This window comes from Amycolatopsis sp. lyj-346, assembly GCF_046548975.1.
Taxonomy (GTDB): Bacteria; Actinomycetota; Actinomycetes; order Mycobacteriales; family Pseudonocardiaceae; genus Amycolatopsis.
Genome location: NZ_JAJPWT010000004.1, coordinates 168,687 through 226,357, shown reverse-complemented (window position 1 = coordinate 226,357; position 57,671 = coordinate 168,687). Strand labels below are relative to the sequence as shown.

Here is a 57,671-nt window from a genome sequence, read left to right as displayed (position 1 = left end):
CGTCCAGCCGGCGATGAGGTCCTTGGTCTCGGCGAACGAGCCGTCGGTGACCGGCGGCCGGCCCTCGCCGCCGTAGCGGACGAACGTCCCCTCCGGAGCGAGCCCCTGGTGTTCGACGAACTCGCCGGTGCTCTCGAGCTTCGCGCCGAAGTCCTCCATGTACTTCACGTGCGCCGTGATCTCCTCCGGCGTCCACTGGTCGATGGGCGTGTCGCAGTTCGCCGGGGCCGGCGCGCCGCGGTAGTGCTTGAGCAGCAGGTACTTGGCCATGGTGGTGCTCCCTCGGGGGTCCGGCGGCCCGTTCTGGCCGCTTTCACCCCGGGGACGGAGCCGGTTCCGGGTTCTCGACATCGCCGCCGGAACCGGCCTGGTTCACTGGCGGTAGGACTCCACCTCGGACACCGGGCGGGCTGCGGCGTCGTCCGGGTTCTCGTGGAACTCCGCCTTCGCGCGCCGCTGGCGCAGCAGGTCCCAGCACTGGTCGAGCTGCTGCTCGACCGCGGTGAGCCGGTCGCGGTCGCCGCCGCTGAGGCCCACGCCGACCGAACGGGACCGGAGCTCGTGCTCCTCCGCGATCAGCTCGTCGATCCGGCCCAGGATCTCGCCGTCGGCCATCTGTTCCTCCTCTTCACGGGTACTCGCCACGACGCTACCCCGGGCCCGGGAATTCCCGCCGGGTTCGTGTCGTTGACCAGGGCATGAGCACCGTTGAGCTGACTGCCGAGAACTTCGACCAGACGGTCGCCGACAACGAGTTCGTCCTGATCGACTTCTGGGCGAGCTGGTGCGGACCGTGCCGTCAGTTCGCACCGGTCTACGAGAAGGCCTCCGAAAAGCACGACGACATCGTCTTCGCGAGCGTCGACACCGAAGCGCAGCAGCAGCTCGCCGCCGCCTTCGACGTCCGCTCGATCCCGACGCTGGCCATCATCCGGGACAAGACGCTGATCTACGCCCAGCCCGGCGCGCTCCCCGAGCCCGCCCTCGAAGAGCTCATCAAGCAGGCTCGCGAGGTCGACATGGCCGAGGTCAAGCGCAAGGCCGCCGAAGCCGAGGCCGAACAGGCCTGACCACCACCACACGGCGAAGGCCGCCCCCGGCAACCCGGGAGCGGCCTTCGCCGTGGTTCAGGAACGTTCAGGACCGCGTCGCGAGCCCGCGCAGGAAGAACGCCAGGTTCGCCGGACGCTCCGCCAGCCGCCGCATGAAGTAGCCGTACCACTCGTCGCCGTAGGGCACGTAGACACGCATGCGCGCGCCCGACGCCGCGATCCGCCGCTGCTCCTCCGGCCGGATGCCGTAGAGCATCTGGAACTCGTGGTCGTCGTCCGTGCGGCCGTTCTCCTCGGCCAGCGCGGCGGCGATTTCGATCATCCGCGGGTCGTGCGACGCCACCATCGGGTAACCCCGGCCTGCCATCAGGACGCGCAGGCAGCGGACGTAGGACTTGTCCACTTCGGACTTCTCCGGGAACGCCACGGACTCCGGCTCGGCGTACGCGCCCTTGCACAGCCGCACCCGCGAACCGGGCCCGGACAGCTCCCGGCAGTCCTGCTCGGTGCGCCGCAGGTAGGCCTGCAGCACCGCGCCCACCCACGGGTACTCGCCGCGCAGCTCGCGCAGGATGCCGAGCGTCGAGTCCGTGGTGGTGTGGTCCTCCATGTCGAGCGTCACGGTGGCGCCGACCGCCTCGGCCGCCGCGCAGATCTTCCGCGCGTTCTCCAGGGCGACGTCTTCGCCGTCCGAGGGCAGGAACTGCCCGACCGCCGACAGCTTCACCGAGACGTCGGCCCCGGCCGCCAGGCCTTCCGCGGCCAGCGCGGAAAGCACCTCTTCGTAGGCCCGGACGGTCGCCGCCGCCTGCGCGGCGTCGGTGGTGTCCTCGCCCAGGTGGTCGAGGGTGATCCGCCGGCCGTCCGCGGCCAGTTCCCCGGCCACGCGGACGGCGTCGGCGGCCTCGGACCCGGCCACGAACCGGCGCACCACGGACCGCGTGGCGGGCACGGCTTCGACGAGCGCCCGGATCTTCCGTGACCGGGCGGCGGCGAGCAACGGGGTACGCAGCATGACGGAACCCTTCTCAGCCCTGGTGCGGATAGCGGACGCTGGTCGGCGGCACGAAGGTCTCCTTGACCGAGCGGGGGCTCGTCCAGCGGAGCAGGTTGAAGATCGAGCCCGCCTTGTCGTTGGTGCCCGAGGCCCGCGCCCCGCCGAACGGCTGCTGGCCGACGACGGCGCCGGTCGGCTTGTCGTTGACGTAGAAGTTGCCCGCGGAGAACTTCAGCGCCTGGGACGCCTTCGCGACGGCGGTGCGGTCGTTGGCGATCACCGCGCCGGTCAGCGCGTAGGCGGCGGAGGAGTCGATCAGCTTCAGGACGTCGTCGAAGCCGCCGTCCTCGTAGACGTGGATCGACAGGATCGGGCCGAAGTACTCGGTCGAGAAGATCTCGTGCTTCGGGTTGTCCGAGACCAGGATCGTCGGCTGCACGAAGTACCCGACGCTGTCGTCGGCCGTGCCGCCGGCGAGGATCTCCACCGAGGCGTCGCCGCGCACGCGGTCGAACAGGTCGGTGTGCTTGGTGAACGCACGCCGGTCGATGACCGCGCCGCCGAAGTGCGACAGGTCGGTGACGTCGCCGTAGGACAGCGCCTCGGTTTCGGCGACCAGGCCGTCCTTCAGCTCGTTCCAGACGCTGCGCGGGATGTACGCGCGCGATGCGGCGGAGCACTTCTGGCCCTGGTACTCGAAGGCGCCGCGGACCAGCGCGGTGCGCAGGACGTCGACGTCGGCGGAGGCGTGCGCGAGCACGAAGTCCTTGCCGCCGGTCTCGCCGACCAGCCGCGGGTAGCCGCGGTAGCCCGCGATGTTCGCGCCGACCGTGCCCCACAGGTGCTGGAAGGTCGCGGTCGAGCCGGTGAAGTGGATGCCGGCCAGGTCGCGGTGGGTCAGGGCGACCTCGGAGACGGCCTTGCCGTCGCCCGGCAGCAGGTTGATCACGCCCGGCGGCAGCCCGGCCTCTTCGAGCAGCCGCATGGTCAGGTGCGCGGCGAACGACTGCGTCGGCGACGGCTTCCACAGCACCGTGTTGCCCATCAGCGCGGGCGCGGTGGGCAGGTTGCCGGCGATCGCGGTGAAGTTGAACGGCGTGATCGCGTAGACGAAGCCTTCGAGGGGCCGGTGCTCCATCCGGTTCCACACGCCCGGCGAGCTGATCGGCTGCTCGGCCAGGATCCGGCGGCCGAACTCGACGTTGAAGCGCCAGAAGTCGGCGAGCTCGCAGGCGGCGTCGATCTCGGCCTGGGTCGCGGTCTTGGACTGGCCGAGCATGGTGGCCGCGTTCAGCGTGGCGCGCCACTTGCCGGTGAGCAGGTCGGCGGCGCGCAGCAGGATCGCGGCGCGGTCGTCGTAGGACAGCGCGCGCCACTCCGGCGCGGCCTTCGCGGCGGCCGCGATGGCGTCGGTCGTGTCCTGCTGCGTGGCGCTGTGGATGGTGCCGAGGACGTGCGCGTGGTGGTGCGGCTGGACGACGTCGATCTTCTCGCCGCCGCCGGGGCGCTGCTCGCCGCCGATGGTCACGGTCAGGTCGACCGGTTCCGCCTGGCCCAGCCGCTTGAGCGCACCCTCGAGTTCCGCGCGCTCGGCGCTGCCCGGCGCATACGTGAGAACCGGCTCGTTCGTCGGGGCGGGGGTCTGGGTCACGGCGTCCACGGCGGCTCCTCTGCAGCGCTGTACGTCTCTGATGCCCCGAACGGTAACTCCGGACACGTTCCGGCGGCTTGTCCGATCGGCTAAAATCGAGCCCGTGATCTTGGTCGATCGGATAACGAGGCCGTGACGTCACTGCGCCACGTCCTGGCGACCTTGGGCGAGCCGCTCGTCGAGGTCGTCGTGGCGCCGCACGGCCTCGGCGTCGACGTCACGGACGTCGTGATCCTCGACCCCGAAGACCCCCTGGAAGCGTCCCCCGGCGACCTGGTGCTGGTGATCGGCGCGCGCGGCCGGGCCGCGGCCCCGGCGATCCGCGCGGCCGGGCGCGGTGGCGCGGCCGCGGTGGCGGTCAAGGGCGCGACGGGCGCCGACGTCGCCGCCGACGCGGGCGTCGCCCTGCTCACGGTCGGCGCGGAGGCACGCTGGGAACAGGTCGAATCACTGGCCCGCGGGGTCGTCGAGGCCGCCCGCGCGGGCGGTGAGGCGGCCAGCGGCGAGGTGCTCGGCGACCTGTTCGCCCTGGCCCAGACCATCGCGACGCTCACCGGCGGCCTGGTCAGCATCGAGGACACGGCCAACCGGGTGCTCGCCTATTCGCGCGCCGGGGACGAGGTCGACGAGCTGCGCCGGCTGTCGATCCTCGGCCGCGAGGGGCCGGAGCGCTACCTCGCGATGCTGCGCGAATGGGGCGTCTACCAGCGGCTGCGTGCCGGGGAAGGGATCGTCCGGATCGACGAGCGGCCCGAGCTGGGCATCCGCCGGCGCATCGCGGCGGGCATCCACGCCGGCAAGCAGCCGCTCGGCACGATCTGGGTCCAGGAAGGGGCCCAGCCACTCACCGAACGGGCCGAGACGGCACTGCTCGGGGCGAGCCGCACGCTGGCGCCGCAGCTCATCCGGGCGCGCACGCTGCCGAGCCCGGAACTGCGGCTGCGCGAAGACCTCCTGGCCAGCCTGCTGGAGGGCCGGCTCGACGCCGAGTCCGTGGCGGACGACATCGGCGCGGATCCGTCGCGGCCGGCGCAGGTGCTGGCGTTTTCGCTGAGTCATCCGGGACCGAGCCCCGGACCCCAGCCGGGGGGCAAGCCTCCCTGGACCCCCCAAAAGCCGGTGGTGCGCTCGGACAACCGGCAGCTGCGGCGCGCCGAGCTCGTCCACCTGATCGCCGTCCACACGGCGGCCTACCGGCGCAGCGCGCTGGTGAGCGTGATCGGCGGCCGGGTTTACGCGCTGCTGCCGGACCTGCCCGAGCACTCCGACGCGGCGGTGCTGGCGCTGGCCCGCGAGATCACCGCGACGGCCCGCCGTCACCTGGACGTCCCGGTCCGCGCGGCCCTCGGCGGGGTCGTGCCCCGGCTCTCGGAAGCGGCGGCGTCCCGCGGCGACGCCGACCGCGTCCTGGCGGCGATGACGCGCGGCCACTGGGCGGCCGACGTCGCCTCCCTGGCCGACGTCCGGGCCGAGGTGCTGCTCTCGGAAGTGCTGGCCCACCTGGCTTCGCAGCCGCGGATCCGCGACCCGAGGCTGACCGCGCTGGCGGCGCACGACGCCGACCACGGCGGCATCCTGGTCCCGGCGGTCCTGGCGTGGCTCAACGCGTTCGGCGACGTCCGCGCGGCGGCGCGGGTGCTGAACATCCACCCGAACACGGTCCGCTACCGCGTCCGCCGCGCGGCCGAGGTGTCCGGAGTGGACTTCGACGACCCGGCTCAGCGCCTGTTGACTGAGCTGCAGCTGCGGCTGTGATCCTGCTAGCTTCGCGCCCGTGGATCTCTTTTCACGCTCGTGGGCGGCGTTGCTCGCCGCGGTCGCCGCGCTGCCCGGCGCGGAGTTCGGAAAGCCGTCCGGCTGCCGGGGCTGGCTGGTCCGGGACCTGGTCTGCCACCTGGTGATCGACGCGCAGGACGTGCTGATCACGCTGGCCACCCCGGCTTCCTCGGCTCCGACGCACAACGCGGTGACGTACTGGGCGGTGTCGGACACGCTCCCGTCGGGTGAGGACCCCTTGTCGGCCCTGATCGTCCGCTTGGCGGCGGCGTACGAAGACCCGGCGCTGCTGAAGTTCCACCTGGACGACGTGGGGTCGGCCGCGGGCCGCGCGGCCGACCTGGCGGACCCGGGGATGCGGGTGTCGACCCAGGACATGGTCCTCACCGCGGGCGACTACCTGTCGGCGTACGTCCTGGAGTGGACGGTGCACCACCTGGACCTGGTGGCCCACGTGCCCTCGGCGGCCGGCCCGCCGGCCGAAGGCCTGGCGCGGACGCGGCAGATGCTGGAGCAGATCGCGGGCGCGGCGTTCCCGGCGTCGTTCTCGGACGAGGACGTCCTGCTGGTGGCGACCGGACGGCGCCCGCCGACCGAGGCGGAGACGGCAGCGCTGGGCACACTGGCCGCGCGGCTGCCGCTGGTCCTCGGATGACGTCGGCCGCGGAAACCCGAACCGCGGAAATGCGCTTCCGGTCATTTCCGACTCGATGTCCGGCTACGGGGAAATCGGCTCACACAAGTGCGGTCAGCTCCGCCAAGCGGGCTAACGCCGCGAAAGATTCGAACCGCGCCGATTGATCGTAAGCGGCGGTCGTGGCGAGGATTTCGTCCGCGCCGGTGACCGCGGCCAACCGCCCCAGCCGGTCTTCCACTTCAGCAGGCGTGCCCGAGATCTGACCGTCCAAAGTCTCCTCGAGCCGGGCGCGCTCGCGGTCGGTCATCGGCGCCGCGAGGATCTCGCCGGGCGGGTCCAGGGGCGGGAAAACGCCGTGGGAGCGCGAGTACACCGTCGCCCAGGCCTCCGAGACGAGCAGGCGCCGCGCGTCCGCCGCCGAGTCCGCCACCGCGATCGCCGTCGACACCACCACGTACGGCTCGCGCGCCCACTCGGACGGCCGGAACCCGTTCCGGTAGCGCGTCACCGCTTCGGCCAAGGCACGCTCACCACGCACCGGGGCGATCACCAGCGGCAGCCCCAGCTCCGCGGCGAGGTCCGCGCCGGACCCGGTGGCCAGCAGGAACGGCGGCACGCGCAACCCCTCGGCGGGGTAGGCGTGCACGCCGGGATAAGCGTGTTCCCCGGTGAAGAACCCGAGCAGTTCGCGGACCTGCGCACCGAAGTCCTCGGCGGCCTCTTTGCCGTGCCCCAGCGCCGATCGGACGCCGCCGGTGAAGCCGACGGACCGGCCGAGGCCCATGTCGATCCGGCCCGGGTGAAGGGCTTCCAGGACACCGAACTGCTCCGCCACGACCAGCGGCCGGTGGTTCGGCAGCATCACACCCCCGGTGCCGACGCGGATGCGCGTGGTCGCCCCGGCGACGGCGGCGGCCAGCACGGTCGGCGCGGACCCGGCAACACCCGGCACGCCGTGGTGCTCGGACACCCAGAACCGGTGGTAGCCCAGCCGTTCGAGGCCGGCGGCGAAGGCGACGGTGTCCCGCAGCGCCTGCGCGGGCCCGCGGTCCCGCCGCACGGGCGAGCGGTCGAGGACGGAGAACAGCGTCACCCCCGGTGCAACGCCGGGCGGGCGACGGGATTCCCGTCAGGGCCGCCAGCGCTCGCTGTACTCCGGGTGGTCGGCGTAGGGCAGGGCCAGCAGGCGCAGCGTGAGGCACCAGTTGGCACCGGCCTCGTCGGCGGGCACGTGGCAGGTCTCACACCAGTATTCGCTGCCGTAGAGCGGAAAGCCGGGCACCTTCTCCGACACCGTGGTGCGGTGGGCGAGCAGGATCCGCCGCGTCGCCTCGATCTCGTTGATCATCTGGTTGACCACGTCGAGCTCGAGATCGGTGAGCCCCCGGATCTTCTGCTCCACGGCAACCTTCGTCTCGCCGCGGTTCATCACGTCGCCGGCCTTCGCCTTGTTGACGGCCTGCATGATCAACGCCTGCCGCGCGCCCACCCGCGCCGCGAGGAAAGCGATCAGGTCGTCCACGAACGGCCTCCTTCCTCGAACCCGCTCCCCGATGGCCCCGGGGAGTCGTCGATCCGGGACCGCACGTTACGCCGTCGAAGACCAAGATCGTGACATCGAGATCGGCCGTGCAACATTTGTGACCCGAAAGGCGACAGCGGGCGCTTACGTGATCACTCCCCGTTCTCCGGACGTGCTTTGCTCGGCTGGACCCGCTTCGGTTCCCCCGGCATTTTCGGGTAATCCGGCGGGTAAGGCAGATCACCGAGACCGTGGTCACGCGCGTCCCGCTCGTACCACTCCAGCGCCGTCTCGAGGCCGAACGGCGAGGCGTCCATCGGCTCGTGCAGGTCGCCGTGCTTCTCCAGGAACGCCGGGATCGTCAGCACGTCGAAGTCGTCCGCGTCCACCTCGCCCAGGAGGTCCCACGTCAACGGCGTCGACACCGTTGCGCGGGGGGTGCCGCGGACCGACCAGGTCGAAGCCACCGTGCGGTCGCGGGCCGCCTGGTTGTAGTCCAGGAACACGCGGCCGCCGCGCTCCTCCTTCCACCAGGAGATCGTCGCCTTCTCCGGGATCCGGCGGGTGACCTCGCGGCCCAGCGCGATCACCGCGTGCCGGACCTGGACGAAGTCCCACTCCGGCCGGATGCGGACCAGCACGTGCACGCCGCGGCCGCCGGAGGTCTTCGGCCAGCCCGTCAGGCCCGCGTCGGCCAGGACCTCGCGGACCACCACGGCCACTTCGACCGCGTCCGCGAAGCCCGCCCGGTCCGGCGGGTCGACGTCGATCCGGAGCTCGTCCGGGTGGTCGACGTCCGGGCGGCGGACCGGCCACGGGTGGAAGTCGAACGTGCCCAGGTTGGCCGCCCACGCGAACACCGCCGGCTCGGTCGGGCACACCTCGGCGGCCTTGCGGCCCGAGGGGAACGTGATTTCGGCGGTCGAAACCCACGGCGGCGCCCCCTTGGGCAACCGCTTGGCGTAGAACCAGTCGCCCTCGACGCCGTCGACGTAGCGCTTCAGGGTCGTCGGGCGCTCCCCGATCGCGCGCAGCAGCGGCCCGCCGACCGTGATGTAGTGCTCCACGACCTGCCGCTTTGTGATGCCGCGCGCGGGGAAGTACACCTTGTCCGGGCTGGTGACGCGGACCGTGCGCCCGCCCACCTCGTACTCGACCGGGTCACCGTTCTTGGGCATGAAGCCAAACTAACGCTGATCGCGCCGCACGGCCCCCGCGAACGTGCCCCGAGCTTTCACGTGAAAGCTCGGGCCCCCGGTGGGCACTTTCACGTGAAAGTGCCCTCTGTAGGCTCGAGCGGGTGTCCGGCCGCACCAAGCTGATCGTCGCGTTCGCCGTGCTCGCCGCCTTCGCGGCGGCCGCGGTGCTGCTGCCGATCCCCGGTCCGGCCGAACTGCGGGCCTGGGCCGGCACCACCGGCCCCGCCACCCCGCTCGTGCTGCTCGTCGCGTACTCGCTGCTCACCGTGGCGCCCATCCCGCGGACGGTGTTCAACCTCGCCGCCGGCCTGCTCGTCGGCACCGCGGCCGGGATCGCGATCGGCCTGGTCGCCACCACCATCGCGGCCGGCCTCTCCTTCGGGCTGGCCCGACTGCTCGGCCGCGACCTGGTCACCCGGCACCTGCACCGCTCGGCCGTGAAAACGGTCAACGACCGGCTCTCCGGCGGCGGCGTCCTCGCCATCACGTCGCTGCGGCTGATCCCGGTCGTGCCGTTCGCGCCGTTCAGCTACCTCTGCGGGGTGTCCTCGGTGCGGCTCGCCCCGTACCTGGCCGGTACGCTGCTCGGGAGCGTGCCCGGCACGGTCGCCGTGGTCGTCCTCGGCGACGCCCTGACCGGCGACACGCCGCCCGCGCTGCTCGCCTGTTACGGCGTGTTCGCGCTGGCCGGGGCGATCGGCCTGGTCAAGGTGTTCAAGAAGCGGGCACCGGCCGAACCGCAGCCCGCCGGACCGGCTGGCTGACGCGAACTCCCGCGCGGCCGACCGCTACACTCGATCGGGTGCGCGAAGCGGTAACGCGCTGAGCAGGGCCACCACCACCGGGAATTTCGTCAGGAGCAGTCGCCATCGACACCGGTCAGCTGATCGCGGGGCACTACCGCCTCGTCGAGCACATTGGTAGCGGTGCCATGGGTGTCGTGTGGCGCGCGACCGACGTGCGCCTCGAACGCACCGTCGCGATCAAGCAGATCCTCCCGCAGCCGGGTGTCTCCGAGACCGAACGCGACAACATGCGCCAGCGCGCCATGCGCGAGGCGAAGAACGCGGCCCGCTTCCAGCACCCGAACGCCATCGTGGTGTTCGACATCGCCGAGCACAACGGCGACCCGTGCCTGGTGATGGAGTACCTGAACGGGCCCAGCCTCTCCACGATCCTCGCCGAGGAGGGCACCCTGCCGCTCGGCCGGGTCGCCCGGATCGGCGAGCAGGTCGCGTCCGCGCTGGTGGCCGCCCACCGCGCCGGGATCGTGCACCGTGACGTCAAGCCGGGCAACATCCTCATCGACGAGACCGGCACCGCGAAGATCACCGACTTCGGCATCTCCCGCGCGGCCGGCGACATGACGCTGACGGCGACCGGCCTGATCGGCGGCACGCCCGCGTACCTGGCACCCGAGCTGGCCCGCGGCGCCGACCCGGTGCCCAGCTCCGACGTCTTCGCCCTCGGCGCGACCCTCTACCAGGCGATCGAGGGCACCACGCCGTACGGCAACACGACCAACCAGCTCGCGCTGCTCTACGCGGCGGCGAACGGCCAGATCAACCCGCCGGTGCAGGCGGGCGGGGCCACCGCGCTGCTGATGAGCCTGCTGCGCAGCGAGCCGGGCGAGCGGCCGAGCATGGCCGAGGCCCGCGAGCGGCTGGCCGCGCTGGCCCGGACCGAGCCGGGTGGCATGACGGCGTCACCACCGCTGCTCTCCGGCGGCGCGGGCCGCAAGCCCGCCGCACCCGCGTCCGCGGACGACGGCGAGCGGCCACCGTGGCAGCGCACCGCCGGCGCGGCGCCGGCGTCACCACCGGCCGGCACGCCCGCGCCCGCGAACAAGGCCACGAACAAGGCGCCGTCGAACCCGCCGCGCCCGACCGCGGCGTTCATGCCGATGCGGTCCCCGGCCGCCCCGCCGAACACGCCGCCCAGACCGATGCCCGCGGCCACGCCGTCGGCCAGGGCTCCCCAGTACTCGTCGGGCACGACCAAGCCGGACAACAAGCGCAAGTACGCGATCTTCGCCGGCGCCGGCGCGGCGGTCGTCGTGGTCGCGGTGATCGTGTTCCTGGTGCTGAACTCGGGCAACGGTGGTTCCGGCGGCAACCAGACGGCCCAGTCGCCGGGCAAGCAGCCCACCTCGGGCCAGAGCACCTCCAAGCCCGCCAGCCCGAGCAACTCGAACGCGCCCGCGAGCCTCGGCCGGACGCCGACCGAAACACCGGTCACCAACTTCAGCACCGCCGGTCAGCTGGTCATCAACTACTTCAGCGACCCGGCGGCCCACTGGGACCTGCTCACCCCGGCCGCCCAGCAGGTGTACGGCAGCCAGGGCGAATACCAGGAGTACTGGGCCGAAAACAAGAAGAACATCAATGGGCCGACCGTTGCGCGCGCCGACTCGGGTGGCAACGAGGCCGACGGCTCGCTCGTCATGAACGTCAACGTCGGTGGTGCTCGGCCCGGGTTCCGGCTGGTCAACGTCGGAGGCCGGACCCTGATCGACGCCGACACGAGGCTCGGCGGCTCGAACTCGAGCAACTGAGACGTAACGCGCGTCCGGTGGGCTCAGCGGCGCCGATGGCCTACCGTGGAGCCATGGCCGACGACGGAGCTTCGCTGCCGGGCCAGAATCCTCGCTTCCACGAGGACCTGGTCGGCCTGGACCCGTACGACCCGGAGGCGCGCGCGTTCGCCGAGCACCTCGATCGCATCGAGCGGTGCGGCCCCAACTTCACCATCGAGGCCGCTCTCGACGGCGTGGCCGACTTCGCCGACTCCAGCAACCGGCTCGGCGGGCTGCGCTACTGGGTGGCCGCGCTGATCGTGGTCCTCATCGTGCTCGGCGTGATCGTGGCCGCATGGGACATCGTGGTGCACGCCCTCGCCTGGCTCGCGGCGTAACGTGGATCGGGTGAAAGGTATGAAACCCGTTGTCGGCGCGACCCCGCGCGTCGTGAAGTCCGAGCAGGAATGGCGGGAGCAGCTCAGCCCCGACGAGTTCGCCGTGCTCCGCCAGGCGGGGACCGAACGGCCGTTCACCGGTGAGTACACCGACACCAAGACCACCGGCGTCTACGCGTGCCGCGCCTGCGGTGCCGAGCTGTTCCGCAGCGACACGAAGTTCGAGAGCCACTGCGGCTGGCCGTCGTTCTACGACCCGGCCGATTCCGACGCGGTGCTGCTGCGCGAGGATCGGGCCATGGGCATGAAGCGGATCGAGGTGCTCTGCGGCTCCTGCCACAGCCACCTCGGGCACGTCTTCGAGGGCGAGGGCTACCCGACCCCGACCGACCAGCGCTACTGCATCAACTCGATCTCGCTGAAGCTGGTACCCGAGTCGTAAACCGCCCAGCTTAAATCCTCCTCAAGGGAGCAACCCGCCGCCCTTCCTCGAACGTGGTCACCGCACACGGACGAGGGAGGGCGGACTCATGACCGACACCTGGGGCATTCCCGGACCGGTGTTCGCGGGGCTCTACCTGGGGTTGCTGCTCCTGCCGGCGCTGGTCGGCGCGCTCCGGCTCGGCGCCCTGCGGCGCGGCCGGAGCGGTGGCGCGCCCGCGCGGGCCGAAGAACTCGCGCTGCTCACCGGCGGCCGCGGGCGGGCCGTCGAATTCGTCGTCGCCCGGCTGCTGGAGCGCCAGATCATCCGGATGGACGGCACCGGCCGCGTGCACCGCGTCCGCGGGAGCGCGCCGGACGACCTGGGCCGCGCCGCGCTCGTCCGGATCGGCAAGACCGGCACCACCGTCGGCTCGGTGCGCCGCGAGGTGTGGCACCACCCCGCGCTGGTCGCCGTGGAGAACGGGCTGATCGCGCGAGGCCTGCTCGTCGACGCCCGGAAGGTCCGCTCGATCCGGGTGGGCACCGCCTTCGCGTACTGGGCGCTGGTCGTGCTCGGCGTGGTCCGGTTGATCGAGGGCAGCTCCACCGGGCACCCCGTCGGCTTCCTGCTGGGCCTGCTGGTGCTGGGCACCGCCGCGGCCGTCTTCGTGACGACCCGCGCCGTGAAGACCCCGGAAGTCAAGGCCACTGCCGCCGGCCGGGCCGCGGCCGAGGCGGCCGAGCGCGCCGGTGTGCTGGCGGCCGGCCCGGCGGGCGAGGTCGCGGCCGGCGGCTTCGGCCGCCACCCCGACAAGGACGTCCGGCTGGCCGTCAGCCGCTCCACCGCGGCCCCGGCCACCCGCGGCCACTCCCGCCGCGGCCGGTCGACGGCCGCGGCCGGCGGCGGCTTCGTCGGCTACTACGGCGGCAGCTCTTCCAGCGGCGGCGGGGGCGGCAGCTCGTGTGGTGGTGGGGGCGGCAGCTCATGCGGTGGCGGCGGTGGGGGTGGCGGCGGCGGGGGCTGCGGCGGTTGAAACGCCGACGCGAACGCAGGCGTCTCACAGCTACGGTGACCGCGACACACTGAGGGGAGACGGGCGATGAGCGACCCGTGGGGCATCTCCGGACCGGATTTCGTGGTCCTCTACATCGCATTGCTCGGCGCGGTCCTGCTGATCAGGGTCGTCGTGTCCGGGATCGTGAACAGCCGGGCGAGGCGGGCGGGCGCCGTCCTGCCCGGGCCGCCGCCGACCGTCTACCAGCTCGCCTTCCTCGCCGGTGGCCCCGCCCGGGCCGCCGACGCGGCGATCGCGGCCCTGGTCGAGCGCGGGCAGCTGCGCGTCAACAGCTACCAGCAGATCAGCCAGGCCGGGAAGCGGCCGGCCGAGCCGTTGGAACGGGCCGTCTTCGACGTGGCCCGGCTGAAGACGACCGCGACGATCCGGGCGTACGTCCGCGGCTCCGCGGCGATGCGAGCCCTGGAGGCGGACCTCGACCGGCGTGGCCTGCTGGCGTCGGCGGCCGCCAAGCGGCGGGCGCGGACGTTCGGGCTGCTCCTGCAGCTGGCCGTGCTGGCGCTCGGCGTGGTGCGGCTGGCCAACGGCATCGCCCTCGACCGCCCGGTCGGGATCCTGGTGCTCCTGGTCCTGGTCGCGGTGGTGCTGGTGGTCGTGGCGGCGGTCCGCCGGTCGAAGACGGGCCCCCGCAAGCCGACCGCCGCGGGGCACCGCGTGCTCGGCCAGGCCCGGGCCGCGGCGAGCGGGCCGGTGCCGGCCGGGATGCTCGCCGGTGGCGTGCTGCTCGGCGGGGCGGCGGCCGCGGTCGCGCTGGGCGGCTGGGCGATGTACCCGGACGAGGAGCTGAGCGCGGCGCTGACACCGACGGCGTCCGGCGGCGGCGGCTCGTCCGGGTCTTCCTGCAGCAGCTCGTCGTGCTCGAGCCCGGGCAGCAGCGGGTCTTCGTGTGGTGGTGGTTCGTCGTGCGGTGGCGGAGGGGGTTGCGGTGGGTGAGCTGGGCATCGGGATCGGCTGGCGGCACGAGCTCGACCTGTCCATCGCGCGGCTGCCGGGCGTGGACTGGGTCGAGGTCGTCGCGGAGAACCTGCACGCCGACCACCTGCCGGACACGCTCGTGGCGTTGCGCGAGCGCGGCCTGCCGGTGCTGCCGCACGCGGTCTCGCTGTCCCTCGGCGGGGCCGAGCCGCTGGACACCGGCCGCGTCCAGCACCTCGCGGAGATCGCGCGGGCCCTGGACGCGCCGCTGGTCAGCGACCACGTGTGCTTCGTGCGCGCGGGCGGGCTCGACTCGGGGCACCTGATGCCGCTCCCCCGCACGCGCGAGGCACTGGACGTGCTGGTGGCGAACGTCCGGCTCGCCCAGTCCATCGTGGACGTGCCGCTGGCGCTGGAGAACATCGCCGCGGTGCTCGACTGGCCCGGCGCCGAGCTGACCGAGGAGCAGTTCCTCACCGAGCTGACCGACCGCACCGGCTGCCGGCTGATCATCGACGTGGCGAACCTGTACGCCAACGCTCGCAACATCGGCACCGACCCGGTCGCGTTCCTGGACGGCATCCCGTGGGAGCGCCTGGCGTACGTCCACATGGCGGGCGGCATCGAGCGCGACGGCGTCTACCACGACACGCACGCGCACCCGGTGCTGCCGGAGGTGCTGGCGTTGCTGACGGAGCTGCGCCGCCGCACGGACCCGCCGGGCGTGCTGCTGGAACGCGACGACGACTACCCGACCGACGACGAGCTGGCGGCGGAACTGGCGGCCCTGCGCACGGCGGTGACGGGGTGAGCCGCTCCGAACTGGCCCGGCGCCAGGCCGAGCTGCTGCACGCCCTGCTGGCCGACGGCCCGCCACCGCCGGGTTTCGACCCGGCCCGGCTGCGGGTGGAGGCCCGGCTGCTGCGCCGCAAGCACGGGCGGGTGCTGGCTCATCAGCGGCCGGAGCTGGTGGAGGCGCTCGGTGAGCGCTACGGGCCGCTGTTCGCGGAGTTCAACGCGGGCCGCCCGAAGAAGGCGGCCGAGCGATCGGGGGCGTACGCGGACGAGTTCGTGACCTGGCTGATCGACGGCGGCCACCTGCCGAAGCCGAAGCGGAGGCTGGTCGACCGCCTCCGGCGCTGCTGATCCACAACTCGGCCTGCCTGTGGACAACCAGGCTCTGACCAGGCTTTTCGTCGGTCGCCGCCGGTAGACTGGAACCGGGGGGCGCCCCCGGCGGGCGGCGGGGTTCCGGCAAAGTTGCCCATCTGCGTTTCGCGCCGTCCGTCGCGGGCCGGGCCGGGCCGGGCCGGGCCGGTGGGGTAGGCGGCCGCTGCAGTGTCGTTGGTGGCGGTTCGGCGGAGTCGGAGCCCTCGCCGCCGCCCCGACGCCCCACCGACCAGACTCGTGGCCGGGACGGCCGGACTCGTGGCCGGGACGGCCGGACTCGTGGCCGGGACGGCCGGACTCGTGGCCGGGACGGCCGGACCAGGACTTCGCCGGGCCCCTGGCCCCCGGGGGATCTGCTTCAGGGGGTCCAGGTCGGTTTGTCGACTCCCGGTTCGCGGGTCCCGAACTCCCAGTACGGCTCCGCCCCCGGCAAGCCACCCGCCATCCGGACCCGGGTCAGCCGGCCATAACCGCTGTCCGCTTCCTCCAGCAGGTCGCCGAAGTCCACGTCCGCGGCCGCCGGGTCCTTGCGCCCCAGCGAATCCAGCCAGTGGCCCGTTCCCGCCAGGGACAGCCGGGCCCGCCAGGTGCCGCCGTCCTCGACCTGCCTGCCCAGCGCCGTCATCACCGCCGCCGCCGTGAGCCAGCCCGTTGCGTGGTCCAGCGCCTGGACCGGCAGCGGGGACGGCGGGTCACCCCAAGCCAGGCCGCTCGACATCTGGACCAGGCTGTCGAACCCGCGCCGCCGGGCCCACGGGCCTTCCCAGCCGTACGCGCTCAGGTCGGCGATCACCAGGCCCGGCCGCAGCGAAGCGAGCTCCGACGGCCCGAAGCCGATGCGCTCCAGTGCGCCCGGCCGGAACGACTGGACCAGCACGTCGGCCCGGCTGATCAGCTTCTTCAGCCGAGCGCGGCCGCCCTCGGTGTCCAGTGCGACGAACGCCGAGCGCTTGCCCTGGCCCGTATCGCGCACCAATGGCTCGATGCGCGGCAGGTGCGCGGCCCCGACGTGCAGGACGTCGGCGCCGTGCGCCGCCAGGACCCGGCCGGCCACCGGCCCGGCGAGCACGTGCGTCAGCTCCAGGACCCGGATGCCGCCCAGCGGCCGGTCCGAGTAGAACAACGTCCGCTTGGGCGCCGGGGCCAGCGGAGCCAGGTCCACCAGCGGCAGCGAAGCCACCGCCACCCCCTGGGGGTGCGCGGCCCAGTCCGACGGCGAACGCAGCTCGGCGGCCGCTCCCCCGGCCGACACGACGGCGTGCTCGACCTCCCGCGCGCTCCGCCCGGCAACCGCCTTCTCGACCGCGGCCCGGGTCCCGGGCACGCCCAGGCCCCAGCACACCGCCGATTCGTGCCGCGGGTGGTTGCCGTGCAGGCGCACCCAGCCGTCGGCCGTGCGGTAGTCGCCCGAGAGCGGCGCCCAGACCGGCTCGGCGGCGACGCCCTCCACCTGCAGCAGCTGCTCGCTCCGGAACGCCGCCGCCGCGTGCCGGGTGTCCGCGGTGACCACGCCGGGCTCGATGTCGCGCACCTTGAGCATTTCCGCGGCCGCCAGGGTCGCCGCGGCCACCGAAGCCGTGGCGGCCGCCGCCACCCGGTACGGGCCGGGCAGCGCGTCTTCGGTGCCGGTCAGCTCGAACGGCCCCGGCCGAGATTCCGCGAGGGCGTCCCAGACGCCCTCCACAATTTCGCGCACTACGGAAGTGCCGCGACGAGCTCGGCGGGCGGCACGCGGGTGCCGGTGTAGAACGGGATCTCCTCGCGCACGTGCAGCCGCGCCTCGGTGCCGCGCAGGTGCCGCATGAGGTCGACGATCCGGTGCAGCTCGTCGGCCTCGAAGGCGAGGATCCACTCGTAGTCGCCCAGTGCGAACGACGCGACGGTGTTCGCGCGCACGTCCGGGTAGTCGCGGGCTTCCTTGCCGTGGTCGGCGAGCATCTTGCGGCGGTCGGCGTCCGGCAGCAGGTACCACTCGTAGGACCGCACGAACGGGTACACGCAGATGTACTTGCGGGCCTCTTCGCCGGCCAGGAAGGCCGGGATGTGGCTCTTGTTGAACTCGGCGGGCCGGTGCAGCGCGGTCTGGCTCCAGACCGGCGTCGACGCGCGGCCGAGCGGCGTCCGGCGGAACCCGGCGTAGGCGGCCTGGACCTGCTCGATCTCCTCGGCGTGCCACCAGATCATGTAGTCGGCGTCGGCGCGCAGCGCGGCCAGGTCGTAGACACCCCGCACGGTGACGCCCTTGGCCTCCAGGCCGTCGAGGTACTCGGCCGTCTCCCGGCCGGCGGTCCCGCGGTCTTCGCCCAGCCTGCCCGGTTCGATCCGGAAGACCGACCAGGTGGTGTAGCGGATGGTGTCGTTGAGCTCGTTGTAGTTGACCCGCGCCATGGGTCCATCCTGTCACCGCGGCGGCAGCATCGCCGCCACGGGTCGGGTGAGCGCGGTGAGGCTTGTTCTGCCGTCGCCCGGCGCAAGGTGGCTGTTCTCCGGCAACCTGCGGATTCGTAGCGCCGAGCTAACCAGAACAAGCCTCACTCACGCCGTCAAGTGGGCCGCGATCCGCTGGGCGGCCGCCTCCGCCGTCGCGACACAGGCCGGCAGCCCGACGCCGTGCAGGGTCGCCCCGGCGATGGCCAGGCCCGGCACTTCGGCGACGGCCTTTTCGATCCGCTCGACGCGTTCGAGGTGCCCGGTGCCGTACTGCGGCAGCCCGCCGCCCCAGCGCATCACCAGGGTCTCGACCGGTGCCGCCGTCACGCCCGTCAGCCGGGCGAGGTCGTCGCGGACCAAGCGGACCAGCTCGATGTCGTCGGCCCGCAACGCGCCCGGCTCGCCGAACCGGCCGACCGAGCCGCGGACCAGCACTGGACCGGTGCCGTAGTGGGCCCACTTCCGCGACGAGAACGTGAACGCCTTCGACGCGTACGGCACGCCCGAAGCGTCCTGCTCGCCCTGGCCGATCAGGATCCCCGACGCCGCGGGCAGCACGGTGCCGGGTGGCAGCGCCAGCGCGACCACGGCCATCGACGCCAGTTCGACCTCGCCGAAGGCCGCCGAAGCCGCCGGGACGACGTCGGCGAGCAGGCGGCGGGCCGAGGGCGCGGGCACCGCCAGCACCACCGCGTCGGCTTCGGCGTTGTTGCCCGCCGGCGCGTGCGCGGTCGGCGCCGCGCCGATGCGCAGCCGCCAGCCGGCGCCGTGCCGCTCGATCTCGCACACGGGCAGGCCGGTCCGCAGCTCGGCGCCGGCCGCCGCGGTGAGCCGGTCGATGACCGTGCCGAGGCCGCCCGGGACGGTGCCGAACACCGGCGCCGTCGACGGGTTCGACGGCAGCTGGGCGGCGGCCGCCGCGGTCAGCGAACCGGCGCCCGCCGCCAGCGCGGAAGCCAGGCCGGGCATGGTCGCGCGCAGGCCGAGGCCGTCGGCGCCACCCGCGTAGACGCCGCCGAGCAGCGGGTCGACCAGCCGGTCCACCAGTTCGTCGCCGAAGCGGTCGCGCAGCAGCGATCCCAGCGGCACGTCCCCGCCGGGCAGCCGCAGCTCGGGCAGCGACGGCTCGGCCTCGACGGCCCGCCGCCCCGCGTCCGACAGCACCCCGGCCACCGATTCGGCCGACGCCGGCACCCCCATGACCGTGCCGGGCGGCAGGCCGGTGACGACGCCGCCCGCGTGGATCTTCGCGCGGGCGTTCGTCGGGTGGACGACGTCGAGGCCGAGCTCGCGGACCAGCGCGAGCATTTCGGGACGGCGGACGAGGAAGGCCTCGGCGCCCACGTCGTAGGGCACCCCGGCGAGCTCGGCCGTGCGCAGCTTCCCGCCCGGCGCCGTCGTCTTTTCGAAGACCGTGATCTCGGCTTCGGGGCCGAGCAGCCGCCGCAGCCGGTACGCCGCGGTCAGCCCGGAAATGCCGCCCCCGACGACCGCGACGCGCTTCACAGCTCGTGCACCAGCCCGACCACGCGGGTCAGCACGTCGGGATCGACCCCGGGCAGCACGCCGTGGCCGAGGTTGAAGACGTGGCCGTCGGCCGCCTTGCCCTCTTCGGCGATGCGCCGGACCTCGGCCTCGAGCACCGGCCAGGAGGCGTGCAGCAGCGCCGGGTCGAGGTTGCCCTGGACGACGATTTTTTCCGGCGCGCGCCCGTTGAGGCCGAGGCGCCGCACGGCTTCGTCGAGCGGGATCCGCCAGTCCACGCCGACGACGTCGGCGCCCGCGTCGCGCATCGCGACCAGGAGCTCGCCGGTGCCGACGCCGAAGTGGATCCGCGGGACGCTGTACTCCGCGACGCCCGCAAGGAGCTTCGCCGAGTGCGGCAGGACGAACTCGCGGTAGTCCCGCTCGGACAGCGCCCCGGCCCAGGAGTCGAACAGCTGGATCGCGTCGACGCCGGCGTCGAGCTGCGCGCGCAGGAACGTCAAGGCGATGTCGGCGAGCCGCCCGGCCAGCTCGTGCCACACCTCGGGCGAGGTGTGCATCAGGGCCTTGGTGTGCTCGTGGTTGCGGCTCGGGCCGCCCTCGATGAGGTAGCTGGCCAGCGTGAACGGCGCACCGGCGAAGCCGATCAGCGGCGTCTCGCCGAGCCGCTCGACCAGCAGCCGGACGCCGTCGGCGACCTTCGAGACCTGGTCGGGCTCGAGCTCCGGCAGTGCTTTCACGGCGGCGAGGTCGCGCACCGGCGTCGCGACCACCGGGCCGGTCCCGGGCACGATGTCGATGTCGACCCCGGCGGCCTTGAGCGGCACCACGATGTCGCTGTACAGGATGGCCGCGTCGACGCCGTGGCGGCGGACCGGCTGCAGGGTGATCTCGGCGAGCATCTCGGGATCGAAACAGGAGTCGAGCATCGGCACGCCTTCGCGCAGCGCGCGGTACTCGGGCAGCGAGCGGCCGGCCTGGCGCATGAACCAGACGGGCGTGCGGGCCGGGCGTTCGCCGCGCGCGGCAGCCAGGAACGGGGCTTCGGGCAGCTCGCGGCGGGCGGCCGGAGCGGCCGGGCGCGGCAGGGGCGTGGTCTGAGACATCGCCGTCAATCGTGCCACGAGCCCGGGCGGGCCGTCCTCTCGGCGCGCCTGCCCCCGCAACAGGGCGTGCCCGCCCTAAAGTCGGTGCGTGACCGCGATGACGCCAGTGCCCGAGCTCTTCCGCGAAGCAGTCGCGGCGCTGCAGTCCGTCCGGCCCCGTCCGGAGGTGCTGCTGGAGCCGATGCGCCCCCCGCAGCGGCTCGCGCCGTGGTCGTACGCGGTCAGCTGCGAAGTGTCCGGGCCCGCCGACGTGCTGGCTTCGGGGCGGCTGGTCCTGCTGCACGACCCGGACGGCCAGGACGGCTGGGACGGCGTGCTGCGCCTCGTCATGTACGTGCGCGCGGAGCTGGACCGCGAACTGGCGACCGACCCGTTCCTGCCGGCGGTCGGCTGGTCGTGGCTGACCGACGCCCTGGAGGTGTCCGGGGCGAGCTGGACGGCCCTCGGCGGCACGGTGACCGAGACGTCGTCGGCCCGCTTCGGCGACATCTCCGGGCCCGCCCGCACCGACGACCTGGAACTGCGGGCGTCGTGGACGCCGTCGGACGCCGGGCTGCTGCCCCACGGGCAGGCCTTCTGCCAGGTGATGGCGAGCGTCGTGGGCCTGCCGCCGGTCGGGGTGACCCTCTTCGGGCAGCGCCAGGGCTCCTGACCCACCCCGCCCGCAACCCCGAGCGGCTGTCCGGGCGATCTTCGGCAACGAATCGGCAACGGCGGGTCGTCGCGAGCCGTACCGGGACCGCGCCTTGTACGGATGTGAGCAAAATTCACGTCTGCTGAACAGCGTTCACCTCGCCTGTGCACCCCTGAGAGCCCCCCAGGCGCCGGAAACGGCCCGGATGACCATCCGGCACCCTGCGCCGCCTCCCGGATCTCCGAGGCCGTTTCACGTCTCCTCGTTCGTGACTCCTCGCGGTCACGCACCGCAACAAGATCAATTCCCGGGCCGGGCGCCTGTAGTTACCCGCAACGGACACGGACAGTCACCGTCGCCGACCTCGGCAGGCGCCCGCGAAGCCGTGCGGGCGAGTTGATCACGCCCCGGCCGGGGCCACTTTCCGAGGGTTGGGGGAGCCCATCCGGACCCCCGCTACTAGGCGCACCGGCAGCTGCACGGCTCATCTGCACGGCCATTTGGACGCCGGTAACTCCTTTGCATCGTGTTCACTGGGCTATCCGTTAGCAACCGGCCGTGTACTAGCCCGATCGTGTTACTACGAACCCACTGCGTGACTGTTCGTTTGAGATAGATACCCATTCGATCCCCCCGCAACGGCCTCAGGACGGCTACAGTGCCTTCGACGACACCACTTTCGGTCTAAAGCTGGCGCGGCTGAACGGCCGAAGGTCCCGGTGCCGGTCGGGGGGCACGACCGACTCCAGGGAGGTAGTGACGTGGCTACCGTCGGCTTATCTCAGGCCGTCCGATCCACGCCAGCCGGTGCATTGCCGGCGAGCATGGTTCCGCACCCGCGGGAAGAGCTTTTTTCCGTGTTGGTGGTCGATGACCACCCGCTGTTGAGGGAGGCAATCGCAGCAAGACTCGCACAAATGGGTGCGGGTACCGTCCACGAAGCCGCCACGGTGGCCGAGGCGAGGGCGCGAGCACAGGCCACTGGGCCATGTGACCTGGCGATCCTCGATCTCGGACTGCCGGACGGCAGCGGCATCGAGCTGGTTACGGAACTCCGTAGCCACGGCTGGCCGCGCGTGGTGGTCCTCGCATCCTCGGACGACCCGTACGCGGTCCGCTCGGCCTTCCAGGCCGGGGCCCAGGCGTACCTGCTGAAGTCCGCGTCGCCGGTCGTGGTGACCGACGGCGTGCGGCGCGTGCTCGAGGGCGGCGTCTACGCCGACCCGAGCGTGGCTCCGGTGCTGGCCACCGGAACCCGCGTCGCGGGCACCGACAACACCCCGCGCGAGCTGTCCGCTCGTGAGGTGGAGGTGCTCCAGCTGGTCGCCGACGGACAGTCCAACAAGGAGATCGGCGAGGAGCTTTCGCTCTCCGCCCTCACCGTCAAGTCCCACCTGTCCCGGATCGGGCGCAAGCTCGGCACGGGCGACCGGGCGCAGATGGTGGCACTGGCCATGCGAGCCGGCGTCATCCGCTGACGAAAGCACACCTCCCTGCGGGGCGGGCGGACCAGGCGCGGTACGCCCGTCCCGTAGGGTCGTCAACCATGGGAAGCACTGAGGCCGAGGACACCGGGATGGAGATCGAGTCCACGGGCGGCCCTGTGCTGCTACGCGAACCCGCCGAGGGCACACCCCCGGTGATCACCGAACCTTCCGCGCTGGCCGAGGCCTGCGCGAAGCTCGCCGCGGGCAGCGGCGCGGTGGCCGTCGACACCGAACGCGCGTCCGGCTACCGGTACTGGCCCAAGGCCTACCTCGTGCAGCTGCGCCGCGAGGGTGCCGGCACGGTGCTGATCGATCCGATCGAGCTGGCCGACGACCTCCAGCCGCTGCGCGACGTCCTGAACAACCTGGAATGGGTGCTGCACGCCGCTTCCCAGGACCTCCCCTGCCTCGCCGAGCTGGGCCTGCACCCGGCGGCGCTGTTCGACACGGAGCTGGCCGGACGGCTGGCGGGCTACGAACGCGTCGCGCTGGGCACGCTCGTCGAGCTGTTGCTGGGGTACACCCTCGAAAAGGGCCACAGCGCGGCCGACTGGTCGAAGCGGCCGTTGCCGGTCGACTGGCTGAACTACGCCGCCCTCGACGTCGAGCTGCTCGTCCAGCTGCGCGAAAAGCTGGAAGCGGAGCTGGGCGCCCAGGGCAAGCTGGAGTGGGCGCGGCAGGAGTTCGAATTCGTGCGGACGGCCCCGCCGCCGCCCCCGCGGGCCGAGCCGTGGCGCCGGACGTCCGGCGTGCACAAGATCCGCAGCCCGCGCGGCCTCGCGGCGGTCCGCGAGCTGTGGCAGGCGCGCGACGAGCTGGCCCGCAAGCGCGACCGGGCCCCGAGCCGCATCCTGCCGGACAGCGCGATCGTCAACGCCGTCACGGCCGATCCGAAGACGGTCGAGGAACTGCAGGCGCTGCCGGTGTTCAGCGGCCGCGTCCAGCGCAAGTACACGGCGAGCTGGCTGCGCCACCTGCAAGCGGCCCGGGCGCTCCCGGCCTCGGAGCTGCCCTCGCCCGCCCAGCCGACGGACGGCCCGCCCCCGGTGAACCGCTGGGCGGACAAGGACCCGGACGCGGCCGCCCGCTTGTCGGCGGCCCGCGCGGCCTTGGCGGCGATCGCCGAGGACCGACGGCTGCCGGTGGAGAACCTGCTGCTGCCGGACCTGGTCCGCCGCACGTGCTGGCGCCCGCCGGCCGAAACGGACGAGGACACGGTCGCCGACGTCCTGCGCGCGGGTGGCGCCCGGCCGTGGCAGGTCGAGCTGACGGTGGCCGCGCTGAGCAAGGCTTTGCAGACCACGGCTTCCTGACAGATCCACGACAGTTCCCGGCCAGTGTCGCGCGGGAACCGGGGATCGCTCGCTCGTCGATCTACCTTCGCCGGAATCCAGATCTCCGGCGAAGGTGCTCTGCGCACGGACGTAAAATCGAGGTCTTCGTGGACCGATGGGCCGTGCCGCCGACACCATCAAGCCGCTGTCGGTAAACATTCAGCGGTCAGAACCCGCCCACTGGAAAGCCACTTCGCGTCGGGGCTCAGTCGATCCAGCTGGGCATCCGGACCCTTCGAGATCTCCAGGACCTGCTCCCCGGCTCCCGCTAGTCCGCGAGGGCCGCCAGCAGCGTGTGTGCCTCCGCCCGCAGGTCACCCGACGGCTCACCCAAGCCCACCAGCCGGACCACGCCGTCGGCGCCCTCGCGCACGTGGGCTTCGACGTCCAGCGCCGGGTCGTCGCGGCGGATCACGGCGATGCTCTCCACCAGCCCAAACACCAGGTCCGTCCGGATCCCGACGGCCGCAGGTGCCACGCCTGCCGCCGCCACCAGCCGTCCGTACGCCGCTTTCAGTTCGGCTCGCTCGGTGCGGAACCGGGCCAGGTTGGGCGAACCGACCTCCGGGAGCAGGTACAACGCGCCCAGGTTGTGCCGGGCGCCGCCCAGCAGGCCGATGTCCGCGTACGCCAGCGCCCACAACCGGACCGCCGCCGGGGCCGCTCCGGCCACCAGGCGAGCCGCCAGTGCCAGTGACGGGCGGACCGTCTCGGCCAGCAGTGCCGCGAGGATGTCTTCCTTCGCCGGGAAGTGGTAGTAGAGCGACGCCTGGCGCAGTCCCGCGCGTTCGGCGATCGCTCTGGTCGTCGTGGCCGCATACCCGGCTCCGGTGAACAGCTCCCCCGCCGCGTCGAGCACCGCCTGGCGCGCGTCCGGGCGGCTCGCCGCCGCCCCGCTCGCCCTCGGCCTGCCGACTCCCGCCCCTTTGACCACGGGCGTGATCTTGCCAGGTCCGCGGCCGCGACACGCGCACGGAGGCGCGGTTACGCCCGGATGTCGTCATTGACGTCGCGTCGATCCCGGCGTTAACGGATCCCTAACCCCGCGGAGATGATCGCGTCGCGGCGGCGACCTAATTTCTGTCAAGCGATCGAAACTAGGCCAGGAGCGCGCATGACCCCACCCGACGAACTCGCCGCCTTCGGCTACCGCCAGGAACTCCGCCGGTCGCTGGGCGGGTTTTCCGCCTTCGCCGCCGGTTTCTCCTTCGTCTCCATCCTCACCACCGTCTTCCAGCTCTTCGGGTTCGGCTACACCTTCGGCGGCCCGCTCTTCTTCTGGACCTGGCCGGTCGTCCTGGGCGGCCAGGTGCTCGTCGCGCTGGTCTTCGCCGAGCTCGCCGCGCGCTACCCGCTGGCCGGCTCGGTGTACCAATGGGCGAAACAGCTGACCCGAGGCTTCCTCGGCTGGCTCGCGGGCTGGATGATGCTGCTCGGCTGCGTCGTCGCCCTCGCCGCGGCCGCGATCGCGCTGCAGGTCGTGCTGCCCTCGGTGTGGGACGGCTTCCAGGTCGTCGGTGGCGATCCGTCGGTGACCTCGCCCTCCGGCGCGGCCAACGCCGTGCTGCTCGGCACCCTGCTGCTGGTCTTCACCACCGCGGTCAACGCCGCCGGGGTCCGGCTGATGGCGCGGATCAACGACGTCGGCGTCGCGGCCGAACTGCTCGGGGTCGTCGTCCTCATCGCCGGGCTGGCCCTGTTCGCCGTCCGCGGTCCGCAGGTCGTGCTGCACGACGCGCCCGGCACCGGCGCCGGGATCGGCGGCGTGCTCGCTTCGGCGCTCATGGCGGCGTACGTCCTCTACGGCTTCGACACCGCCGCGTCGGTCGCGGAGGAGACGAAGGACGCGCGCAAGGCAGCGCCCCGCGCGGTGCTGCGCGCCGTGCTCGTGTCCGGGATCGGCGGCCTCGCGGTGGTCGTCACCGCGCTGATGGCCGCGCCGAGCCTCACCGACGGGCAGCTCGCCGGCCACGGCCTGCCGTACGTCATCACCGCCGTCTTCGGCGACACCCTCGGCCGGGTCTTCCTCGCCGACGTCGCGATCGCCGTCGTCGTCTGCACCCTGACCATCCAGACCGGCACGGTCCGGCTGATCTACGCGATGGCCCGCGACGGCGCACTGCCCGCGTCCGCCCGCCTCGCCGGGGTCAGCCCGCGCACCGGGACGCCGGTCGCGCCCGCACTGCTGTCCGGCGCGCTGGCCATCGGGCTGCTGCTGCTCAACGTCGGCAACCCGACGCTGTTCAGCACGATCACCGGGACGTCGGTGGTGGTCGTCTACCTGGCGTACCTGCTGGTCACCGGCCCGCTGCTGGGGAAACGGCTGCGCGGGGAGTTCCCGGCCGAACCGGGCCGGTTCTCCCTCGGTCGCTGGGGCGTTCCGCTGAACGGCGCAGCCGTGCTCTACGGCATCGCCATGATCGTGAACATCGGCTGGCCCCGCGCGGAGATCTACGATCTCGCCGGTTCGGGCTCCCCCTGGATGCTCTTGTTCCCGATAGAGTTCGTCGGCGGCGCGCTGGTGATCGGCTGGCTCTGCTGGCTGCGGCTGCGCCCCGCTCCCGCCCTCGAACCCGCGACCTGAGAGAGGACGACCATGAGCACCACCGCGACGACCTACGGAGCGCGCGACCACGCCCGCGCCCAGGCCGGCACCGTGGTCGACACGATGCCGTCGATCCCGGCGAGCACCTGGCCCACCCCGCCGGCCGACGTCGCCCCCCAGGCGCTGACCTGGGCCGAGACCGTCGCCGGCGGCGGGTACACGCACAAGGTGCTGGCCCGGGGAACGCGGTTGCGGCTGACCGACGTCGAGGGCGACGCCTGCGCGCACCTGCTGCTGTTCAACGCCGCGGGGCCGTGGGAGCGGCTGAACGTCGCCGACACGGTCAAGGTGCAGTGGAACGCCTACCTCGGCGGATCGGTGGCGCTGCTGTCGGACCAGGCGCGGGTGCTGGCCACCATCGTCGCGGACACGGGCGGGCGGCACGACGCCCTCTGCGGGACGTCCACTGTGGACGGCAACACCGCCCGCTACGGCGACGGCGCCCCGGAGGGACCTTCCCCCGCCGGCCTGCCGCTGTTCACCTTGGCCGCGGCCAAGAACGGCCTGGAACCGCGCGACCTGCCGCCGAGCCTGTCGTTCTTCCAGGGCGTGCGGGTCCAGCCGGAAGGCGGGCTGGAGTTCACCGGCTCCGCGGGGCCGGGCGCCCACGTCGACCTGCGGATCGAAATCCCGTCGATCGTCCTGCTCGCCAACGTCGCGCACCCGGTCGACCCGCGCCCGGACTACACGGTGACCAAGCTGGAGGTCCTCGCCTGGCGCGACCGGCCGACCACCCCGGACAGTCCGGAGTGGACACACACGCCGGAAGCGCAGCGCGCCTTCGAGAACACCGCCGACTACCTGACCGCACGGGGGATCGCATGAGCACGGCCTACGAATCCCAGCTGGAAGTCAGCGTCGACGTTCCCGCGCGGGCGCCGTATTCGACGGTGCTGCAGCAGGGCCAGGAGCTGGCGATCATCGACCTCGGCGGCAACCAGGCCGTCGACTTCCTCTGCTACGACGCCAACGACACGTCGAAGCGCTACAGCGCGGCCGCGACGATCGCCGCGCAGGGCAACATCTTCCTCACCACCGGCAGTGTCCTGCGCACCCAGGAGGGCGCGCCGCTGCTGACCGTCGTCGCCGACACCTGCGGGCGCCACGACACGCTCGGCGGCGCGTGCAGCAAGGAGTCCAACAGCCTCCGCTACGGCCAGCACACCCGCCACCAGCACGCCTGCGTCGAGAACTTCCTCATCGAGGGCGCCAAGTGGGGCCTGGGGAAGCGCGATCTGGTCAGCAACGTCAACTGGTACATGAACGTGCCGGTCGAAGAAGACGGCACCCTCGGCATCGTCGACGGCATCTCCGCGCCGGGACTGGAAGTCCGGCTGCGCGCGGAGACCGACGTGCTGGTGCTCGTGTCGAACTGCCCGCAGATCAACAACCCCTGCAACGGGTTCGACCCGACGCCGGTGCGGATGGTCGTCATCTCCCCGGGAGTCGGCGCGTGAGGCTGCTCGTCGCCAACCGCGGCGAGATCGCGGTCCGGATCCTGCGCAGCGCGAAGGAACTGGGTCTCGAGACCGTCGCGGTGTACTCCGACGCCGACCGCCTCGCCCCGCACGTGCGGCTCGCCGACCGGGCCGTCCGGCTCGGCCCGGCGCCCGCGGCGGAAAGCTACCTGCGGGCCGGCGCGCTCATCCAGGCCGCGCTCGACACCAGCTGCGACGCGATCCACCCCGGCTACGGCTTCCTGTCGGAGGACGCGGCGTTCGCGCGGGCCTGCGAAGACGCCAAGATCGCCTTCGCCGGGCCGTCCCCGGAGCACCTGGAAGTGTTCGGCAGCAAGCACACCGCGCGCGAGGCGGCGATCGCGGCGGGCGTGCCGCTGCTGGCCGGCACCGGCCTGCTGTCCGAGGTGGACGAAGCGCTTGCGCATGCGGCGGAAATCGGTTACCCGGTGATGCTCAAGGCGACCGGCGGCGGGGGCGGGATCGGGATGCGCGCCTGCGCGTCGCCGGACGAGCTGCGTGCCGCCTGGGACACCGTGCGCAGCGTCGCGGCCAAGAGCTTCACCAGCGCCGGGGTCTTCCTCGAACGCCTGGTGACCCGCGCGCGCCACGTCGAGGTCCAGGTGTTCGGCGACGGCTTCGGCGAGGTCATGACCCTGGGCACGCGCGACTGCTCGCTGCAGCGGCGCAACCAGAAGGTCGTCGAGGAGTGCCCGGCACCGGACCTGCCCGGCGCGGTCCGGAAGCACCTGGTGGAGTCCGCCGTCGCGCTGTGCTCGTCGGTGCGGTACCGCTCCGCGGGCACGGTCGAATACGTCTACGACCCCGAACGCGGCGAAGCGGCGTTCCTCGAGGTCAACACCCGGCTGCAGGTCGAACACCCGGTCACCGAGGCGGTCTACGGCGTCGACCTGGTCGCCTGGATGCTGCGGCTCGCCCAGGGCGACCGCGGGATGTTCCGCGCGGTCCCGGTCGCGCGCGGGCACGCCGTCGAAGCGCGCGTGTACGCCGAGGACCCGAGCGCCGGGCACCGGCCGAGCGCGGGCCTCGTCACGCGGGTCACGCTGCCCGCGGGCTCGCGCGTCGACACGTGGGTCGAGCCGGGCACCACCGTCACCACCCACTACGACCCGTTGCTGGCCAAGGTGATCTGCACCGGCACCGACCGCACCGACGCACTGGCGAACCTGCGGGAAGCGCTCGCCGCGACCCGGTTCGACGGCGTGCAGACCAACCTGGGACAGCTGCGGGCGGCGGCCGCCGACGCGGCCTTCGGCGCCGCGGCCCACGACACGTCCACTTTGGACGAGGTCGCGGACGAGGAGCCGCGGATCGACGTCCTGCGCGGCGGGACGATGACGACCGTGCAGGACTGGCCGGGCCGCACCGGGTTCTGGGCCGTCGGGGTCCCGCCGAGCGGGCCGATGGACGACCGTTCGCTGCGGCTGGGCAACCTCGCGCTCGGCAACCCGGAAGGCGCACCCGGCCTGGAGTGCACCGTGGACGGCGTCGCCCTGCGGTTCTCGCACGCCACCGAGGTGTGCGTCACCGGCGCGCCCACCACGGTCCTCGTCGACGGCACCGAGGTTCCGCTGTGGACACCCGTCGGAGTCCCCGCGGGCGCCACCCTGGACGTCCGGGCGTGCACGGCCGGGCTGCGCAGCTACGTCCTGGTGCGCGGCGGCGTCGACGTGCCGGAGTTCCTCGGCAGCGCGGCGACGTTCACGCTGGGCAAGTTCGGCGGGCACGGCGGCCGCGCGCTGGCCGCCGGGGACGTCCTGCGGCCCGGGCCGGCACCCGCGGACCCGGCGGTCGGCCCGGTCGCCGAGGCCGAGCGCCCCGCGATCGCCGACCACTGGACGATCGGCGCGCTCGAAGGACCGCACGCGGCCCCGGAGTTCTTCACCCCGGACGACGTCGACACGTTCTACGCCACGGACTGGCAGGTGCACTTCAACTCGGCGCGCACCGGCGTCCGGCTCGTCGGGCCGCGACCCGAATGGTCCCGGGCCGACGGCGGCGAGGCGGGCCTGCACCCGTCGAACATCCACGACACGCCGTACGCGATCGGGGCCGTCGACTACACCGGCGACCTGCCGATCCTGCTCGGCCCGGACGGGCCCAGCCTGGGCGGGTTCGTCTGCCCGGCGACGGTCGCCACCGGCGAACGGTGGAAGCTCGGGCAGCTGCGGCCGGGCGACACCGTGCGGTTCGTGCCGATCGGCACCGACCACGCGGCGGCGCTGCGGGCGCGGCCGGCGTCGGTGGTCGAGCCGAGCCGGGCCGCCCGCGACGACGGCGGCGTCCTCGCACGGCTGCCCTCCGCGGACTGTAGGGAATCCTTGGGCGAGCCGTCGGTCACCTACCGCCGCAGCGGCGACGACAACCTGCTCGTCGAGTACGGCGAGATGAAGCTCGACCTCGCCCTGCGGATGCGGGTGCACGCGCTGGCGGAGCGGCTCACCGCCGAGGGCGTGCCGGGGATCGTGGACCTGACGCCGGGCATCCGGTCGCTGCAGGTGCACGTCGACCCGGACGCGCTGCCGGTCGGCAAGGCGCTCGGGCTGGTGCGCGAGCTGGAGCGGGACCTGCCGCCGACGCACGACCTCGTGGTGCCGAGCCGCAGCGTGCGGCTGCCGCTGTCGTGGGACGACCCGGCCACCCGCGAGGCGATCGAGCGGTACATGACCGGCGTGCGCGACGACGCGCCGTGGTGCCCGTGGAACATCGAGTTCATCCGGCGCGTCAACGGGCTGTCCAGTGTGGACGACGTGTACCGGACGGTGTTCGACGCGGAGTACCTGGTGCTCGGCCTCGGCGACGTCTACCTCGGCGCGCCGGTGGCGACGCCGCTGGACCCGCGGCACCGCCTGGTGACGACGAAGTACAACCCGGCGCGGACGTGGACGGCGGAGAACTCCGTCGGCATCGGCGGCGCCTACCTGTGCATCTACGGCATGGAGGGCCCGGGCGGCTACCAGTTCGTCGGGCGGACCGTCCAGGTGTGGAACAGCTGGCGCGCCGCGGAACAGCCGTGGGCACTGCGGTTCTTCGACCGCATCTCCTGGTATCCCGTGTCGGCCGAAGAGCTGCTGGACCTGCGCGCCCGCAGCGCGTCCGGGCAGCTGGAACTCGACACCACCGAAGGCACCTTCGCGCTCGCCGATTACCAGGAGTTCCTCGCGGCGAACGCCGAGAGCATCGCCGGGTTCCGGGCGACGCAGGCGGCGGCGTTCGAGGCGGAGCGGCAGGCGTGGGCGGCGGCGGGCGAGTTCGACCCGAAGCCGGAGCCGGTCACCCGGCCGCCGGCGCGGGTCGAGGCGCCGCCGGGCGGCCACGTCGTGGAGGCACCGTTCGCGGCGACGGTGTGGCGGGTCGACGTCACCGCGGGCGAGCGCGTCGACAACGCGCAGTCGCTGGTGACGCTGGAAGCGATGAAGACGGAGGCGCGGATCCCCGCGCCGGCGAGCGGTGAGGTGGTCGAAGTGCTCGTGTCCCCCGGCGACCAGGTGGCTCCCGGCACGCCGTTGGTGGTGCTCGGATGAGCATCTTGGAACGAGTGCGGGCGGCCTACCGGCGGATCGAGCAGGTGGACCGGCCGGAGATCTGGATCGACCTCCGGCCGGAAGCCGACGTCCTGGCCGAGGCGGCCGCGTTGGAAGAACGCGGGTTGCCGCTCTACGGCAAGCTCGTCGCGGTCAAGGGCAACATCGACGTCGCGGGGCTGCCCACGACGGCAGGTTGCCCGGCCTACGCGTACAAGCCGGAGGCGGACGCCCCCGTTGTCGCCCGGCTGCGGGCGGCCGGGGCGCTGGTGCTCGGCACGACGAACCTGGACCAGTTCGCCACCGGGCTGGTCGGGACGCGCAGCCCGTACGGCGCGGTCCGCAACGCGGTCGACCCGGCATATGTGTCGGGCGGTTCCAGCTCGGGTTCGGCGGTGGCGGTCGCGCTGGGGATCGTGGACCTGGCGCTGGGCACCGACACCGCGGGGTCGGGGCGGGTGCCGGCGGCGTTCAACGGGATCGTCGGGCTCAAGCCCACTCCGGGACTGCTGCCGACCGAGGGCGTGGTGCCCGCCTGCGCGAGCATCGACTGCGTGTCGCTGTTCGCGCGGACGGTCGACGAAGCGTCGTTCGCGCTGACCTGCCTGGCCGAGCCCGCGCAGGTCCACACCGGACGGTTCCGGCTCGGCGTGCCGTCCGCGGACCAGCTGGGTCCCTTGGCTCCCGGCTGGGCGGAGGCGTTCGCCGCCGCGGTCGCGGACTACGCCGCGGCCGGCGCCGAAGTGACCACTGTGGACACCTCGGCGTTCCTGGAGGCGGCGCAGCTGCTGTACGGCGGCGCGTTCGTCGCCGAGCGGTACACCGCGGTCGGGGCGTTCATCGACGCCCACCCCGACGCCGTCGACCCGGTCGTGCGCTCGATCATCGGCCCGGCCCGGGACATCCGGGCCCACCGGCTGTTCGCCGACCAGGCGGCACTGGCGGGCCTGCGGGCGGAGGCACTGGCCGCGCTGGCCGGCGTCGACGCGCTCCTGGTCCCGACGACGACCGAGCACCCGACGCTCGCCGAAGTCGCCGCGGACCCGGTGGCGGTCAACGCCCGCCTGGGCCGGTTCACCAACTCGACCAACCTGTTCGGGCTGTCGGCCCTCTCCGTCCCGGCGGGCTCGGTGGCCGGGCGCCCGTTCGGCGTGATGTTCCTCGGTGCCCCGCACGACGACCTGAAGCTGGCGGCACTGGCGGGCCTGCGGCGGGCGCGCGTCCCGATCGTGGTCGTCGGCGCGCACTTGCGCGGCCAGCCGCTGAACCACGAACTGACCTCCCGCGGCGGCCGGTTCGTCTCCGAGGTTTCGACCGCGGCGTCGTACCGGTTGTACGCGCTGGACACGGTGCCGCCGAAGCCGGGTCTGGTGCGGGTCGCGTCCGGCGGGGTGCCGGTGGCCGCGGAGGTCTGGGAGCTGCCGCCGCAGGGCTTCGGCGAGTTCGTCGCCGGAATCCCGGCCCCCCTGGCCATCGGCAAGCTCGAACTGGCCGACGGCAGGTCGGTGTCCGGCTTCCTCTGCGAACCGGCGGCCACGGAGGGAGCCGAAGACATCTCGGCGAAGGGTGGCTGGCTGGCACACCTCGGCGTCCGGTAAATGGGTTGCGCGGCCGGTCGACACTGAAGTGGTGAACACCTTGCCTTGCGGCCATCCGGGCCGCATCGGCACCTTGCGCCTTTGCCCGCACCTGGTTGTCGAAGAACCTCCCCCGTCCACTCGCTACCTGACCGGCGTGGGCACGCACTATGACCTGGTCTGCGCCGAGTGCACCCCGGCCGAACTGACCGAAGTCTGCGAGAGCTGTGCGGACCGGGCCGACCAGAAGAGCTTTCCCTCGGGCTGGCACGGCGAGCCCGAAGTCCTCTTGCGGGACCGGGAACTCGGCGGCACCTGGTCCGCACGCCCCTGCCCGGTGCGGCCGCTGAACGACGGCTGCCTGGCGCCGATGCCCGGTCACTGGCTCGCGCTCACCGCGGAGGGCTTCGTGCGGATCACCGACGACGACCAGTGGCTCGTCGGGCCGGTCGAGCTGCCCGAAGAGACCCACGAGGACATCCGCACCTTCCCGGACCGCCCCCGCCGCGGCCTGCACACTTCGCGGGACGGGCGGTTTGCGGCGGTGGTCTACGAATACGGCCAGTTCGCCACGGTCGTCGATCTCGACGAGTGGGTCACCGTGCTCGACCTCGACCGGGACTGGAACGACAACGAGCTCACCCGGTTCCCGCTGGCCTTCCTCGGCGAAGGGGAGACGGCGAAGGTGGTCGCGGGCACGGACTGGAACCGGCTCGACGTGTTCGCCCTGCCCGGCGGAGAGCAGCTGACCGACCGGGTAACCGCGGCACCGCCGCACGGGGAGCCGGAACCCGAGCACTACCTCGACTACTTCCAGGGCGCGCTCCACCCGAGCCCGTCGGAGCGGTGGCTCGTCACCGACGGTTGGGTCTGGCACCCCATCGGCGCCCCACAGGCCGTCGACCTCGCCACCTGGCTGGGCGGGGACCGGCACGCGGCCGAGCAGGCGCGCGGCCTCACCCCCGGCCGCGAGAACGAGTGGGACCAGCCGATCGCTTGGTTGGACGACACCACGGTCGCCATCCAGCGCATGGGCACCTCCTGGCGGAGGATGCTCGACGGCGTCGAGCTCTACGACGCCGAGACCGGGCGCCGCACCGGGATGTTCGCCGGGCCGGCCGGGCGGATGTGGGCCCACGGCGGCCTGCTGTACGTCGCCGCCGAAGCCGGGCTCGAGGTCTGGGACCCGGCCGAAGGCGCCCGGATCGGGCTGCTCGAAGGCTTCGCGCCGATCGCGCACGACCCCGCGTCGGGTGCCTTCGCCGAGCTGCGTAACGATCAGCTGAGAACTTGGACAACTCCCCGGTAACAAGCCTCATCCGTGGGCACCTCCCGGCCGATTCTCCTCAGTGAACCCCGGAGGCGGCCATGACCACGGCAACCACATCCCCGCAGCGGACCCTCGTCCACTCGTACCTGTTCCTCCGGCGCGCCATCGGGCTCATCGGCCTGGCCCTGCCGGTGGTCCTGATCCTCGGCAAGCAGCTCGTCCAGGGCGGCGACCTGATCGGCTCGCTGAGCGGCTACTACTACACCGACCTGCGCGACGTCCTGGTCGGCGCGATGTGCGCGGCCGGGGTGTTCCTGCTCGCCTACTACGGCCACGACTACGTCGACAACATCGCGAGCACCGTCGCCGGGCTGGGCGCGATCGGCCTCGCGCTCTTCCCCACCACCCCCGATCACGACGTGTCGGCCTGGGACCGGACGTCCGGGGTCCTGCACCTGGCCTTCGCGGCCGTGTTCTTCCTCTCCCTCGCCTACTTCTGCCTGCGGCTGTTCCCCCACGACGGCGAGCAGCCGCCGGGCACGAGCGTCGTCTACCGCGTCTGCGGCGGCGTGATCCTCGCCTGCCTGGTGCTCATCGCGCTGACGAGCTACCTCCGGCTCGTGCCGGAGCTGCACCCGGCGCTGTGGCTGGAGGCCGTCGCCGTGGAGGCGTTCGGCGTCGCGTGGCTCGTGAAGGGACGGACGATGGAGCCCAAGAGTGTGCGGTAGCCCACTCGACCGGGCCACACCACTGGTTACCGATGGGTAACAAGGGCTATCGTGCGGCTATGACAACCGGGGCTCCGCCCCGGGCCGGGGGCTCCGCCACCCGGACCCCCGAACGAACGAACGTCTACTTGATGGAGCATTCGTGGCCGCACCAGCAACGCCGCTCGCGCCGACCGCGCGAGGCGTGCGCAACGTCGCCTTCGTCGAGGGGGTCCGCACTCCCTTCGGCAAAGCCGGCGACAAGGGCATGTACGCCGGGACCCGCGCCGACGACCTGGTCGTCAACGCCATCCGCGAGCTGCTGCGGCGGCACCCGGAGCTGCCGCCCGAGCGCGTCGACGAGGTGGCCATCGCCGCCACCACCCAGACCGGCGACCAGGGCCTGACCATCGGCCGCACCGCCGCGCTGCTGGCCGGGCTGCCGAAGTCGGTGCCCGGCTTCGCCATCGACCGCATGTGCGCCGGCGCCATGACCGCCGTCACGACCGCCGCGTCCGGCATCGGCTTCGGCGCCTACGACATCGCCATCGCCGGCGGCGTCGAGCACATGGGCCGCCACCCGATGGGCGAGGGCGTCGACCCGAACCCGCGGATCATCGCCGACAAGCTCGTCGACCCGACCGCGCTCGTCATGGGCCAGACCGCCGAGAACCTGCACGACCGGTTCCCCGCGATCACCAAGCAGCGCACCGACGCCTACGCCGCGCGCAGCCAGGAGCGCTACGCCGAAGCCGTCAAGACCGGCAAGATCGGCCCGGAGCTGGTGCCCGTCGCCACCCGGTCCAAGGAACTCGGCTGGGGTCTCGCCACCGAGGACGAGCCGCCGCGGCCGGGCACCACGGTCGAGCAGCTCGCCGGCCTCAAGACCCCGTTCCGCCCGTTCGGCCGGGTCACCGCGGGCAACGCGGCCGGCCTCAACGACGGCGCGACCGCGTCGATCCTGGCCGACGAGGAGACCGCCCGCGAGCTGGGCCTGCCGGTCGCGATGCGGCTGGTCGGCTACTCCTTCGCCGGCGTCGAACCGGAGGTCATGGGCATCGGCCCGGTGCCGGCCACCGAGAAGCTGTTCAAGCGCACCGGCCTGTCGATCGACGACATCGGCCTGTTCGAGATCAACGAAGCCTTCGCCGTGCAGGTGCTGGCCTTCCTCGACCACTTCGGCATCGACGACGAAGACCCGCGCGTGAACCAGTGGGGTGGCGCGATCGCCTGCGGCCACCCGCTGGCCTCGTCCGGTGTCCGCCTCATGACGCAGCTGGCCCGCCAGTTCGCCGAGCGGCCCGACGTGCGGTACGGCATGACCACGATGTGCATCGGCATCGGCATGGGCGGCACCGTGATCTGGGAGAACCCGGCGTTCGAGGGGACGAAGTAAATGACTTTCACCGCTGAAGAGGCGAAGGCCGCGTTCCCCGACGAGGTCGTCACGGTGGCCAGGACCCGCCTCGTGAAGGTGCCCGGGCTCGCCAAGCCCGTCGCGCTGATCACGCTCGACAACGGCCACGACCACACCCGGCCGAACACCTTCGGCCCGCAGGGCCTGGTGTCCTTGAACACCGCCCTCGACGAGGCGTTCGCCGCCGGGCCGGCCGCGATCGCCGTCACCGGCAAGCCGTTCATCTTCGCCGTCGGCGCGGACCTCTCGGGTGTCGAATCCGTGAGCGACCCGAAGCTGGCGCGCGAGATCGCCCAGACCGGGCACGACGTGTTCCGCCGCCTCACCGAGTCTTCGATCCCGACGTTCGGGTTCGTCAACGGCGCGGTCATGGGCGGCGGCCTGGAGCTGGCGCTGTCCTGCCACTACCGGACGCTGTCGGAGAACACCGCCGCCATCGCGTTCCCCGAGGTCTTCCTCGGCCTGTTCCCGGGCTGGGGCGGCACGCAGCTGCTGCCGAACCTGATCGGGCCGGACGCCGCCGTCACGGTGATCATCGAGAACGCGCTGGCCCAGAACAAGATGCTCAGCGTCAAGCAGGCGGCCGAGCTCGGCATCGTCGACGAGGTCTTCGGCTCGGCCGACTACCTCGAGCAGTCGCTGCTGTGGCTGGCCAAGGTCGTCAACGGCGAGGTCACCCCGGCCCGCCGCGAGATCGACCGCGGCGCCGGGTGGGACACCGCCATCGCCCGCGCGAAGTCCATTGTGGACGGCCGGACGCACGGCGCCTCGCCGGGCGCGACGAAGGCCGTCGAGCTGCTGGAGCTGGCGCGCGAAAACGACAGTGTCGGTCTTGACCGCGGCTACGCGGCCGAGACCGACGGCCTCGCCGAGCTGCTGATGTCCGACGTCCTGCGCGCCGGGCTGTACTCGTTCAACCTGGTCAACAAGCGCGCCAAGCGCCCGGCGGGCGCGCCGGACAAGTCGCTGGCCCGCAAGGTGAACAAGGTCGGCATCGTCGGCGCCGGCCTGATGGCCAGCCAGCTCGCGCTGCTGTTCGTCCGCCGCCTGAAGGTGCCGGTCGTGCTCACCGACGTCGACCAGGAACGCGTCGACAAGGGCGTCGGCTACGTCCACGCCGAGATCGACAAGCTCCTGGCCAAGAAGCGCGTCTCCCCGGACGGCGCCAACCGGCTCAAGGCTCTGGTCTCCGGCTCGCTCGACAAGGCCGCGTTCTCCGACGCCGACTTCGTCATCGAGGCCGTCTTCGAGGAGCTGGGCGTCAAGCAGCAGGTGTTCGCCGAGCTGGAGCAGCACGTCAAGCCCGAGGCGATCCTGGCGACGAACACCTCGTCGCTGTCGATCACCGCGATGGCGTCGAAGCTGCAGCACCCCGAGCGGGTCGTCGGCTTCCACTTCTTCAACCCGGTGGCCGTGCTGCCGCTGCTGGAGATCGTCCGCGGCGAGCAGACCGACGACGCGGCACTGGCGACGGCGTTCTCGGTCGGCAAGCAGCTGAAGAAGTCCAGCGTGCTGGTGAAGGACGCGTCGGCGTTCGTCGTCAACCGGCTGCTGCTGCGCTTCCTCGGCGAGGTGCTGGTCACCGTCGACGAGGGCACGCCGTTCGACGTCGCCGACAAGGCCCTGGAGCCGCTGGGCCTGCCGATGACGCCGCTGACGCTGATGCAGCTCGTCGGCCCGGCCATCGCGCTGCACGTCGGCGAGACCCTGCACGAGTCCTTCCCGGACCGGTTCACCGTCTCCGAGAACCTCGCGAAGTTCGTCAAGGCGGGCAAGAAGGGCGTCTGGATCTGGGACGCACAGGGCAACGCCTCGGCCGACCCCGAGGTCGTCGAGCTCTGGACGCAGGGTGACAAGCCGTCCACCTCGGAGGAGGTGCGCGACCGGGCCCTGTCGGCCATCGCCGAGGAGATCCGGATCATGCTCGACGAGGGCGTGGTCGCCGAGGCGCAGGACATCGACCTGTGCCTGATCCTCGGCGCGGGCTGGCCGTTCTGGAACGGCGGCATCACGCCGTACCTGGACCGCTCCGGCGTCTCCGAGCGCGTGAACGGCAAGCCGTTCCTCGCCCCGGGCGTGGCTTCGGTTCCGGCGCGCTAGTACTCGCCCTCACGAGGGCACTTCGGCGGCGGCGCGGTGAGTTTCAGCTGCGCCGCCGTCGTGTCGGAGTCGAGCACCGTCACCCGCTCGGCGGCGGCGAACCGGGCGTGCAGCTCCCGCGCCCACGCCTTCAGGTCGGTGCCCGGGACGGCGAGCAGGGACACCGACGGCGGGTCCACGAACACCCGCCGCGCCTTCGGGTCGTCGCGGAAGGACTGCAGCGCGGCCCGCATGTCCTCCTCGGAGGAAAAGGTCACCACGACCGCCGCGCACAGCGTGTGCCCGGCCAGTGGGGCGGGGTTCGTGTCCACCGGCAGCTCGGGGGGCCGGACGAGCGCCGCGATGAAGAACGCGAGCCCGGCCCCGGCGGCCAGTGCCGCCGCGATCACCGGCACCAGCACCCGGCCCAGGGGTTTCTCCGCCACACCGAAGATCACAGCACACGTTGGCCGCCGGGACACGGCCCGTTCACCCCGGCGGCTTAGCGTCCCGCCGTGACCACCGACCGACGCCGGTTCCTCAAGGGGGCCGGCCTCGCGGCCGCCGCCGCGAGCGTGCCCCTCCCGGCCCCCGCTTTCCCTGATTCGGATCTGAGCCGGCTGTGCGGCCGCTACCAGTGGCTGGTGGGCGACCACCACACGCACAGCCAGTACTCCTACGACGCGATGTACCGGATCGACCAGATCGCCGCCGGCGGGCGGGCGCACGGCGCGGACTGGATCGTCTTCACCGACCACGGCCACGCCGAGCACGAGAAGGTGTCGGTCGAGCCCACCGAAGCCGACTTCCTCGCCGCCCGGCGGAAGTTCCCGGACCTGCTGCTGTGGCACGGCATGGAGTGGAACGTCCCGGGCGCCGAGCACGCGACCGTCTTCTTCCAGGCCGGGGCGGACCAGGCGGCGAAGCTGCGCGAGTTCGAGCGGGCCTTCGACTGGCGGCTGACGAACTCGGAGGCGTCGAGCCCGGCGAACGAGGCCCTCGCGCTGCGGGCGTTGCGCTGGCTGGCCGCGGAGGAGCAGGCCCGGCGGATCCACGCCCCGGTCGTGCTGATCAACCACCCGCTGCGCAACGGCCGCGTCGCCCCGCACGAACTGCGGGCCTACCGCGACGCGGCGCCGGGCATCGTCATCGGCATGGAGGGCGCGCCCGGCGCGCAGGCGGACGGCTTCCCCAAGCCGCTCGGCAACGGCGGCGCGCGCGGCGGCTACGTCAACAACCCCGGGCCGGATTCGTGGCCGGGCTACCCGCCCGAGGCGTACCGGACGCACGGCGGCTGGGACTGGGCGACGGCGAAGGTCGGCGGGCTGTGGGACTCGCTGCTCGCCGAGGGAAAGCCGTGGTGGATCACCACGAACTCCGACTCGCACTACAACCGCGGCGACACGCTGGTCCGCCCGGACGTCCCGGGCGACTGGTACGACACGCACGGCAAGTTCCCCGACCCGCTCGACTCCGGCGTCGCCCAGCTGGCCGCCCCGTACGCCGACTTCTACCCGGGCGAGTTCAGCCGCACGTACGTCGGCGTCACGCGGCGCAGCCTCGAAGGCGTGCTGGACGGCCTGCGGGCCGGGCGGATCTGGCTGACGCACGGTGGCCTCGTCCAGGAGCTCGAGGTCGGCGCGTACGGCGGCGGTTCCGCGGCGACGCTGGGCGGGCGCCTGCGGGTGCGGCGCGGGTCGGACGTCACGGTCGTGGTGCGGGCGCGGCTGGCGTCGCGGCCGAACGGCGGCGGCTCGGTGCCGCGGCTGGCGCGCCTGGACGTCGTCGCGGGCCCGGTCACCGGACCGGCGGCCGACCGCGACGCGGCGACCGCACCGGGCACGCGGGTCGCCGAGTCGTTCGAGCCGCACTGGGCGCCGGGACGGCAGGTCGTGTTCCGGCACACCTTCCGGAACGTGCGTTCGCCGTTCTACCTGCGGGTGCGCGGGACGAACGGCGACGGCGAGCCGACGCCGGACGTCGTCGGCCAGGCCAACCCGTTCGAGGACCTGTGGCTGTACGCGAACCCGATTTTCGTGGACGTGTGATCAGCGGGTCGGCACAAGTGATGGGCGGGTCGACACGCGTGATTGGAGGGACGACACGGCGAACCGCGCCGGCTCCGGCGTGTCGACCCGCCAATCACGCGAGATGACCTCTCAATCACGCGAGACGACCCTTCGATCACGGGTCAGTGGGCCGGGAGGTGGACCGTCACGCCGAGGCCGCCGCCGACGATGGGTTCGGCCGAGACCGTTCCGCCGTGCGCCGCCACCGCGGCGCGGACGATCGACAACCCCAAGCCCGCGCCGTGGCGGGCCGTGCGGGCCACGCCCGCCCGGCGGAACGGCTCGAACAGCTCCGGCACCGCCGCCGGGTCGACCAGGCCGCCCGAGGAGCGGACGCGCAGCATCGACCACCGCGGCCCCGGCTGGGTGACGACCTCCAGCCAGCCGCCGTCGACGTTGTGGCGGACCGCGTTCTCCAGCAGGTTCCCGGCGATCCGCTCCAGCAGCGCCGGGTCGCCGAACGCGGACGCCGGCGGCGTCGTGAACGACGCCCGGATGCCGCGCTGCCCGGCTTCGCGGTCGACCGCGCGCCACGCCCGGTCGACGACCACGGCGAGGTCCACCGGCTCGTGCACGCCGAGCCCGGCGCCGTCGGTGCGGGCCAGCAGCAGCAGGGAGTTGACCAGCTGCCCGGCGCGCTCGGTCGCGTCCCGGACCACGCCGCCCATCCGCCGCAGCTCGGCTTCGTCGGCGTCGTCGTCGGCGAGGGTGACGTCGAGTTCCGTGCGGATCACCGACAACGGCGTCCGCAGCTCGTGGCTCGCGTTGGCGACGAAGTGGCGTTGCGCGTCGAACGCGGCCTGGAGCCGGTCGAGCATGTCGTCGAACGTGCTCGCCAGCTCGGCCAGCTCGTCGCGGGAGCGCAGCTCGCCGATCCGCTCCCCCAGCGACTCGACCGACAGCCGCCGCGCGGTCCCGGTGATCTCGCGCAGCGGCAGCAGCACGCGCGAGGTGAACGTCCAGGCGAGGATCGCCGCGGCCGCCACCACCAGCAGGAACGCGATCGAGCCGAACAGCAGCATCCGGTCGCGGGCGTGCACGCGCAGGTGCTCGGCGAGCGTCGAGGCGTCGACCTCGACGCCGTCGACGACCACCTGGCTGCCCGGCGGCATCTGCGGGACGGCGTCGAGCGAGTCCCGCACCAGCGTCCAGGCCAGCCAGAGCAGCAGCAGGCTGACGGCGGCGACCAGCACGGTCGCCAGCAGGGTGATCCGGGCGCGGAGGGTGCGGGTGCCCGGCAGGTTCACGCGCGCGAAGCGCCGGGCTCCGGCACCCGGTACCCCGAGCCGACGACGGTCTCGATGATCCCCGGCTCGCCGAGCTTCTTGCGCAGCGTCATCACGGTGACCCGGACGGTCGTGGTGAACGGGTCGGCGTTCTCGTCCCAGACGCGTTCGAGGAGTTCCTCGCTGCTGACGACGGACCCGGCGGCCTGCAGCAGCACTTCGAGGACGCCGAACTCCTTGCGCGTCAGCTCGACCGGCCCGCTCGACCGCCGGACGGTCCGCTTGGCCGGGTCGAGCTCGACGTCCCCGGCGGTGAGCAGCGGCGGCGCGGCCGGCGTGGCCCGGCGGCCCAGCGCCCGCACCCGCGCGACCAGCTCGGGGAAGGCGAACGGCTTGGCGAGGTAGTCGTCGGCACCCAGCGACAGCCCGTCCACGCGGTCGGACACCGAGCTGCTCGCGGTGAGCATCAGCACCCGGGTCAGCTCCCCGGACGCGACGATCTCCCGGCACAGCTCGTCCCCGGACATCCCGGGCAGGTCCCGGTCCAGCAGCACCACGTCGTACCGGGTGACGGCGGCCTTCTCGTGCCCGTCGTCCCCGGTGAGCGCGACGTCCACCGCCATCCCCTCGCGGCGCAGGCCACGGGCGATCGCGTCGGCCAGGGGTTCTTCGTCCTCGACTACCAAAACTCGCACCAGCACACAATCCCATATTTTCCTGAGAGGGCCCTTTAAGCCCCGGGGGTGGCCCAGCGCAGGGCGAACCACAGCCGCATCCGGATCTCCGGGTCCGCCAAATCCACCTGCAACGCCCGCTCCACCTGGGCGATCCGGTGCCGGACGCTGTTGCGGTGGACACCCAGCTCGGCCGCCGTCGGTTCCCAGCCGCCGTGGTGGGCCAGCCACGTCCGCAGCGTCAGCACGAGCGAACGGTCGCCGGCCTCGTCGAGGGCCACCAGCGGTTCCAGCGTCTTCTCGGCGAACCCACGGGAAGCGCCCGGGTCCAGCAGCGCGTCGAGGTCCGGCGGCCCGCTGCCCGCCACGACCGGACGGCCCAGGGCGCGGGCCCGCGCCAGCAGCAGTTCGACCTCGGCCGAAGAACCGGCCAGCTGCTCGGCGGGCACCGGCGCGCCGGCGGCCGCCAGCCAGCCGTGCTCGCGCAGGTCCTCCAGCACCGGAAGCGAGACGGCCCCGGCGACGGCCGTGAACCGCATCCCGGCGCCGACCTCGACCAGGGGCGTGTCCAGCCGGGCCCGCAGCCAGTCCGGGCGCCGGGCCACCTCGTCCGGACCACGCCGGTGGGCCGCCCCGGCGACCAAGCGGACCACCGCCGACCCCAGCAACGACCGGGCCGCGTCGCCCGGGGACACCCGGCCGAGCAGCAGGCCGGTGGCCGCCGCGCCCAGCTCGGCCGCGTCCGAGCCCGCGCGGCCGACCAGGCCGAGCAGGGCCGCGCCGACGGCGAGGATCGCCCGCTCGGCGCCGTCGAGCCGCCGGGGCCTGCCGACGACCACCAGGTGCGACGCCGTGGCCTGCGGGTACACCGGCTGGACGACGACGAACCCGCCGTCGAGCTCGGTGGTCGCACTCCGGATCCCGCTGCCCGCCCGCACGGTCGTCACCAGCTCCCGGACCTGGAGCGGCAGCGGCGTGGGCGCGTCGTGCGCCGAGGCCAGCACGTCCCCGGCGCCGACCAGGGCGACCCAGGACCGCAGCACCGACGCCAGCGAGGACGTCAGCTCGCCGAGCCCGCCACCCGCCGCGCGCGTCAGCGTCTCGCGCGCCGCCGCGATCCGCCGCTGTTCCCGCTGGCCGGCCTCGGTCAACGCCACCGAGACCGCCCGGTTGACCGCGAGGAACGGCGTGCGCGACGGCACCACCAGCAGCGGCAGCCCGCGCCGCGCGCAGGCCCGGCGCAGCGGCTCCGGCAGGGTCTCGTGCACCGTCGGGGTGAGCCCGAACCCCAGCGCCGTCACGCCGGCGTCGCGCAGCCCGCGCACGTACCGGTCGATCCGCTCCGGCAGGTTGACCCCCGCGGTCAGGATCAGCTCGCCGCCCAGCAGGTAGGGCGCGGGGTCCTGCAGCTCGCTCACGTGCGCCCAGCGCACCGGGGCGTCCAGCGCGCCCGGCCGCAGGGTTTCGGGCACGACGTCGAGTGCGAGCTCCGGGTTGCCGACCACGTCCCGTAACGGGACATTCACCTCGGTGGACAGCGAATCCGTGCTCGGAGTCATTTCATCCCCACCGGCGTCGACATGGGGATGAATCATCCCATGCCGAGGAGGTGGCGGGCGAACCTACGGTGGCTCGAAACCGACACTCCCAAAGCAAGGAGGACACCGTGACCGGCGACTACGCGGTGATCGCGCTGTACATCGCGGGCATGCTCGGGGTCGGCTGGTACGGCCTCCGGCTCGCGAAGACGAAGTCCGACTACCTCGTCGCCGGGCGGCGGCTGGGCTGGTTCATGTACTCCGGCACGATGTCGGCCGTCGTCCTCGGCGGCGCGTCCACGGTCGGCGGCGTGAAGCTCGGCTACACCTACGGCATCTCCGGCATGTGGCTGGTGGTCAGCATCGGCGTCGGCATCCTGGTGCTGCACGCGCTGTTCGCGCGGCGGCTGGTGCGGCTGCGGGTCTACACCGTCGGCGAGATGCTCGACCTGCGCTACGGCGGCCGCACCAGCGCGGTGTCCGGCGTCGTCATGTGGGGCTACACGCTGATGCTCACGGTGACCTCGACGCTGGCCTTCGCGACCATCTTCAAGGTGCTGTTCGACCTGCCGAACTGGGCCGGGATCGCGATCGGCGGATCGATCGTCGTGCTCTACTCGGTGCTCGGCGGCATGTGGTCGATCACGCTCACCGACATCGCCCAGTTCGTCATCAAGACGATCGGCATCCTGGCCATCCTGCTGCCGGTGGCCATCACGTCCGCCGGCGGCTTCTCCGGCATGAGCGAAAAGCTCGACTCGAGCTTCTTCAGCTTCACCTCGATCGGCACGGACACGATCATCACCTACTTCGTGATCTACACCTTCGGCCTGCTGATCGGCCAGGACATCTGGCAGCGCGTGTTCACCGCCCGCACGCCCGCGATCGCGACGTCCGGCGGCCTCACCTCCGGCGTCTACTGCCTGGTCTACGGCCTGGCCGGCGCCCTGATCGGCACCGCCGCGCACACGCTCTACCCGGACCTCGCCAGCGCGCAGGACGCCTTCGCGACGATCGTCGAGCGGCTCCTGCCGACCGGCGTCCGCGGCCTGGTGCTGGCCGCCGCGCTGTCGGCGATGATGTCGACGGCGAGCGGCGCGCTGATCGCCTGCTCCACCACGACGACGTCGGACCTGCTGACCAAGCTGGGCCTGAAGAAGGGCGGTGAAGTCAGCCGCAACCGGATCGCCACCCTCGTGCTGGGCCTGCTCGCCATCGGCATCGCGATGATCGTCGACGACGTCGTCAACGCCCTCACCATCGCCTACGACATCCTGGTCGGCGGCCTGCTGGTGGCGATCGTCGGCGCGTTGTTCTGGAAGCGCGGCACCCGGCAGGGCGCGTACGCCTCGATGGTGGCCGGCACGCTCTCGGTCATCGCCTTCATGATCATCGACGGCGTCGAAGCCAACACCCCGATCTACTGGGGCCTCGGCGCAAGCCTGGTGGTGTACCTCGCCGTCAGCCTCGCAACACCCCGCACGGACGCCGCAATCCTCGCCATCTGGACCCGCCGCCTCAACGGCGCCGACACACCCACCCCGGCGGGCACTTTCACGTGAAAGTGATCCGGAGTTACGACCTCCAGAACACTTTCATAGGGAAAGTGACGGTTTTCGAGAACAGGAGCATGCAGTGCCTAACATCGGGCCCCTCGACTCGTCGCGCGTCCCCCGGTTCGCCGGCTTCGCGACCTTCGCCCGGCTGCCGCGGATCGACCAGGTCGAACGCGCCGACGTCGCCGTCGTCGGGGTGCCCTTCGACTCCGGGGTGTCCTACCGGCCCGGCGCGCGGTTCGGCCCGGCCGCCGTCCGCGAGGCGAGCCGGCTGCTGCGGCCGTACCACCCGGAGCTGGACGTCTCGCCGTTCGCCGAGAAGCAGGTGGTCGACGCGGGCGACATCGCCGTCAACCCGTTCAACATCGGCGAGGCGATCGAGACGCTGCAGCAGGAGGCCGAAGCGCTGCAGGCGAACGGGATGCGGCTGGTGACCGTCGGCGGCGACCACACCATCGCGCTGCCGCTGCTGCGCGCCGCGGCCAAGAAGCACGGGCCCGTTGCCCTGCTGCACTTCGACGCGCACCTCGACACCTGGGACACCTACTTCGGCGAGCCGTACACCCACGGCACCCCGTTCCGGCGGGCGTCCGAAGAAGGGATCCTCGACACGAGCGCGCTGTCGCACGTCGGCACGCGCGGGCCGCTGTACGGCAAGCGGGACCTCGAAGAAGACCGGCGGCTCGGCTTCGGCATCGTCACCTCGGGCGACGTCATGCGCCGCGGCGTCGCCGAGACCGTGGACGCGCTGCGGCAGCGCATCGGCGACCGGCCGCTGTACGTCTCGGTCGACATCGACGTGCTCGACCCGGCCCACGCGCCCGGCACCGGCACGCCCGAGGCCGGCGGGCTGACCAGCCGTGAGCTCCTGGAGATCCTGCGCGGGCTGCGCGACCTCAACCTGGTCGGCGCGGACGTCGTCGAGCTGGCTCCGGCGTACGACCACGCCGAGATCACCGCCATCGCGGCCTCCCACGTCGCCTACGACCTGGTGAGCCTGCTGACCCTCGGGAAGAACGCATGAGCCGCATCGGCGGGGACGTCGTCGTCGAAACCCTGCGGGCCCTGGGGGCCGACACGGTGTTCGGCCTGCCGGGCCAGCACGCGCTGGGCCTGTTCGAGGCGCTGCGACGGGCCGGCGACCTGCGCGTGATCAGCGGGCGCGTCGAGAACAACCTCGCCTTCGCCGCCGACGGGCACGCCCGCGCCCGGCTCGCGGCGAACCCGGACGGGCCGGTGCCGGTGACGCCGCTGATCGTGTCGACGGGCCCGGGTGCGTTGCTGACACTGGCTTCGCTGCAGGAATCCCGCGCGGCTTCGGTGCCGCTGCTCGGCATCTCCAGCCAGGTCCCGGTCGCCGGGCTGGGCGGCGGACGGCACGGCTACCTGCACGAACTGCCCGACCAGCAGGCGAGCTTCCGCGACGTCGTGAAGTCGGTGCACGTCGTGCGGCGCGCGAGCCAGCTCCCTTCGGCGCTGCGGGAGGCGTGGACGTCGGCCGCGACCGCGCCCTACGGGCCGGTGTGGGTCGAGATCCCCCAGGACGTGCTGCTCGGCCCGGCCGGGATCCCGCCGATCACGTCGGTGACGGCCGCTCCCCCGGCGTTGGCGCCCCTTCCGGAACTGGTCGCCGCGGCGGCCGAGCTGCTGGCGGCGGCGGGCGACCCGGTCATCCTGGCCGGCGGCGGGGCGCTGCGGTCGGGCGCGCACGCCGAGTTGCTCGCCCTGGCCGAAGCCCTCCGCGCACCGGTGATCTCGACCTTCGGCGGCAAGGGCGTGTTCCCGCAGGACCACGAGCTGTCCGGGCGGTCGTGGCTGGAAGACTGGCACACCACGGAATTCCTCGCCGCCGCCGACGTGCTGCTGGTGCTCGGCTCCGGGCTCGGCGAGCTGTCCAGCAACTACCGCGAGTTCGCCCCGCGCGGCCGGGTGGTCCAGGTCGAAGCCGACCTCGGCAAGCTGGAGTCGAACCACCCGGCGCTGGGCATCCACGCCGACGTCCGGCTCACCCTGCAGGCGCTCCTGGAATGGGTGCCGATGCGGGCGTCCGACGGCCGGGCCGAAAAGGCGGTCGCGGGGCTGCTCGCGCGGGTCGAGTCGCGGTTGGCCGGACAGGACCTGGGCGCCGAGCGGAAGCTGATCGACGACATCCGGGCCGCGCTGCCCGACGGCACGCAGACGTTCTGGGACATGACGATCGCCGCGTACTGGGCCTGGTCGGCGTGGAACCCCGACGGCGCGCCGATCCACACCGCGCAGGGCGCGGGCGGGCTGGGTTACGGGCTGCCGGGCGCGCTCGGCGGCGCCGTCGCCGGTGGCCCCACGCTCGCCGTGTCCGGGGACGGCGGCGCGATGTACGGCGTCGCCGAGCTGGCCACCGCGGTGCAGCACGGCCTCGACGTCACGTGGCTGATCGTCGACGACGGCGGCTACGGCGTCCTGCGCGAGTACCTCACCGGCGCCTTCGGCCACACCACGGCGACAGAGCTGGCCAGGCCCGACTTCGTGGCCTTGGCCGCCGCTTTCGGCGTGCCCGCGACTTTGTCTTCTTTGGACACGGTGGGCGCGGACCTGGCGGCCGCGCTGCGCACGCCAGGGCCGTCCGTCGTCGTCCTCCCCGCGTTGCTGAAGCTGTTCGCGCCGACCCACCTGGAGAAGGCATGACCCGCACCTTCGACCTGACCGACCCGGCGACCGGCGAGGTGTCCGGCACCAGCACGGTGGCCACCCAGTCCGAAGTGGACGCCGTGATGACGGCGGCCGCGCAAGCGTTTGCGGCCTGGCGGCGCAGCACGCCGGCCCAGCGGCAGCTGGCACTGCTGAAGATCGCCGACGCCCTGGAGGCGCGGGCCGCCGAGTTCGCCGACCTCGAGGTGCGGGAGACCGGCAAGATCCGGTCGGTCGTCCTGGAGGAGGAGATCCCGGAGTGCGTGAGCGCGCTGCGGTTCTTCGCCGGGGCCGCGCGGCACCTGGAGGGCACCGCGGCCGGGGAGTACACGCCCGGTCACACGTCGGTGATCCGCCGCGAGCCCGTCGGTGTCTGCGCGCAGATCGCGCCGTGGAACTACCCGCTGATGATGGCGGTCTGGAAGATCGCGCCGGCGCTGGCGGCGGGCAACACGGTGGTGCTCAAGCCGGCCGAGACCACGCCGTCGACCGCCGTGCTGCTGGCTCGCGTCGCCGCGGAGTTCCTGCCCGAGGGCGCGTTCACCGTGCTGACCGGCGACCGCGACACCGGTCGCGCGCTGGTGCGGCACCCGGTGACCGCCCTGGTCTCGATCACCGGCTCGACGCGCGCGGGCATCGACGTCGCCACGGTCGCGGCCGCCGACCTCAAGCGCACGCACCTGGAGCTGGGCGGCAACGCACCGCTGCTGGTCTTTCCCGACGTCGACGTCGCTTCGGCGGCCGAGGGCATCGTGGGTGCGGCGTGCTACAACGCCGGCCAGGACTGCACGGCAGGCAGCCGGGTACTGGTGCACGCCTCGATCCACGACACCTTCGTCGCTGCGCTGGCGAAGGCCGCCGCGGCGCAGACGCCGGGCGTCGACTACGGGCCGTTGAACAGCGCGACGCAGCTCTCGCGCGTCGAAGGCCTCATCTCGCGGTTGCCCCCGCAAGCCCGCATCGAGACCGGCGGCACCCGGTTCGGTTCACGGGGTTTCTTCTTCTCGCCCACGGTGATTTCGGGCGTGCGCCAGGACGACGAGATCGTCCAGGAGGAGATCTTCGGGCCGGTGCTCACCGTCCAGTCCTTTTCGGACGAAGCATCGGGAGTGGCGCTGGCCAACGGGGTGCCGTACGGGCTGGCGTCGTCGGTCTGGACCCGCGACCTCGCCGTCGCCGCGCGGGTGTCGGCCGACCTGGACTTCGGGTGCGTGTGGATCAACACGCACGGCCCGCTGGTCGCCGAGATGCCGCACGGCGGGTTCGGCCACTCCGGCCACGGCAAGGACCTCTCGGCGTACGCCTTCGCCGAGTACACCCGCGTCAAGCACGTGATGACGAGGTTCAGCTGAGCCCCGGCGCCAAGGTCGAGCAGACCCCGCCGCCGAGCTCGACGCGAGACCACCAGCCCCAGGCGACGGCCGGGAGCAGGAGCGCGAGCCAGGGGCTGGTGGCGAAAGGACCGCTGCTCAGCTGCGGTCGGCGTTCTTCTTCGCCGGCTCCTCGGAACCCAGCCGGCCGGAGGCCCACTCGGTCACCCGGCGGGCCACGTCCTGCGCGGTGAGCCCGATTCGCCCCAGGACTTCGTCGCGGCTGCCGTGGTCGTGGAACGACTGCGGCACCGCCAGGTCCCGCAGGGGCACGTCGCACTCCGCGTCGCGGAACATGGCGGCCAAGGCCGAGCCGAAGCCGCCGTGGCGGCCGCTGTCCTCGACCGTCACCACCAGCTTGTGCTGCGTGGCCAGCGCCACCAGCTCCGCCGGCACCGGCAGCACCCAGCGCGGGTCCACCACCGTCACGCCGATGCCCTGGTCGGCCAGCCGGGCCGCGGCCGCGAGCCCCAGGGTCGCGAACGCGCCGACCGTCACCAGCAGCACGTCCGCGCCCTCGGCCGGGCGGCGCAGCACGTCGACCGTGCCGATCCGCTCCACCGCCGTCACGTCCGTGCCGACCTTGCCCTTCGAGAACCGCAGCGCCGTCGGCCCGTCGGACACCGCGACCGCCTCGCGCAGCTCCTCGCGCAGCGTCGCCGGGTCGCGCGGAGCCGCCACCCGCATGCCCGGCACCATGCCGAGCAGCGACAGGTCCCACATGCCGTGGTGGCTCGGCCCGTCCGGCCCGGTGATGCCGGCCCGGTCGAGCACCAGCGTCACCGGCAGGCGGTGCAGCGCCACGTCCATCAGCACCTGGTCGAACGCGCGGTTCAGGAACGTCGAGTAGATCGCCACCACCGGGTGCAGCCCGCCCATCGCGAGCCCGGCGGCCGAGGTGACCGCGTGCTGCTCGGCGATGCCGACGTCGTACCAGCGGTCCGGGAACGCCTCGGCGAACTTGTCCAGCCCGGTCGAGCGCAGCATCGCCGCGGTGATCGCGACGACGTCTTCGCGGTCGGCGCCGATCTTCGCCAGCTCGTCGCCGAACACCCCGGTCCAGCTCGGGCCCTTCACCGGCGGCAGGCCGGTCTCCGGGTCGATCGGGTCGGTCTGGTGCATCTGGTCGTGCTCGTTGTTCACCGCGGGCGCGTAGCCGTGCCCCTTCTCGGTGACCACGTGCACGATCACCGCGCCGCCGAACGCCTTCGCGCTCTGGAAGGCCTTCTCCAGCGCCGCCTGGTCGTGGCCGTCGACCGGGCCGAGGTACTTCAGGCCGAGGTCGGAGAACATCGCCTGCGGGCTCAGCGCGTCCTTCAGGCCGGCCTTCGCGGCGTGCAGCGCGGCGTAGATCGGCTTGCCGACGACCGGGGTGTGCTTGAGGATCTCGCGGCCGCCGTCGAGGAGCCGCTCGTAGCCGGGCTGCAGGCGCAGCGCCGCGAGGTGGTCGGCCAGGCCGCCGATGGTCGGCGAGTACGAGCGGCCGTTGTCGTTGATCACGATGACGACCGGGCGGTCCCGGTGCGCGGCGATGTTGTTGAGCGCCTCCCAGCACATGCCGCCGGTGAGCGCGCCGTCGCCGACGACGGCGATCGCGTGCCGCCCGCCGCCCGCCAGCTCGAACGCCTTCGCCAGACCGTCCACATAGGACAGACCGGACGATGCGTGGCTGCTCTCCACCCAGTCGTGCTCACTCTCCGCACGCGACGGGTAACCGGTGACCCCGCCGGTCTGGCGCAGCAGGTCGAAGCCGGCCGCGCGGCCGGTGACGAGCTTGTGCACGTACGCCTGGTGACCGACGTCCCACACGATCGCGTCGCGCGGCGAGTCGAACACGCGGTGCAGCGCCAGGGTCAGCTCGACGACACCGAGGTTCGGCCCCAGGTGGCCGCCCGCCCGGCGAACCTTGTCGACGAGGAAGTCCCGGATCTCGGCGGCCAGTTCGCCGAGGTCCTCGACACTCATGCGCTTCAGGTCCGCCGGTCCGCCCACGGACTCCAGCATCGTCACTCGTCTCCACCTCACTCGCTCGGTTCCGGCCAGTCTACGGAGACCCGCCAGTGCGGGGCCGCAGGCCGCGTCCGGCGTCACAACCGGAGCGCGACCGCACGTCAGCACGCGGGGTGAACCTCGTCTCCCCGCGTCGCTGTGGCGGTCACGCGGCGTGGCCGCGAGAATGGATCACATGGCGGATTTCTTCATCGGCGGCGAATGGGTGGACGCGGTGGACGGCGGACGGCGGGAGATCCGCTGCCCGGCCGACGGGTCCCTGGTCGCGACGGTCGCCGAGGGCACCGCGAAGGACACCGAGGCCGCCATCGCGGCGGCGCGCCGGGCGTTCGACACCGGCCCGTGGCCCGGCACGCCCGCCCACCTGCGCGGCGACCTGCTGCTGCGGGCGGCGGAGCTGCTGGACCGCGACGCGGAGGCGTTCGCCCGCGCGGAGTCGCTCGACACCGGCAAGCGCCTGGTCGAGAGCCGGTACGACATGGCCGACATCGCGGCCTGCCTGCGTTACTTCGGCAAGCTCGCGGCGCAGGACGCCGGGCGCGTCGTCGACACCGGCAGCCCGGACTCGTTCAGCCGGATCGTGCACGAGCCGGTCGGCGTCTGCGGGCTGATCACGCCGTGGAACTACCCGCTGCTGCAGACCGTGTGGAAGATCGCGCCGGCGCTGGCCGCGGGCAACACGTTCGTGCTCAAGCCCAGCGAGCTGACGCCGCACACCGCGATCCTGTTCATGAAGCTGCTCACCGAGGCCGGCCTGCCGCCGGGCGTGGGCAACCTGGTGCTCGGCGCGGGCGCCGAGGCCGGCGCGCCGCTGGCTTCGCACCCGGACGTCGACCTCGTGTCGTTCACCGGCGGGCTGGCGACCGGCAAGGTGATCGCCGCCGCGGCGGCCGCCACGGTCAAGAAGGTGGCGCTGGAGCTGGGCGGGAAGAACCCGAACGTGGTGTTCGCCGACGCCGACTTCGAGACCGCGGTCGACTACGCGCTGACGGCGGTGTTCCTGCACTCCGGCCAGGTGTGCTCGGCGGGCGCGCGGCTGATCGTGCAGCGGGAGTGGCACGACGAGTTCGTCGACGAGCTGGTGCGCCGGGCCGAGCGGATCCGCCTGGGCGGCCCGTTCGACTCGCACGCGGAAACCGGCCCGCTGATCTCGGCGGCGCACCGGGCGAAGGTCGAGGCGTACGTGGCGGCCGCGCTGGCCGAGGGCGCGGTGCTGCGCACGGGCGGCCGCCGTCCGGACGATCCGGCCCTCGCCGACGGCTGCTACTACCTGCCGACCATCCTCGATCGGGTGAAACAGGGTTCGTCGGCGGTCGTCGACGAGTCGTTCGGCCCGGTGCTGACGGTCGAGACGTTCACCGACGAGGACGACGCGGTCCGCATCGCCAACGACACGCACTACGGCCTGGCCGGCGCGGTGTTCACGAACGACGCTTCGCGGGCGCAGCGGGTGGCGGGACGGCTGCGCCACGGGACGGTGTGGATCAACGACTTCCACCCGTACCTGCCCCAGGCCGAGTGGGGCGGCTACAAGCAGTCCGGCTTCGGCCGCGAGCTGGGCCCGACGGGGCTGGCCGAGTACACCGAGGTCAAGCACATCTACCAGAACCTCCGGCCGGCGCCGCAGCGCTGGTTTTCGGGCTGAACACCGTGCGCCGGACCGGCTGAGGCCGCCTCGCGGTGGGGCGGCGGCCCCACCGCACCGGGGTGTGGCCGCCGCTGCGCGCTCGGCGAAGTCGCCCGCTGCCTCGCGGTGGGGCGTCCGGCCTCGCCACACCAGAGCGTGACCGCCCGCGGCGCGCTCGGCGAAGTCGCAGTCATGGGCACAGTGTGCCGACCACCACCGACAATTCAGGAAAGCAGCGCGACGCACTCCACGTGGTGGGTCATCGGGAACGCGTCGAACGCCCGCAGGTCCGTCAGCGAATACCCGTGCGCGGCGAAGGTCGCCACATCGCGCGCCAGCGCCGCCGGGTCGCAGGCCACGTACACGATCCGGTCCGGGGCACCCGCCACGATCGACTCCACGACCGCCTTGCCCGCACCCTTGCGGGGCGGGTCCAGCACCACCACGTCGACCGGCTTGGCCGCCGACGCCAGCTCGTGCTCCACCCGCCCGGCGCGCCACGAGACCTGCGGCAGGTCCGCGAGGTTGCGCTCGCCGTCCGCGACCGCGCGCCGGCCCGACTCGATCGCCAGCACCCGGCCCGAGGCACCGACCTGGGCGGCCAGCACCGACGCGAACAGCCCGACCCCGGCGTAGAGGTCCCAGGCCGACCCGCCCGCCGGCGCCTCGGCCCACTCCCCCACGACCGCGGCGAGCGTCGACGCCGCCGCCGGGTGGACCTGCCAGAAACCGTGCGCGTCGAGACGCCAGTCGCGGCCCGCCGCGTGCTGGACGGCGACCCCGCCGGTCAGCTGCCGCGCCCGCACCTTCCCGCGCACGGTCGAGAGCTCCCGGACGTGCACCCCGCCGTTGCCGTCCTGGGTGACCTCCAGCTCGCTGCCCGGCCGCCAGCGCCGCGCGAGGACGTCGTCGAGCTCGCCCGGAACGGCGATCGGGCAGTCGTCCAGTGCCACCACCCGGTGGCTGTGGTGGGCGCGCAGCCCGGCTCGCCCGTCGTGCCCGGCGACCAGCCGGACCCGGCTGCGCCAGTCCAGCGGCCCGCCGTCGAGGGCCTCCACGACGACGTCCCGCTCGATCCCGGCCAGCCGCCGCAGCTGCTCGGCCACCACCGTGGCCTTCAGCTCGCGCTGGTGGTCCGGCGCCGCGTGCTGCCAGTCGCAGCCGCCGCAGCCGCCCGGCACGGCCAGCGGGCACGGCGGCGGGACCCGGTGCGGCGACGGGACGAGCACCTCGACGGCGTCGCCGCGGCAGAACGAGCCGCCGTTGTCCTCGGTGACTTCGACGCGGACCTGTTCGCCCGGCAGCGCGTGCCGGACGAACACGACCCGTCCTTCCGCACGCGCGACGCAGTGGCCGCCGTGCGCCACCGCGCCGACCTCGACCTCGAGGACGCGGCCCAGCCAGCTGGTCATTCGGCAGGCTCCTTGGGTTTCGGCGTCGCGGCCGGCTTGCCGTTGGGCGAGAACCCGCGGCGGACGTCGCCCGCGGCGGGGCGCTCGTTCCGGACCCGCGCGGCCGCCTTGGCCGACGACTCCAGCTGCCACGGCACGCTCGCCACGATCACGCCGGACTGGAACAGCAGCCGGCCCTTGAGCCGCAACGCGCTCTGGTTGTGCAATACCTGCTCCCACCAGTGCCCGACCACGTATTCCGGGATGAACACGGTGACCACGTTGCGCGGATTGTCACCGCGCACGCGCTTAACGTAATCGAGAACGGGCTTCGTGATTTCCCGGTAGGGCGATTCCACGACCTTCAGCGGCACCTTGAAATTGTGGGCGTCCCACTCGGCGGTCAGCCGGCGGGTGTCGGCATCGTCCACATTGACCGTCACGGCCTCGAGGACGTCCGGGCGCATCGCCTTGGCGTAGGCCAGCGCCCGCAGCGTCGGACGGTGCAATTTGGACACCAGGACGATGGCATGGTTGCGCGAGGGCAGCACGGTCGGGGTGTCGCCGAGGTCCTTCAGCTCTTCGGCCACCCGGTCGTAGTGCCGCCGGATCGCCGTCATCAGCACGTAGATCGCCACCATGGCGGCGATCGCGATCCACGCGCCGAGCAGGAACTTCGTGATCAGCACGATGACCAGCACGGTCGCGGTCATGGTGAGGCCGATCGCGTTCACCGTCTGCGAGCGCCGCATCCGCCGCCGCACGCCCGGATCGGTTTCCTTGGCCAGCAAGCGGTTCCAGTGCCGGATCATGCCGGCCTGGCTGACCGTGAACGACACGAACACGCCCACGATGTAGAGCTGGATGAGCCGGGTCACCTCGGCGTCGAAGGCGATGATCAGCACCAGCGCGAACGCCGCGAGGAACAGGATCCCGTTCGAGAACGCCAGCCGGTCACCGCGGGTGTGCAGCTGCCGCGGCAGGTAGCGGTCCTGCGCCAGGATCGAGCCGAGCACCGGGAAGCCGTTGAACGCGGTGTTCGCGGCCAGCAGCAGGATGATGCCGGTGGAGAAGGAGATGTAGTAGAACGCGGGCGGGAAGTCGGCGAACACCGCGTGCGCGATCTGCGCGACGATCGTCTTCTGCTCGTAGCCCGCGGGCGCCCCGGCGAGCTGCCGCGCCGGGTCCTCGGCGAACTTGACGTCGGTGATGGTGGCCAGGGTGATGATGCCGACCAGCATGGTGACGGCGAGCACGCCCATCAGCAACAGCGTGGTCGCCGCGTTCTTCGACTTGGGCTTCCGGAACGCCGGGACGCCGTTGCTGATCGCCTCGACACCGGTCAGCGCCGCCGCGCCGGAGGAGAACGCCCGCAGCACCAGGAACGCGTACGCCACGCCCGCGAAGGTCCCTTCCGCGTTCAGCGTGAACCCGGCGCTCTCGGCCTTCATCTCGGTGCCGGTGGCGGCCTGGACCAGGCCCCACACGACCATGATGAGGATGCCGACGATGAATCCGTACGTCGGGATCGCGAAGGCCTTGCCGGACTCGCGGAGCCCGCGCAGGTTCAGCGAGGTCAGCACGACGACGATGACGACGGAGGCGAGCACCTTGTGCTGCGCCACCCACGGGACCGCCGAGCCGATGTTGGCCACACCGGACGATGTGGACACTGCGACGGTGAGCACGTAGTCCACGAGCAGCGCGCTCGCCACGGTGAGCCCGAACCGGCCGCCCAGGTTGGTGTTGGCGACCTCGTAGTCGCCGCCGCCGCTCGGGTAGGCGCGCACGTTCTGCCGGTAGGAGGCGACGACGACGAGCATGACCAGGGCGACCATGACGCCGATCCACGGCGCGAGCGCGTACGCCGACAGGCCCGCCACGCTGAGCGTCAAGAAAATTTCTTCGGGCGCGTACGCCACGCTCGAAAGCGCGTCGGAGGCGAAGATCGGCAGCGCGATGCGCTTGGGCAGCAGCGTGTGGGACAGCCGGTCACTGCGGAACGGACGTCCGAGGACCAGGCGTTTCAGCACGGTCGGGAACTTCGACACCTCCGGAGAGTACTGCGGAGCGAAGCTTCTCCGTTGGGGGCGGTGGCGGGAGGACGGTGGAGCCAACCCGAGGCGGGCACGGTAGGTTCGGCGCTGGTGTGTCGGGGGTAGGTACGGACGGGCAACCGCCGAGGAGGAGGCAGGGCGTGCACGTGGTGATCATGGGATGCGGCCGGGTCGGCGCGTCTCTGGCCGCTGCGCTGGAGCGGCTCGGCCACGAGGTGGCCGTCATCGACAAGAGCCAGCAGGCGTTCCGGCGGCTCGGCAGCGACTTCCACGGCCAGCAGGTCGTCGGCGTCGGCTTCGACCGCCGGGTGCTGATCGAGGCGGGCATCGAGCGGGCCGGTGCGTTCGCGGCAGTGTCCAGCGGAGACAATTCCAACATCATTTCGGCGCGGGTCGCGCGCGAGAATTTCGGCATCGAGCACGTCGTCGCGCGAATCTACGACCACAAGCGCGCGGCCGTGTACGAGCGGCTGGGCATCCCGACGGTCGCGACCGTGCCGTGGACCACCGACCGGTTCCTGCGGAGTCTCCTGCCGGACGGCGTCGCGTCGGCGTGGCGGGACCCGTCGGGCAACGTCGCGCTGCTGCAGCTGCCGCTGCACGAGGGCTGGGTCGGGCACACGGTGCGGTCCCTGCAGGAGGCGACCGGCGCGCGGGTGGCGTTCATCATGCGCTTCGGCACGGCGGTGCTGCCGGACAACAAGACGATGGTGCAGGCCGACGACGTCGTGTGGGTCGCCGCGCGCTCGGGCACGGTCAGTGACGTCACGAGCGTGGCGCAGCGCGAACCGGAGGACGAAGACTGATGCGGGTCGCGATTGCCGGCGCGGGTGCCGTCGGCCGTTCCATCGCCGCCGAGCTGATCGACGGCCGCCACCAGGTGATGCTCATCGAGCGGGAGGCCGACCAGTTCGAGCCGCACACCGTCGAGCAGGCCGACTGGGTGCTCGGCGACGCCTGCGAGGTGTCGATCCTGGAGGAGTCCGGGATCGAGCAGTGCGACGTCGTCATCGCCGCGACCG

50 protein-coding genes (2 of these 50 cut by a window edge) are annotated in these 57,671 nt (G+C 72.7%); 31 read left to right on the top strand and 19 right to left on the bottom strand.

The genetic code is table 11. From position 1 onward, the window contains the following. Together ACLJQE_RS15985 and ACLJQE_RS15980 are read right to left on the bottom strand one after the other, a co-directional pair. Positions 1-270 carry the 5' portion of a YciI family protein gene (locus ACLJQE_RS15985; RefSeq protein ID WP_410639997.1) on the bottom strand. It extends 141 nt beyond the left edge of the window, so 270 of the gene's 411 nt are visible here — the first part of the coding sequence; the start codon lies at positions 268-270; its stop codon lies off the left edge, out of view. Between the two features lie 102 nt (positions 271-372). Continuing rightward, positions 373-615 (bottom strand): DUF2630 family protein, encoded by a 243-nt coding sequence (locus ACLJQE_RS15980; protein WP_410640312.1) that lies wholly within the window; start codon positions 613-615, stop codon positions 373-375. A gap of 83 nt (positions 616-698) precedes the next feature. Here ACLJQE_RS15980 and trxA point away from each other — a divergent pair, with 83 nt between their 5' ends. Next, on the top strand, positions 699-1,070 hold the full coding sequence (gene trxA / locus ACLJQE_RS15975; protein ID WP_410639996.1) for a thioredoxin: 372 nt from the start codon (positions 699-701) through the stop codon (positions 1,068-1,070). 67 nt (positions 1,071-1,137) lie between these two features. Here the strand turns inward: trxA and ACLJQE_RS15970 are convergent, their stop codons facing one another. After that, positions 1,138-2,067 (bottom strand): proline dehydrogenase family protein, encoded by a 930-nt coding sequence (locus ACLJQE_RS15970; RefSeq protein WP_410639995.1) that lies wholly within the window; start codon positions 2,065-2,067, stop codon positions 1,138-1,140. 13 nt (positions 2,068-2,080) lie between these two features. After that, positions 2,081-3,709, bottom strand: a complete 1,629-nt coding sequence (pruA, locus tag ACLJQE_RS15965; RefSeq protein ID WP_410639994.1) for an L-glutamate gamma-semialdehyde dehydrogenase — start codon at positions 3,707-3,709, stop codon at positions 2,081-2,083. Positions 3,710-3,832: 123 nt separating this feature from the next. Here pruA and ACLJQE_RS15960 point away from each other — a divergent pair, with 123 nt between their 5' ends. Then, positions 3,833-5,455 carry a PucR family transcriptional regulator gene (locus ACLJQE_RS15960; RefSeq protein ID WP_410639993.1) on the top strand — a complete coding sequence of 541 codons (1,623 nt, stop codon included), beginning with the start codon at positions 3,833-3,835 and terminating at the stop codon, positions 5,453-5,455. Between the two features lie 19 nt (positions 5,456-5,474). Further along, on the top strand, positions 5,475-6,131 hold the full coding sequence (locus ACLJQE_RS15955) for a maleylpyruvate isomerase N-terminal domain-containing protein (RefSeq protein ID WP_410639992.1): 657 nt from the start codon (positions 5,475-5,477) through the stop codon (positions 6,129-6,131). Between the two features lie 79 nt (positions 6,132-6,210). Here ACLJQE_RS15955 and ACLJQE_RS15950 read toward each other — a convergent pair whose 3' ends face one another. The 3 genes from ACLJQE_RS15950 to ACLJQE_RS15940 form a co-directional block, all read right to left on the bottom strand. Then, positions 6,211-7,206, bottom strand: coding sequence for an LLM class flavin-dependent oxidoreductase (locus tag ACLJQE_RS15950; RefSeq protein ID WP_410639991.1), 996 nt, complete (start codon positions 7,204-7,206; stop codon positions 6,211-6,213). 36 nt (positions 7,207-7,242) lie between these two features. Continuing rightward, positions 7,243-7,635, bottom strand: coding sequence for a DUF6221 family protein (locus ACLJQE_RS15945; RefSeq protein ID WP_410639990.1), 393 nt, complete (start codon positions 7,633-7,635; stop codon positions 7,243-7,245). Between the two features lie 152 nt (positions 7,636-7,787). After that, positions 7,788-8,813, bottom strand: a complete 1,026-nt coding sequence (locus ACLJQE_RS15940; protein WP_410639989.1) for a DNA polymerase domain-containing protein — start codon at positions 8,811-8,813, stop codon at positions 7,788-7,790. 122 nt (positions 8,814-8,935) lie between these two features. Between ACLJQE_RS15940 and ACLJQE_RS15935 the strand changes: the two genes are divergently transcribed. From ACLJQE_RS15935 to ACLJQE_RS15900, 8 genes are all read left to right on the top strand, one after another. Next, positions 8,936-9,598: a TVP38/TMEM64 family protein gene (locus ACLJQE_RS15935; protein WP_410639988.1), complete on the top strand. Its 663-nt coding sequence runs from the start codon at positions 8,936-8,938 to the stop codon at positions 9,596-9,598. Positions 9,599-9,717: 119 nt separating this feature from the next. After that, positions 9,718-11,388 (top strand): protein kinase domain-containing protein, encoded by a 1,671-nt coding sequence (locus ACLJQE_RS15930; RefSeq protein WP_410640311.1) that lies wholly within the window; start codon positions 9,718-9,720, stop codon positions 11,386-11,388. A gap of 53 nt (positions 11,389-11,441) precedes the next feature. Beyond that, positions 11,442-11,747, top strand: coding sequence for a hypothetical protein (locus ACLJQE_RS15925; RefSeq protein ID WP_043781162.1), 306 nt, complete (start codon positions 11,442-11,444; stop codon positions 11,745-11,747). Positions 11,748-11,766: 19 nt separating this feature from the next. Further along, the gene (msrB, locus tag ACLJQE_RS15920) at positions 11,767-12,189 is read left to right on the top strand and encodes a peptide-methionine (R)-S-oxide reductase MsrB (protein ID WP_410639987.1); all 423 of its coding nucleotides are present in this window, start codon (positions 11,767-11,769) and stop codon (positions 12,187-12,189) included. Positions 12,190-12,277: 88 nt separating this feature from the next. Further along, entirely contained in the window at positions 12,278-13,204 is a 927-nt protein-coding gene (locus tag ACLJQE_RS15915; protein WP_410639986.1) for a TIGR04222 domain-containing membrane protein, read from the top strand. 66 nt (positions 13,205-13,270) lie between these two features. Then, on the top strand, positions 13,271-14,179 hold the full coding sequence (locus ACLJQE_RS15910; protein ID WP_410639985.1) for a TIGR04222 domain-containing membrane protein: 909 nt from the start codon (positions 13,271-13,273) through the stop codon (positions 14,177-14,179). Then, positions 14,172-14,972 (top strand): DUF692 domain-containing protein, encoded by an 801-nt coding sequence (locus ACLJQE_RS15905; RefSeq protein WP_410639984.1) that lies wholly within the window; start codon positions 14,172-14,174, stop codon positions 14,970-14,972. The genes ACLJQE_RS15910 and ACLJQE_RS15905 overlap by 8 nt, the downstream gene beginning before the upstream one ends. After that, positions 14,969-15,307, top strand: coding sequence for a hypothetical protein (locus tag ACLJQE_RS15900; protein WP_410639983.1), 339 nt, complete (start codon positions 14,969-14,971; stop codon positions 15,305-15,307). The genes ACLJQE_RS15905 and ACLJQE_RS15900 overlap by 4 nt, the downstream gene beginning before the upstream one ends. Before the next feature lie 382 nt (positions 15,308-15,689). On the opposite strand, the gene ACLJQE_RS15895 is transcribed toward ACLJQE_RS15900, so the two are convergent. The 4 genes from ACLJQE_RS15895 to hemE all read right to left on the bottom strand — a co-directional run bounded on the left by ACLJQE_RS15895 (position 15,690) and on the right by hemE (position 20,352). Continuing rightward, complete coding sequence (locus tag ACLJQE_RS15895) at positions 15,690-17,027, bottom strand: CoA transferase (RefSeq protein WP_410639982.1); 1,338 nt, start codon at positions 17,025-17,027, stop codon at positions 15,690-15,692. Then, positions 17,027-17,719 (bottom strand): hydrogen peroxide-dependent heme synthase, encoded by a 693-nt coding sequence (hemQ, locus tag ACLJQE_RS15890; RefSeq protein ID WP_410639981.1) that lies wholly within the window; start codon positions 17,717-17,719, stop codon positions 17,027-17,029. The genes ACLJQE_RS15895 and hemQ overlap by 1 nt, the downstream gene beginning before the upstream one ends. A 147-nt stretch (positions 17,720-17,866) precedes the next feature. Next, a complete protein-coding gene (gene hemG, locus ACLJQE_RS15885) occupies positions 17,867-19,267 on the bottom strand; it encodes a protoporphyrinogen oxidase (RefSeq protein ID WP_410639980.1) in 1,401 nt (466 codons plus the stop codon). Continuing rightward, on the bottom strand, positions 19,264-20,352 hold the full coding sequence (gene hemE / locus ACLJQE_RS15880) for a uroporphyrinogen decarboxylase (protein ID WP_410639979.1): 1,089 nt from the start codon (positions 20,350-20,352) through the stop codon (positions 19,264-19,266). Before hemE ends, hemG begins: the two co-directional genes overlap by 4 nt. Positions 20,353-20,440: 88 nt before the next feature. On the opposite strand from hemE, the gene ACLJQE_RS15875 reads away from it, so the two are divergent. The 3 genes from ACLJQE_RS15875 to ACLJQE_RS15865 all read left to right on the top strand — a co-directional run bounded on the left by ACLJQE_RS15875 (position 20,441) and on the right by ACLJQE_RS15865 (position 23,786). Beyond that, positions 20,441-21,004: a DUF3000 domain-containing protein gene (locus ACLJQE_RS15875; protein WP_410639978.1), complete on the top strand. Its 564-nt coding sequence runs from the start codon at positions 20,441-20,443 to the stop codon at positions 21,002-21,004. Positions 21,005-21,747: 743 nt separating this feature from the next. After that, a complete protein-coding gene (locus ACLJQE_RS15870; RefSeq protein ID WP_033291604.1) occupies positions 21,748-22,464 on the top strand; it encodes a response regulator transcription factor in 717 nt (238 codons plus the stop codon). A gap of 98 nt (positions 22,465-22,562) precedes the next feature. Next, a complete protein-coding gene (locus ACLJQE_RS15865) occupies positions 22,563-23,786 on the top strand; it encodes an HRDC domain-containing protein (RefSeq protein WP_410640309.1) in 1,224 nt (407 codons plus the stop codon). 289 nt (positions 23,787-24,075) lie between these two features. Here the strand turns inward: ACLJQE_RS15865 and ACLJQE_RS15860 are convergent, their stop codons facing one another. Beyond that, the gene (locus ACLJQE_RS15860; protein WP_410639977.1) at positions 24,076-24,741 is read right to left on the bottom strand and encodes a TetR/AcrR family transcriptional regulator; all 666 of its coding nucleotides are present in this window, start codon (positions 24,739-24,741) and stop codon (positions 24,076-24,078) included. A 180-nt stretch (positions 24,742-24,921) separates the two neighbouring features. On the opposite strand from ACLJQE_RS15860, the gene ACLJQE_RS15855 reads away from it, so the two are divergent. The 9 genes from ACLJQE_RS15855 (at position 24,922) to ACLJQE_RS15815 (ending at position 38,485) form a co-directional block, all read left to right on the top strand. Then, positions 24,922-26,391: an amino acid permease gene (locus ACLJQE_RS15855; protein ID WP_410639976.1), complete on the top strand. Its 1,470-nt coding sequence runs from the start codon at positions 24,922-24,924 to the stop codon at positions 26,389-26,391. 12 nt (positions 26,392-26,403) lie between these two features. Next, positions 26,404-27,237 carry an urea amidolyase associated protein UAAP1 gene (locus ACLJQE_RS15850; RefSeq protein ID WP_410639975.1) on the top strand — a complete coding sequence of 278 codons (834 nt, stop codon included), beginning with the start codon at positions 26,404-26,406 and terminating at the stop codon, positions 27,235-27,237. Then, positions 27,234-27,869: an urea amidolyase associated protein UAAP2 gene (locus tag ACLJQE_RS15845; RefSeq protein WP_285989903.1), complete on the top strand. Its 636-nt coding sequence runs from the start codon at positions 27,234-27,236 to the stop codon at positions 27,867-27,869. Before ACLJQE_RS15850 ends, ACLJQE_RS15845 begins: the two co-directional genes overlap by 4 nt. Next, the gene (gene uca, locus ACLJQE_RS15840; RefSeq protein ID WP_410639974.1) at positions 27,866-31,414 is read left to right on the top strand and encodes an urea carboxylase; all 3,549 of its coding nucleotides are present in this window, start codon (positions 27,866-27,868) and stop codon (positions 31,412-31,414) included. Before ACLJQE_RS15845 ends, uca begins: the two co-directional genes overlap by 4 nt. Continuing rightward, positions 31,411-33,012, top strand: a complete 1,602-nt coding sequence (locus tag ACLJQE_RS15835; RefSeq protein WP_410639973.1) for an allophanate hydrolase — start codon at positions 31,411-31,413, stop codon at positions 33,010-33,012. The genes uca and ACLJQE_RS15835 overlap by 4 nt, the downstream gene beginning before the upstream one ends. 136 nt (positions 33,013-33,148) lie before the next feature. Continuing rightward, on the top strand, positions 33,149-34,300 hold the full coding sequence (locus ACLJQE_RS15830) for a hypothetical protein (RefSeq protein ID WP_410639972.1): 1,152 nt from the start codon (positions 33,149-33,151) through the stop codon (positions 34,298-34,300). A gap of 59 nt (positions 34,301-34,359) precedes the next feature. Further along, complete coding sequence (locus ACLJQE_RS15825) at positions 34,360-34,989, top strand: DUF998 domain-containing protein (RefSeq protein WP_410639971.1); 630 nt, start codon at positions 34,360-34,362, stop codon at positions 34,987-34,989. Between the two features lie 184 nt (positions 34,990-35,173). Further along, positions 35,174-36,364, top strand: a complete 1,191-nt coding sequence (locus ACLJQE_RS15820; RefSeq protein WP_410640308.1) for a thiolase family protein — start codon at positions 35,174-35,176, stop codon at positions 36,362-36,364. After that, positions 36,365-38,485, top strand: coding sequence for a 3-hydroxyacyl-CoA dehydrogenase NAD-binding domain-containing protein (locus tag ACLJQE_RS15815; protein ID WP_410639970.1), 2,121 nt, complete (start codon positions 36,365-36,367; stop codon positions 38,483-38,485). Here the strand turns inward: ACLJQE_RS15815 and ACLJQE_RS15810 are convergent. Continuing rightward, positions 38,482-38,910: a hypothetical protein gene (locus ACLJQE_RS15810; RefSeq protein WP_410639969.1), complete on the bottom strand. Its 429-nt coding sequence runs from the start codon at positions 38,908-38,910 to the stop codon at positions 38,482-38,484. The genes ACLJQE_RS15815 and ACLJQE_RS15810 overlap by 4 nt on opposite strands. Before the next feature lie 69 nt (positions 38,911-38,979). On the opposite strand from ACLJQE_RS15810, the gene ACLJQE_RS15805 reads away from it, so the two are divergent. Then, positions 38,980-40,512, top strand: a complete 1,533-nt coding sequence (locus ACLJQE_RS15805; protein ID WP_410639968.1) for a twin-arginine translocation signal domain-containing protein — start codon at positions 38,980-38,982, stop codon at positions 40,510-40,512. 143 nt (positions 40,513-40,655) lie between these two features. Here ACLJQE_RS15805 and ACLJQE_RS15800 read toward each other — a convergent pair whose 3' ends face one another. Genes ACLJQE_RS15800 through ACLJQE_RS15790 form a run of 3 tightly spaced genes read right to left on the bottom strand, consistent with a single transcriptional unit; the run spans position 40,656 to position 43,992 of the window. After that, positions 40,656-41,780: a sensor histidine kinase gene (locus tag ACLJQE_RS15800; RefSeq protein WP_410639967.1), complete on the bottom strand. Its 1,125-nt coding sequence runs from the start codon at positions 41,778-41,780 to the stop codon at positions 40,656-40,658. Beyond that, positions 41,777-42,454: a response regulator transcription factor gene (locus tag ACLJQE_RS15795; RefSeq protein ID WP_410639966.1), complete on the bottom strand. Its 678-nt coding sequence runs from the start codon at positions 42,452-42,454 to the stop codon at positions 41,777-41,779. The genes ACLJQE_RS15800 and ACLJQE_RS15795 overlap by 4 nt, the downstream gene beginning before the upstream one ends. Before the next feature lie 35 nt (positions 42,455-42,489). Next, positions 42,490-43,992 (bottom strand): PucR family transcriptional regulator, encoded by a 1,503-nt coding sequence (locus ACLJQE_RS15790; protein WP_410639965.1) that lies wholly within the window; start codon positions 43,990-43,992, stop codon positions 42,490-42,492. A 107-nt stretch (positions 43,993-44,099) separates the two neighbouring features. Between ACLJQE_RS15790 and ACLJQE_RS15785 the strand changes: the two genes are divergently transcribed. From ACLJQE_RS15785 to ACLJQE_RS15770, 4 genes are all read left to right on the top strand, one after another. Next, the gene (locus ACLJQE_RS15785) at positions 44,100-45,533 is read left to right on the top strand and encodes a sodium:solute symporter (protein ID WP_410639964.1); all 1,434 of its coding nucleotides are present in this window, start codon (positions 44,100-44,102) and stop codon (positions 45,531-45,533) included. Positions 45,534-45,606: 73 nt separating this feature from the next. Continuing rightward, positions 45,607-46,551 (top strand): agmatinase, encoded by a 945-nt coding sequence (speB, locus tag ACLJQE_RS15780; RefSeq protein ID WP_410639963.1) that lies wholly within the window; start codon positions 45,607-45,609, stop codon positions 46,549-46,551. Further along, entirely contained in the window at positions 46,548-48,191 is a 1,644-nt protein-coding gene (locus ACLJQE_RS15775; RefSeq protein WP_410639962.1) for a thiamine pyrophosphate-binding protein, read from the top strand. Before speB ends, ACLJQE_RS15775 begins: the two co-directional genes overlap by 4 nt. After that, positions 48,188-49,546, top strand: a complete 1,359-nt coding sequence (locus ACLJQE_RS15770) for an aminobutyraldehyde dehydrogenase (RefSeq protein WP_410639961.1) — start codon at positions 48,188-48,190, stop codon at positions 49,544-49,546. The genes ACLJQE_RS15775 and ACLJQE_RS15770 overlap by 4 nt, the downstream gene beginning before the upstream one ends. 117 nt (positions 49,547-49,663) lie before the next feature. Here ACLJQE_RS15770 and dxs read toward each other — a convergent pair whose 3' ends face one another. Next, positions 49,664-51,574, bottom strand: a complete 1,911-nt coding sequence (gene dxs / locus ACLJQE_RS15765; protein WP_410639960.1) for a 1-deoxy-D-xylulose-5-phosphate synthase — start codon at positions 51,572-51,574, stop codon at positions 49,664-49,666. Between the two features lie 175 nt (positions 51,575-51,749). Between dxs and ACLJQE_RS15760 the strand changes: the two genes are divergently transcribed. After that, entirely contained in the window at positions 51,750-53,219 is a 1,470-nt protein-coding gene (locus ACLJQE_RS15760) for an aldehyde dehydrogenase family protein (RefSeq protein ID WP_410639959.1), read from the top strand. A gap of 206 nt (positions 53,220-53,425) precedes the next feature. Here the strand turns inward: ACLJQE_RS15760 and ACLJQE_RS15755 are convergent, their stop codons facing one another. Together ACLJQE_RS15755 and ACLJQE_RS15750 are read right to left on the bottom strand one after the other, a co-directional pair. After that, the gene (locus ACLJQE_RS15755) at positions 53,426-54,613 is read right to left on the bottom strand and encodes a class I SAM-dependent RNA methyltransferase (protein WP_410639958.1); all 1,188 of its coding nucleotides are present in this window, start codon (positions 54,611-54,613) and stop codon (positions 53,426-53,428) included. Next, positions 54,610-56,643 (bottom strand): APC family permease, encoded by a 2,034-nt coding sequence (locus ACLJQE_RS15750; protein WP_410639956.1) that lies wholly within the window; start codon positions 56,641-56,643, stop codon positions 54,610-54,612. Before ACLJQE_RS15750 ends, ACLJQE_RS15755 begins: the two co-directional genes overlap by 4 nt. A gap of 146 nt (positions 56,644-56,789) precedes the next feature. Here ACLJQE_RS15750 and ACLJQE_RS15745 point away from each other — a divergent pair, with 146 nt between their 5' ends. Then, complete coding sequence (locus tag ACLJQE_RS15745; protein WP_410639955.1) at positions 56,790-57,455, top strand: potassium channel family protein; 666 nt, start codon at positions 56,790-56,792, stop codon at positions 57,453-57,455. Then, on the top strand, positions 57,455-57,671 hold the start of the coding sequence (locus tag ACLJQE_RS15740; protein WP_364716723.1) for a potassium channel family protein. Its footprint extends 440 nt past the window's final position; the window shows 217 of its 657 coding nt (coding positions 1-217); the start codon lies at positions 57,455-57,457; its stop codon lies beyond the right edge, outside the window. Before ACLJQE_RS15745 ends, ACLJQE_RS15740 begins: the two co-directional genes overlap by 1 nt.

Coding starts and splice junctions, on each gene's coding strand:
- ACLJQE_RS15980 (WP_410640312.1), bottom strand. CDS start 615: ATGGCCGACGGCGAGATCCTGGGCCGGATCGACGAGCTGATCGCGGAG.
- trxA (WP_410639996.1), top strand. CDS start 699: ATGAGCACCGTTGAGCTGACTGCCGAGAACTTCGACCAGACGGTCGCC.
- ACLJQE_RS15970 (WP_410639995.1), bottom strand. CDS start 2,067: ATGCTGCGTACCCCGTTGCTCGCCGCCGCCCGGTCACGGAAGATCCGG.
- ACLJQE_RS15940 (WP_410639989.1), bottom strand. CDS start 8,813: ATGCCCAAGAACGGTGACCCGGTCGAGTACGAGGTGGGCGGGCGCACG.
- ACLJQE_RS15925 (WP_043781162.1), top strand. CDS start 11,442: ATGGCCGACGACGGAGCTTCGCTGCCGGGCCAGAATCCTCGCTTCCAC.
- msrB (WP_410639987.1), top strand. CDS start 11,767: ATGAAACCCGTTGTCGGCGCGACCCCGCGCGTCGTGAAGTCCGAGCAG.
- ACLJQE_RS15915 (WP_410639986.1), top strand. CDS start 12,278: ATGACCGACACCTGGGGCATTCCCGGACCGGTGTTCGCGGGGCTCTAC.
- ACLJQE_RS15910 (WP_410639985.1), top strand. CDS start 13,271: ATGAGCGACCCGTGGGGCATCTCCGGACCGGATTTCGTGGTCCTCTAC.
- hemQ (WP_410639981.1), bottom strand. CDS start 17,719: ATGGCGCGGGTCAACTACAACGAGCTCAACGACACCATCCGCTACACC.
- hemE (WP_410639979.1), bottom strand. CDS start 20,352: ATGTCTCAGACCACGCCCCTGCCGCGCCCGGCCGCTCCGGCCGCCCGC.
- ACLJQE_RS15865 (WP_410640309.1), top strand. CDS start 22,563: ATGGAGATCGAGTCCACGGGCGGCCCTGTGCTGCTACGCGAACCCGCC.
- ACLJQE_RS15855 (WP_410639976.1), top strand. CDS start 24,922: ATGACCCCACCCGACGAACTCGCCGCCTTCGGCTACCGCCAGGAACTC.
- ACLJQE_RS15850 (WP_410639975.1), top strand. CDS start 26,404: ATGAGCACCACCGCGACGACCTACGGAGCGCGCGACCACGCCCGCGCC.
- ACLJQE_RS15845 (WP_285989903.1), top strand. CDS start 27,234: ATGAGCACGGCCTACGAATCCCAGCTGGAAGTCAGCGTCGACGTTCCC.
- ACLJQE_RS15835 (WP_410639973.1), top strand. CDS start 31,411: ATGAGCATCTTGGAACGAGTGCGGGCGGCCTACCGGCGGATCGAGCAG.
- ACLJQE_RS15825 (WP_410639971.1), top strand. CDS start 34,360: ATGACCACGGCAACCACATCCCCGCAGCGGACCCTCGTCCACTCGTAC.
- ACLJQE_RS15815 (WP_410639970.1), top strand. CDS start 36,365: ATGACTTTCACCGCTGAAGAGGCGAAGGCCGCGTTCCCCGACGAGGTC.
- ACLJQE_RS15790 (WP_410639965.1), bottom strand. CDS start 43,992: ATGACTCCGAGCACGGATTCGCTGTCCACCGAGGTGAATGTCCCGTTA.
- ACLJQE_RS15775 (WP_410639962.1), top strand. CDS start 46,548: ATGAGCCGCATCGGCGGGGACGTCGTCGTCGAAACCCTGCGGGCCCTG.
- ACLJQE_RS15770 (WP_410639961.1), top strand. CDS start 48,188: ATGACCCGCACCTTCGACCTGACCGACCCGGCGACCGGCGAGGTGTCC.
- ACLJQE_RS15760 (WP_410639959.1), top strand. CDS start 51,750: ATGGCGGATTTCTTCATCGGCGGCGAATGGGTGGACGCGGTGGACGGC.
- ACLJQE_RS15755 (WP_410639958.1), bottom strand. CDS start 54,613: ATGACCAGCTGGCTGGGCCGCGTCCTCGAGGTCGAGGTCGGCGCGGTG.